This window comes from Exiguobacterium sp. s70 (genome assembly GCF_018618315.1).
Lineage (GTDB): Bacteria > Bacillota > Bacilli > Exiguobacteriales > Exiguobacteriaceae > Exiguobacterium > Exiguobacterium chiriqhucha.
Window position 1 is genome coordinate 1 of the sequence record NZ_JACSLV010000009.1, and the last position, 43,676, is coordinate 43,676.

At 51.0% G+C, this 43,676-nt stretch carries 43 protein-coding genes and 2 tRNA genes; 44 read left to right on the top strand and 1 reads right to left on the bottom strand.

The window, feature by feature from the left end; genetic code table 11:
* Positions 1–156: 156 nt before the first annotated feature.
* The 9 genes from KNP84_RS14550 to rsmI all read left to right on the top strand — a co-directional run bounded on the left by KNP84_RS14550 (position 157) and on the right by rsmI (position 6,666).
* Positions 157–1,578, top strand: coding sequence for an aminotransferase class I/II-fold pyridoxal phosphate-dependent enzyme (locus KNP84_RS14550; protein WP_021065765.1), 1,422 nt, complete (start codon positions 157–159; stop codon positions 1,576–1,578).
* A gap of 2 nt (positions 1,579–1,580) precedes the next feature.
* Positions 1,581–2,219: a dTMP kinase gene (tmk, locus tag KNP84_RS14555; RefSeq protein ID WP_029594396.1), complete on the top strand. Its 639-nt coding sequence runs from the start codon at positions 1,581–1,583 to the stop codon at positions 2,217–2,219.
* Positions 2,219–2,548 (top strand): cyclic-di-AMP receptor, encoded by a 330-nt coding sequence (locus tag KNP84_RS14560; RefSeq protein WP_029594397.1) that lies wholly within the window; start codon positions 2,219–2,221, stop codon positions 2,546–2,548. The genes tmk and KNP84_RS14560 overlap by 1 nt, the downstream gene beginning before the upstream one ends.
* A gap of 17 nt (positions 2,549–2,565) precedes the next feature.
* Positions 2,566–3,558: a DNA polymerase gene (locus KNP84_RS14565; RefSeq protein WP_034796952.1), complete on the top strand. Its 993-nt coding sequence runs from the start codon at positions 2,566–2,568 to the stop codon at positions 3,556–3,558.
* Positions 3,559–3,564: 6 nt separating this feature from the next.
* On the top strand, positions 3,565–4,395 hold the full coding sequence (locus tag KNP84_RS14570) for a PSP1 domain-containing protein (protein WP_021065761.1): 831 nt from the start codon (positions 3,565–3,567) through the stop codon (positions 4,393–4,395).
* Between the two features lie 23 nt (positions 4,396–4,418).
* Positions 4,419–4,754 carry a DNA replication initiation control protein YabA gene (yabA, locus tag KNP84_RS14575; protein ID WP_021065760.1) on the top strand — a complete coding sequence of 112 codons (336 nt, stop codon included), beginning with the start codon at positions 4,419–4,421 and terminating at the stop codon, positions 4,752–4,754.
* A gap of 65 nt (positions 4,755–4,819) precedes the next feature.
* Positions 4,820–5,554: a tRNA1(Val) (adenine(37)-N6)-methyltransferase gene (locus KNP84_RS14580; protein WP_021065759.1), complete on the top strand. Its 735-nt coding sequence runs from the start codon at positions 4,820–4,822 to the stop codon at positions 5,552–5,554.
* Positions 5,547–5,825: a GIY-YIG nuclease family protein gene (locus KNP84_RS14585; RefSeq protein ID WP_021065758.1), complete on the top strand. Its 279-nt coding sequence runs from the start codon at positions 5,547–5,549 to the stop codon at positions 5,823–5,825. The genes KNP84_RS14580 and KNP84_RS14585 overlap by 8 nt, the downstream gene beginning before the upstream one ends.
* Positions 5,797–6,666 carry a 16S rRNA (cytidine(1402)-2'-O)-methyltransferase gene (gene rsmI, locus KNP84_RS14590; RefSeq protein ID WP_215115046.1) on the top strand — a complete coding sequence of 290 codons (870 nt, stop codon included), beginning with the start codon at positions 5,797–5,799 and terminating at the stop codon, positions 6,664–6,666. Before KNP84_RS14585 ends, rsmI begins: the two co-directional genes overlap by 29 nt.
* Positions 6,667–6,682: 16 nt before the next feature.
* Here the strand turns inward: rsmI and KNP84_RS14595 are convergent, their stop codons facing one another.
* Positions 6,683–6,976, bottom strand: a complete 294-nt coding sequence (locus KNP84_RS14595; RefSeq protein ID WP_012727742.1) for a transition state genes transcriptional regulator AbrB — start codon at positions 6,974–6,976, stop codon at positions 6,683–6,685.
* Between the two features lie 329 nt (positions 6,977–7,305).
* Here KNP84_RS14595 and metG point away from each other — a divergent pair, with 329 nt between their 5' ends.
* The 35 genes from metG (at position 7,306) to lysS (ending at position 43,354) form a co-directional block, all read left to right on the top strand.
* Positions 7,306–9,267, top strand: coding sequence for a methionine--tRNA ligase (gene metG, locus KNP84_RS14600; protein WP_214838191.1), 1,962 nt, complete (start codon positions 7,306–7,308; stop codon positions 9,265–9,267).
* Positions 9,268–9,320: 53 nt separating this feature from the next.
* Complete coding sequence (locus KNP84_RS14605) at positions 9,321–10,088, top strand: TatD family hydrolase (RefSeq protein WP_214838188.1); 768 nt, start codon at positions 9,321–9,323, stop codon at positions 10,086–10,088.
* Positions 10,088–11,398 (top strand): 3D domain-containing protein, encoded by a 1,311-nt coding sequence (locus tag KNP84_RS14610; protein ID WP_251131263.1) that lies wholly within the window; start codon positions 10,088–10,090, stop codon positions 11,396–11,398. Before KNP84_RS14605 ends, KNP84_RS14610 begins: the two co-directional genes overlap by 1 nt.
* Positions 11,391–11,951 carry a ribonuclease M5 gene (gene rnmV, locus KNP84_RS14615; RefSeq protein ID WP_021065753.1) on the top strand — a complete coding sequence of 187 codons (561 nt, stop codon included), beginning with the start codon at positions 11,391–11,393 and terminating at the stop codon, positions 11,949–11,951. The genes KNP84_RS14610 and rnmV overlap by 8 nt, the downstream gene beginning before the upstream one ends.
* Positions 11,948–12,826: a 16S rRNA (adenine(1518)-N(6)/adenine(1519)-N(6))-dimethyltransferase RsmA gene (gene rsmA, locus KNP84_RS14620; RefSeq protein ID WP_214838182.1), complete on the top strand. Its 879-nt coding sequence runs from the start codon at positions 11,948–11,950 to the stop codon at positions 12,824–12,826. The genes rnmV and rsmA overlap by 4 nt, the downstream gene beginning before the upstream one ends.
* A gap of 82 nt (positions 12,827–12,908) precedes the next feature.
* Positions 12,909–13,145 (top strand): Veg family protein, encoded by a 237-nt coding sequence (locus tag KNP84_RS14625; protein ID WP_021065751.1) that lies wholly within the window; start codon positions 12,909–12,911, stop codon positions 13,143–13,145.
* 100 nt (positions 13,146–13,245) lie between these two features.
* Positions 13,246–14,109 carry a 4-(cytidine 5'-diphospho)-2-C-methyl-D-erythritol kinase gene (ispE, locus tag KNP84_RS14630; protein WP_034796941.1) on the top strand — a complete coding sequence of 288 codons (864 nt, stop codon included), beginning with the start codon at positions 13,246–13,248 and terminating at the stop codon, positions 14,107–14,109.
* Positions 14,110–14,182: 73 nt separating this feature from the next.
* Positions 14,183–15,007: a pur operon repressor gene (purR, locus tag KNP84_RS14635; protein WP_021065749.1), complete on the top strand. Its 825-nt coding sequence runs from the start codon at positions 14,183–14,185 to the stop codon at positions 15,005–15,007.
* Positions 15,008–15,142: 135 nt separating this feature from the next.
* Positions 15,143–15,442: a septation regulator SpoVG gene (gene spoVG, locus KNP84_RS14640; RefSeq protein WP_021065748.1), complete on the top strand. Its 300-nt coding sequence runs from the start codon at positions 15,143–15,145 to the stop codon at positions 15,440–15,442.
* Positions 15,443–15,626: 184 nt separating this feature from the next.
* On the top strand, positions 15,627–16,982 hold the full coding sequence (glmU, locus tag KNP84_RS14645; RefSeq protein ID WP_021065747.1) for a bifunctional UDP-N-acetylglucosamine diphosphorylase/glucosamine-1-phosphate N-acetyltransferase GlmU: 1,356 nt from the start codon (positions 15,627–15,629) through the stop codon (positions 16,980–16,982).
* 45 nt (positions 16,983–17,027) lie between these two features.
* Complete coding sequence (locus KNP84_RS14650; protein WP_021065746.1) at positions 17,028–17,984, top strand: ribose-phosphate diphosphokinase; 957 nt, start codon at positions 17,028–17,030, stop codon at positions 17,982–17,984.
* Between the two features lie 55 nt (positions 17,985–18,039).
* Positions 18,040–18,597, top strand: coding sequence for an aminoacyl-tRNA hydrolase (gene pth, locus KNP84_RS14655; protein ID WP_058765144.1), 558 nt, complete (start codon positions 18,040–18,042; stop codon positions 18,595–18,597).
* 45 nt (positions 18,598–18,642) lie between these two features.
* Entirely contained in the window at positions 18,643–22,167 is a 3,525-nt protein-coding gene (gene mfd / locus KNP84_RS14660; protein ID WP_058765142.1) for a transcription-repair coupling factor, read from the top strand.
* Complete coding sequence (locus KNP84_RS14665; protein ID WP_214803864.1) at positions 22,151–23,698, top strand: polysaccharide biosynthesis protein; 1,548 nt, start codon at positions 22,151–22,153, stop codon at positions 23,696–23,698. Before mfd ends, KNP84_RS14665 begins: the two co-directional genes overlap by 17 nt.
* Position 23,699: 1 nt before the next feature.
* Positions 23,700–25,115, top strand: coding sequence for a bifunctional methyltransferase/pyrophosphohydrolase YabN (yabN, locus tag KNP84_RS14670; RefSeq protein WP_021065742.1), 1,416 nt, complete (start codon positions 23,700–23,702; stop codon positions 25,113–25,115).
* A complete protein-coding gene (locus KNP84_RS14675) occupies positions 25,112–25,384 on the top strand; it encodes an RNA-binding S4 domain-containing protein (protein ID WP_021065741.1) in 273 nt (90 codons plus the stop codon). The genes yabN and KNP84_RS14675 overlap by 4 nt, the downstream gene beginning before the upstream one ends.
* A 45-nt stretch (positions 25,385–25,429) precedes the next feature.
* Positions 25,430–25,804: an FtsB family cell division protein gene (locus KNP84_RS14680; RefSeq protein ID WP_021065740.1), complete on the top strand. Its 375-nt coding sequence runs from the start codon at positions 25,430–25,432 to the stop codon at positions 25,802–25,804.
* A 75-nt stretch (positions 25,805–25,879) separates the two neighbouring features.
* Complete coding sequence (locus KNP84_RS14685) at positions 25,880–26,419, top strand: S1 domain-containing RNA-binding protein (RefSeq protein WP_021065739.1); 540 nt, start codon at positions 25,880–25,882, stop codon at positions 26,417–26,419.
* Positions 26,420–26,630: 211 nt separating this feature from the next.
* Positions 26,631–29,033 (top strand): YhgE/Pip domain-containing protein, encoded by a 2,403-nt coding sequence (locus KNP84_RS14690; protein ID WP_214803862.1) that lies wholly within the window; start codon positions 26,631–26,633, stop codon positions 29,031–29,033.
* Positions 29,034–29,175: 142 nt separating this feature from the next.
* Positions 29,176–29,252 (top strand) — tRNA-Met (locus tag KNP84_RS14695).
* A 9-nt stretch (positions 29,253–29,261) separates the two neighbouring features.
* Positions 29,262–29,333: transfer RNA gene (locus tag KNP84_RS14700), tRNA-Glu, on the top strand.
* Positions 29,334–29,401: 68 nt separating this feature from the next.
* Positions 29,402–30,631: a tRNA lysidine(34) synthetase TilS gene (tilS, locus tag KNP84_RS14705; RefSeq protein ID WP_058765137.1), complete on the top strand. Its 1,230-nt coding sequence runs from the start codon at positions 29,402–29,404 to the stop codon at positions 30,629–30,631.
* A 35-nt stretch (positions 30,632–30,666) separates the two neighbouring features.
* Entirely contained in the window at positions 30,667–31,212 is a 546-nt protein-coding gene (gene hpt / locus KNP84_RS14710) for a hypoxanthine phosphoribosyltransferase (RefSeq protein WP_021068188.1), read from the top strand.
* Between the two features lie 105 nt (positions 31,213–31,317).
* Positions 31,318–33,345 carry an ATP-dependent zinc metalloprotease FtsH gene (gene ftsH, locus KNP84_RS14715; protein ID WP_215115047.1) on the top strand — a complete coding sequence of 676 codons (2,028 nt, stop codon included), beginning with the start codon at positions 31,318–31,320 and terminating at the stop codon, positions 33,343–33,345.
* Positions 33,346–33,439: 94 nt separating this feature from the next.
* Positions 33,440–34,204: a type III pantothenate kinase gene (locus KNP84_RS14720; protein WP_021068190.1), complete on the top strand. Its 765-nt coding sequence runs from the start codon at positions 33,440–33,442 to the stop codon at positions 34,202–34,204.
* Positions 34,205–34,224: 20 nt separating this feature from the next.
* Entirely contained in the window at positions 34,225–35,151 is a 927-nt protein-coding gene (gene hslO / locus KNP84_RS14725) for an Hsp33 family molecular chaperone HslO (RefSeq protein WP_051627654.1), read from the top strand.
* Positions 35,152–35,237: 86 nt separating this feature from the next.
* The gene (gene cysK, locus KNP84_RS14730; protein ID WP_021068192.1) at positions 35,238–36,191 is read left to right on the top strand and encodes a cysteine synthase A; all 954 of its coding nucleotides are present in this window, start codon (positions 35,238–35,240) and stop codon (positions 36,189–36,191) included.
* Positions 36,192–36,309: 118 nt separating this feature from the next.
* The gene (locus KNP84_RS14735; protein ID WP_251131264.1) at positions 36,310–37,665 is read left to right on the top strand and encodes an anthranilate synthase component I family protein; all 1,356 of its coding nucleotides are present in this window, start codon (positions 36,310–36,312) and stop codon (positions 37,663–37,665) included.
* Positions 37,662–38,246: an aminodeoxychorismate/anthranilate synthase component II gene (gene pabA, locus KNP84_RS14740; RefSeq protein ID WP_029594412.1), complete on the top strand. Its 585-nt coding sequence runs from the start codon at positions 37,662–37,664 to the stop codon at positions 38,244–38,246. Before KNP84_RS14735 ends, pabA begins: the two co-directional genes overlap by 4 nt.
* The gene (locus KNP84_RS14745; protein WP_215115049.1) at positions 38,230–39,060 is read left to right on the top strand and encodes an aminotransferase class IV; all 831 of its coding nucleotides are present in this window, start codon (positions 38,230–38,232) and stop codon (positions 39,058–39,060) included. The genes pabA and KNP84_RS14745 overlap by 17 nt, the downstream gene beginning before the upstream one ends.
* On the top strand, positions 39,057–39,842 hold the full coding sequence (folP, locus tag KNP84_RS14750) for a dihydropteroate synthase (RefSeq protein WP_021068196.1): 786 nt from the start codon (positions 39,057–39,059) through the stop codon (positions 39,840–39,842). The genes KNP84_RS14745 and folP overlap by 4 nt, the downstream gene beginning before the upstream one ends.
* On the top strand, positions 39,835–40,200 hold the full coding sequence (gene folB, locus KNP84_RS14755; RefSeq protein ID WP_021068197.1) for a dihydroneopterin aldolase: 366 nt from the start codon (positions 39,835–39,837) through the stop codon (positions 40,198–40,200). Before folP ends, folB begins: the two co-directional genes overlap by 8 nt.
* On the top strand, positions 40,197–40,700 hold the full coding sequence (gene folK / locus KNP84_RS14760; RefSeq protein WP_021068198.1) for a 2-amino-4-hydroxy-6-hydroxymethyldihydropteridine diphosphokinase: 504 nt from the start codon (positions 40,197–40,199) through the stop codon (positions 40,698–40,700). Before folB ends, folK begins: the two co-directional genes overlap by 4 nt.
* 79 nt (positions 40,701–40,779) lie before the next feature.
* A complete protein-coding gene (gene dusB, locus KNP84_RS14765; RefSeq protein WP_051627769.1) occupies positions 40,780–41,718 on the top strand; it encodes a tRNA dihydrouridine synthase DusB in 939 nt (312 codons plus the stop codon).
* A 145-nt stretch (positions 41,719–41,863) separates the two neighbouring features.
* Complete coding sequence (gene lysS / locus KNP84_RS14770) at positions 41,864–43,354, top strand: lysine--tRNA ligase (RefSeq protein ID WP_029594415.1); 1,491 nt, start codon at positions 41,864–41,866, stop codon at positions 43,352–43,354.
* Positions 43,355–43,676: the final 322 nt, after the last annotated feature.

The following is a 43,676-nucleotide window of genomic DNA, read 5'->3' on the forward strand; positions in this document are numbered from 1 at the left end:
CACGGAAGTTAAGCGCTTCAGCGCCGAAAGTAGTTGGGGGTCTCCCCCTGTGAGGATAGGACGTTGCCAGGCCAACGCGAAAGACGATCAAGCATCCGCTTGATCGTCTCTTTTTGTATATAAGTCGCATCTATTTCGGATAGGAAGGTTGCCTATATGACTCGAAAACCTAAACATAATCCTTTCACATTTATGGAAACATTGGAGCAACATGTACGCGAAGATCGTGTCTCTTTTCATGTACCTGGTCATCACAATGGAACAGTAAGAGATGAGAAACTTCCGACTGTATTCCAAAAAATAATGCCGTACGATTTAACAGAACTCGGACACTTGGATGATTTACACCATGCTGAAGGTATTATTCTAGAAGGAGAGAGGGCGCTAGGATCTCTTTATCAAAGTAAAAGTAAATGGTTAGTGAATGGTTCAACGGCGGGAAACTGGAGTCTGTTGGCAGCAACTGTGAAACGGGGAGAACGAGTATATGTACAACGTAATTCCCACAAATCCGTGTGGAACGCCATTGAGTGGCTCGGTTTAGAACCCATTTTACTCACTCCTGAATTAGATAGAGGGAGCAGTTTACCGACTGTCGTCACATTAGAAACAATTCAAGATGCTGTCACGCAGTACCCAGGTGGGAAGGCCCTCCTACTGACGTCTCCTACTTATTACGGAGATATGGCAAACATCCCGGAGATCAGTGCTTATTTGCGTCCGTTGCATATTCCTCTCTTAGTTGATGAAGCACATGGCGCACATTTGATTCATCCTACATTTCCAAAGCGATCCGCTATTTTCGAAGGAGCTAGCGCCGTTGTCCAGTCTGCTCATAAAACCCTTCCAGCGCTCACGATGGGTGCTTGGGTCCACTATAAGGAAGAGATTAATGAGAAACGTTTATTTCATGCACTCTCTTCTTTTCAAACGTCTAGTCCGTCTTATTTGATTATGGCTTCACTCGATTACGCTAGAGAGTATCTCGAAAATTTGAGTGAACGAGATTGGACACATATTCAAAAAAGTCATTTCGCATTCATCATGGAAATGAGACGAGCTGGCTTTTCAATCAAAGTGGGCGATGATTTTACCAAAATGACCGTACTGACATATCCGAAAAATGGTCTCATCTTTAGTCAACATTTGGCGTCAATCGGTATTGATGCGGAACTAGCTGCAGAAGATCATGTGTTATTCTGCCTGCCGTTAAGGGAATTAAAAAGCCAAGAGATTCAACATTGGGTAAAACTGATTAAAAATGCATCACAACATGTCCCGCTCATTGTCGAAGATGAAACAATTTATCCTTACCCGATGACAGAACGTGTTTCGGTGTTGCATGCTATTTCAGATGATGCAGATATCATTCGCAAATCGTTTGAACAAGCAATAGGAGCCGTCGCTGCAGAAACCGTTATTCCTTATCCACCAGGAATTCCGTGGATACTAAGAGGAGAAGTCATCACACACGAGAAAATTAGGGTATTGAATGAATGGATTTCACTAGGACGGAACCTTCAAGCGAGTAGGCATGTTATGATGAAACAAATTGATGTTATCGTAGAGGAGTTTTAATCGTGAAAGGTATGTTTATTACTGTAGAAGGTCCCGACGGTTCGGGGAAAACCACGCAGTTGCAATTGTTAGTTCGTTCATTGACTGAAAAAGGATACGAAGTAGTCGTCACTCGAGAACCAGGAGGGACCAAAGTCGGAAACAGTATTCGAGAGGTCTTATTATCACCAGAACATGATGAAATGACCCCACGCGTCGAGATGATGCTGTATGCCGCGTCCCGTGCCCAAAACATCGATCAAGTGATTCGACCTGCTCTTAAACGAGGGGCGATTGTTGTGTGTGATCGATTTGTCGATGCCTCGATTGCCTATCAAGGATATGGACTCCAATATGATTTGAATCAAATTCTATCACTGAACGAGTGGGCAACGGCCGGGATTAAACCCGATTTGACTTTCCTCTTTGATTTGACCCCTGATCAAGCGAGCCGTCGCATGAAAGATCGAGGTCAATTAGACCGTATCGAGAGCCGAGATGAGTCTTTCCATCAACGCGTATACGATGGGTTCAAAAAAATATTAGAACAACATCCGGATCGGATGGTTCGTATCGATGCGAACGCTACAATTGAAATGATTCAAGATGAAGTGTTAGACATTACGTTAGAACGATTAAATGAAAGAGGAGTGACGCAATGATGAAGATGGTAATCGCGATTGTACATGATAAGGACAGTGCTCGGTTGTCAGATGCTTTAATCGAAGAGGACTTCCGCGCAACAAAATTAGCCACAACGGGAGGCTTTTTGAAAGAAGGTAACACAACGTTCATGATTGGTGTACCAAAAGAACGGTTAGATGATTTGCTCGCGCTAATCAAATCGAATTGCTCGAGCCGAGATCAAATGATCACGCCGATTTCACCGATGGGCGGTCACGCTGATTCATATATTCCGTATCCGGTAGAAGTACAAGTTGGCGGAGCGACTGTGTTCGTCTTGCCGATTGAAGGATTCCATCAGTTTTAATGGGAACGGTCACGAATATGAGCTTTCAAGAGTTAGCGAAATCTCAAACGGTTATCGCCAAAGTGATTGAAAATTCGATTGTCGCTCAAAAGGTGGGTCACGCCTATATTTTCTCAGGAGATTATGAACCTTATTTAATTGAGACGGCGCAACTGTTTGCAAAATCCCTTTTTTGCGAGTCGCCTGACGGAGTAGAGCCCTGTGGCAGTTGTCGAAACTGTAGACGGATGGATTCGGGGAACCTCGTCGACTATATGGAAGTGGAACCGGATGGGGCCAGTATCAAAAAAGAACAAGTTCAACAATTGTTGAGCGACTTGTCGCTACGTGGAGCAGAAGGGGACCGTCAAATATATGTCATTCATCAAGCGCATAAAATGACACCTCAGGCGGCCAACAGTCTCTTAAAATTTTTCGAAGAACCGGGCGTTGGGAAACTGGCCATCTTGGTCACGACCCAGCCGCAACTCTTATTACCAACCATTCGCTCGCGGGCTCAGCATTTAGTGTTTCGACCGATTGATCGAGAACGGCTTGTGGAAACGTTGGTCGCAGACGTGCAATGTACGAGCGATTTAGCACGTCTTGCTTTAGAGACATATCCGAAATTCGAAGACGCCCGTGAGGCGCTTCACAACGACTGGTTTGTACAGGCGTATGGGCTAGTGGTACAATTAGTTGAAGTGTTGACAAAACGCCCGCAAGAATTGCTTTTATTCGCCCAAGAAAAATGGCTCGGTCATTTTAAAGGGCGGAATGAATTGCGAGTCGGTCTCGAGCTGTTCGGAAATTGGTTGGAGCAAGCGCTCCACTTCAAAGTGCGAACAGACTATGTTCCGGAGTTGTTTACGAAAGAACAAGCGCTATATACCGCGTTTGTAAAAGATCGTCCGGTTCATAAAATCGTCCATGCTATTGAATCTGTCCATGAGGCGATTCGACGGCTTGAGGCAAACGTCAATCCTCAATTAACGTTCGAACGGTTAACGTTCGATTTGCAGAAAGGATAGGAGAGCGTGCTTGAAGTAGTCGGAGTCCGTTTTAAAGAAGCGGGAAAAATCTATTACTTTTCACCAGGCGAAGCAACGCTTGAACGTGGAGACCATGTCATCGTAGAGACGGTACGAGGCATCGAATACGGTGAAGTCGTCCAAGTTGGTAAGCAACTGGGTGAAGACGAAGTAGTATTGCCGTTAAAGACAATCCTTCGTGTCGCCGATCAAAAAGATGCCGAAATCGTTCAAGACAATCGATTGGCAGCATTTGACGCTCACGCCGTCTGTGAAGAAAAAATTCGTGAACATCGACTTGAAATGAAGTTAGTAGATGTTGAGTATACATTTGATCGTAATAAAGTCATCTTTTATTTCACGGCAGAAGGGCGCGTTGATTTTCGGGAACTCGTCAAAGATTTAGCAAGTGTGTTTCGCACCCGAATCGAACTCCGTCAAATTGGAGTTCGGGACGAAGCGAAACTGCTGAGCGGAATCGGGCCTTGTGGTCGTGTGTTGTGCTGCTCCTCGTTTTTAGGGGAATTTGAGCCGGTATCGATTAAGATGGCCAAGGATCAGAACTTATCCTTGAATCCGAATAAAATCTCCGGTGTGTGTGGTCGTCTCATGTGCTGTCTGAAATACGAGAATGATACGTATGAAGAATTGAAGCGGGATTTACCAGACGTCGGAAAACGAATCAAAATTCCAGAAGGTGACGGACGTGTCATCGGTCTCAATATCTTGGATCAATTGATTCAAGTCGAGTTGAATGATCGGACCCGTGTTGTGACGTATACAATCGACGAGCTCGTCGAGGTCGGTGCAGTCAAACGAAAACCGTCGAAACAGTGATGGGGTGCTGAGCAGTGGAAAGAATGGATAAAAAGGAAGTCATGATGCGGGTCGATGCGATCGAGCAACAAATGCAATTGTTGACGGAGCATTTAGGGGTGCTCAAAGAGCAACTCGCCTATTTGCTCGAAGAAAACCAACACATGTATCTCGAAAACCATCATTTGCGTGAAAAAGTGGAGCAACTTGCAGAAGTCGAGACGCCTGATGGGGATCCCCAAATTGCGTTGTCCGGAAAAGGACAGAACAATCTGGCGGCGCTATACCAAGAAGGATTTCACATTTGTAATTTGCATTATGGACAAGTTAGAAAAGACGGAGACTGTCTCTTCTGCATGTCGATGCTAAATAAACATTAATAAGGGGCGATAGACGGGGGTATTCCCGTCCGTCGCCTTTGTACGTTATGTAGGAGGGAAATGGCGTGACTGTTAAACAAGGTGAACGTCTTGATGATTTGTTAGGGCGTCCCGGCAAGATCATTCAAAGTGATGACGTTTTTTCATTTTCATTGGATGCCGTATTACTCGCCGAATTTGTATGGGTGCCGATTCAAAAAGGGAAGCTCGTCGATTTGTGCGCCGGCACGGGGGCGATTCCGCTCTTTTTATCATATCGAACGAAAGGGACGGTCACGGGTGTTGAAATCCAGCCTCGCCTCGTCGACATGGCCAATCGCAGCATTGCCATCAATGAGTTGGACGAGAGGCTCCACATCGTTGAAGGGGACGTGAAAACCGCTGCAAGTCGATTAGGACATGCCCGTTATGATGTTGTCACGTGCAATCCCCCTTATTTTTTGGCGAACGAGACATCGTTACGCAATCAAAATGAACATCATACGATTGCACGCCATGAAGTCCTTTGCACTCTAGAAGATTGTATTCGTTCAGCCAGTCAACTCGTCAAACCGGGTGGGAAAGTGGCCTTCGTCCATCGTCCAGAACGATTACTCGACATTCTGACGCTCATGCGGGCGTATCGGATTGAACCAAAGCGAATGCAACTCGTTTATCCGAAGCAAGGTCGAGACGCGAACACATTGTTAATAGAGGGGTCGAAAGATGGAAAAGCAGGGCTCACAATCTTACCTCCGTTTATCGTTTATGAGGAAGATGACACGTATACGAGCGACATGCGGGCAATCCTCGATGCGTAAGCACTTTGCCTATATTCTCGAGTGCAACGATGGCACGTACTATACCGGATATACGACGGATGTGGATAAGCGGATGGAAGTGCATAACAACGGAAAAGGTGCGAAATATACACGGGCTCGTCTCCCGGTGACGTTGCGATATGTCAGGTCGTTTGCGACCAAACGCGAAGCCATGCAGTACGAATGGTCCATCAAACAACTCACGCGGGCTCAAAAACAGCAATTGATGGAGGGAACGAGTAATGAACTCACAGAAAAGTTACCAGACTGATGGGCCCACGCTCTATGTTGTGCCGACGCCGATTGGAAATTTAGAAGACATGACGTATCGGGCGGTTCGAATTTTAGGAGAAGTCGATTTGATTGCGGCTGAAGACACGCGCCAAACGATGAAACTCTGTCGCCATTTCGGCATTGAGACGAAACTGGTCAGCTACCATGAGCATAATAAGCACGTGAGTGGCCCTCGCTTAATCGAAGATATCGAGGCGGGCAAGTCGGTCGCCGTGGTCTCAGACGCTGGCATGCCGGGTATCTCAGACCCTGGGAGTGACCTCGTGAGGTTGGCCATTCAAGCGAGGCTCCCCGTCGTCGTACTCCCTGGAGCGAACGCAGCATTGACGGCTCTTATCGCCTCTGGTCTTGCGACCGAGCGGTTTTTGTATTATGGATTTTTGCCCCGTAAAAAGAAAGAGCGACTCGATGTGTTGTCATCCTTACAATATGAACCGGGCACCATCATTTTTTATGAAGCACCACATCGGTTAAAAGAGATGCTGACCGGGATTCAAGACGTGTTCGGCAATCGGAAACTCGTTCTCGGACGAGAGTTGACGAAAACGTTTGAAGAGTTTTTACGAGGGACGGTAGAAGAGGCGTTGGTCTGGTGCGAAGGCGAAGTACGCGGCGAATTCGTCGTCATGGTGGAAGGATCGACGGAAGCGGCACCGACACACGATTGGTGGGAGGCGCTATCGCCCCTCGAGCACGTCGACCGTTACATTGAGGACGGCTTAAAACCAAACGCTGCCATTAAACAAGCCGCTAAAGAGCGGGGTCTGTCACGGAGTGAAGTGTATGACGCGTATCATCAAGTCGACAAAAAAGAGTAAGCAAGGAATCCCTTGCTTACTCTTCGCTATAGTAGTTTTCGAGCATGTTTTTCAACTCGACGAGAACGCGTTGTGCGCCTTCTGGTGAAAGGATCAATTTACCGTCAGCCAACTTGAAGTTGTCATCCGATACTTCGCCCGTCACTTGGCAAGTCATGTTCGGTTTGTATTTTTTCAACACGATTTGATCGTTGTCGACGTAGATTTCAAGTGCATCTTTCTCAGCGATCCCGAGTGTGCGGCGCAATTCGATTGGAATGACGACACGACCGAGCTCATCAACTTTCCGTACGATACCTGTAGATTTCATTTTGTGTTTCCTCCTCCAATGGTGTCGAAATCTCTTGGTGACATGAGTCGTCAAAATTCGACAATGTTACTACAGCAAAAAGCATACTAAACTTTCCAATTGTAGTCAACTGCTTACTATTGGAAATCTACATTTTCGAAAAATGACGATGTAGGAGCGATATATACCTAAAATTCCCCGAAAGTTAGGACCTGAAACAAAGAAAGGGTTTTTTTGGAACATATTTTATGAGATAACAACAAAAAAATTCCAAACAATTGGTTTGGAAATTCTTTTGTCGAACCGTGTATAATGGAAATTGCAAATGTCGAAAGGATGGAGAACATACAATGGCGAAGCCTACTTTTTATATTACGACTCCGATTTACTATCCGAGTGCCAAACTACACATCGGTCACGCTTATACGACGGTGGCCGGCGATGCGATCGCGCGCTATAAGCGTTTGAAAGGTTTTGACGTTCGTTATTTGACTGGGACGGATGAACACGGTCAAAAAATTCAAGAAAAAGCGAAAGAAGCCGGTGTGACACCGCAAGCGTTCGTGGATGAAGTTGTCAAAGACATCAAAGTGTTATGGGACCGTCTCGAAATCTCATATGATGACTACATCCGTACAACAGACGCACGCCACAAAGCTGTCGTCGAGCATGTGTTCGAGACGCTTCTTAAAAATGATGATATTTATCTCGGAGAGTATGAAGGTTGGTACTCGATTCCTGATGAGACGTATTATACGGAGTCTCAGCTCATCGACGGGAAGAGCCCGGACAGCGGCCACCCAGTCGAACTCGTACGCGAAGAGTGTTACTTCTTCCGTCTCAGCAAGTATGCGGATCGTTTGATCGAGTACTTCGAGTCGCACCCTGACTTCATCTTGCCAGAATCGCGCAAAACGGAGATGATCAACAACTTCTTGAAGCCGGGTCTTCAAGACTTGGCTGTCTCACGGACGACGTTTGACTGGGGTGTACAAGTCCCATCGAACCCGAAGCATGTCGTATACGTATGGGTCGATGCCCTTACGAACTATATCTCTGCCCTCGGCTACGGGTCGGACAACGACGAGTTGTTCAACCGCTATTGGCCAGCCGACGTCCATTTGGTCGGAAAAGAGATCGTCCGGTTCCATACAATCATTTGGCCAGCGTTGCTCATGGCGCTTGACCTCCCGTTACCGAAACAAGTTTTCGCACATGGTTGGTTGCTCATGAAAGACGGCAAAATGTCGAAATCAAAAGGCAACGTGGTCGACCCGATTCCACTGATCGACCGATACGGACTCGACTCGCTCCGCTACTATCTTCTTCGTGAAGTTCCATTCGGGGCAGACGGCACGTTCACACCGGAAGCATTCGTTGATCGCTTGAACTTTGATCTTGCGAACGACCTCGGGAACCTGCTCAACCGGACCGTGGCCATGATTAAGAAGTATTTTGATGGTGAAATTCCTGCTTATGCGGGCAATGTAACGGAATTCGATGCCTCATTGCTTCAAGTCGTCAACGAGACGAAAGCGAAGACGGAAGCGGCTATGGAACACATGGAGTTTTCGGTAGCGCTCACAAGCATTTGGCAACTCGTCAGCCGTGCCAACAAATACATTGATGAGACGCAACCGTGGGTTCTCGCGAAGGACGAAACGAAGCATGACGAACTGGCGTCGGTGATGACTCACCTCGCCGGCGTCCTCCGTCACGTCGCGGTGATGATTCAGCCGTTCATGACACGGGCGCCGAAAGAGATGTTCCGTCAGCTCGGTCTCGAAGGAAAAGATATGTCATGGGAAGCGCTCGATACGTTCGCAGCCTTCGATGGAGCCGTCGTCACAGACGGGACACCGATTTTCCCGCGTCGTGACGTCAAAGAAGAAGTCGATGCGATTCAAGAAATGATGCGTCAAGCGTCGCAAGCTCGTGTCGAAGAAGCCGAAGCGGAAGCGGGCGACGTCGAAGATGAGGACATGCGTCCGGAAATCACGATTGACGTCTTTGACCAAGTCGAGTTCCGCGTCGGCCAAATCGTCGAAGCCGATAAAATCAAGAAGGCGAAGAAGTTGTTGAAACTTCAAGTCGATCTTGGCGGGGAGACGCGTCAAATCGTCTCGGGTATCGCGGAATGGTATACGCCGGAAGACTTGGTTGGCAAGAAAGTCATCGTTGTCGCCAACTTGAAGCCGGTCAAACTGCGTGGCGAATTGTCACAAGGGATGATTTTAGCGGCTGATAAAGACGGCAAGCTTGAACTTGCGACCGTATCTGAGAATATGCCGAACGGGGCCATCGTCAAATAATCGTTTGGGGGAGACTTCGGTCTCCCTCTTTGTCTATACAAGGAGGAACCATCATGTTGATTGATACACACACACATATCAATGCCGAACAGTTCAATGAAGACGTCGAAGCGACGATTGAACGGGCTCGTGCTGCGGGCGTTTCCCCGATGCTCGTCGTCGGGTTCGACAATCCGACCATCACGCGTGCCATCGAGCTCGCGGAAACGTATGAAGACATTTACGCGATCGTCGGCTGGCACCCGGTCGACGCCGTCGATTGCACGGAGGCCGATTTGGCAAGAATCGAGATATTGATGGATCATCCGAAAGTGATGGCGCTCGGGGAGATCGGGCTCGACTATCATTGGGACAAATCACCTAAAGATGTCCAACAGCGCGTGTTCCGGCAACAAATCGCCATCGCGAAACGGACGAATATGCCGATCGTGATTCACAATCGGGAAGCGACCGCCGACGTACTCGATATTTTAGAGGAAGAACACGCCGAAGAGGTCGGTGGTGTGTTCCATAGTTACAGCATGTCCGTCGAACTGTTGGAGCGCTGTCTGCGTTTGAACTTCTATATTTCTCTTGGGGGACCGGTGACGTTCAAGAATGCGAAAGTACCGAAAGCGGTGGCACAACAAGTCCCGCTCGATCGACTCCTCGTAGAGACAGACTGTCCGTATTTAACGCCGACGCCGTTCCGTGGCAAGCGGAACGAACCGGCTTACGTCACGTATGTCGCCGAAGAGATTGCATCGCTACGTGACATGTCTTACGACGCACTTGCTGAGGCGACGACCGCTAATGCGAAGCGCCTGTTCCGTCTCCCATGATGTTCAGACGGATCGTGTTAAGCGTCGGCGTCGTGGCCACCGCTGTGTTCGCCTATATGGCGATGCAACCAGAACCTGTCACCATCATCGATGACGGAGTGACGATGGTGCATGAGAGTCGGGGCGAGTCGGTGTTAGATGTGCTTGAAGAGACGGGGATTGTCGTTGACGAGTCAGACGTCGTGACGCCGGCTTTGAGTGCGGATATCCCGCTCGACCGAGTTATTCAGATTGAGCGGGCCCGTACCGTCTCGCTACAAATTGGTTACGGACAAATCGAAACGGTTGAGACGCGTGAACGGACTGTCGAAGACGTGTTGCTTCGTTATGGAGTGAGTGTCCGTGACGGGGACGATGTGTACCCGGGCGTCCGTACCCCGATTACATCGGGTATGACCATCCGGTATCAGCCTGTCGTCGCACTCGATGTCATTGTCGGCGCTGAGGCGAAGACGGTTCATACGATGGCTCAAACTGTCGAGCAGGCGCTACAGGAGGCGAATGTGACGGTTTCTGACAAGGATACTGTCGAACCGGCTCTGGCGACACCAGTGCGAGACGGGATGACAATCACGGTCAACGTGAGTCGAGACGTCGTGCAGTATGAGAATCGACTCATCCCATTTGAAATCGTCAGAGAAGAGGACGACACGCTTGCGCTCGGAGAAACCGAGGTTGTTCAAGTCGGTGTCCCTGGACTCGAACGGACGCGGTATGCACTGACAGTGGAAAATGGTACAATTACAAATCGGACCGAAACAAGCGTGGAAACGCTGCGAACCGTGCGCCCTCAAATCATAAAACTTGGAACGAGAATCGTAGCTGAACCAGAGGCGAATCAAGAGACCGAGCAAGAACAAGAGGAGACGGCAACGACCGAACCGTCGAGCCCGTTTCGAGAGGAAGCAGAGATTAAAATCGAAGAGACGCCTCGAGCCGAGGACGTCTTAGATTTCACCTCTGCGAAACAGCTTCTCGTCGAGGCGACGGCGTATACGAACAATGCGGAAGATACGATCACGTTTGACGGCAGGGTACTGACGCGCAGCGGTTATGATGTGACGGACACGATTCTGTATGAAGGCATGCGAATCATTGCAGTCGATCCAGCCATCATCCCGCTCGGCACACGCGTGTACGTTGAAGGGTTTGGGATGGCGATTGCCTTAGATACAGGCAGTGCCATCAAAGGCAATAAAATCGATGTGATGATGGATTCGAAAGAAGAGGCAGTGACGTTTGGGCGTCAGCCACTCACGATTTGGGTCATCCCCAAGCAAGAAGAGAAAGAAGGAACTGATGATGCGTGAAAAGATACAAGAAGTGATTGTCGTCGAAGGTCGAGACGACACGACGCGGCTACAAGAAGTGTATGACGTCGATACGATTGAGACGAACGGGTCGGCCGTTTCGAAGCAAACAATCGAGCGAATCAAACGTGCCCAAGAGACACGGGGCGTGATTATTTTGACGGACCCGGATTATCCGGGTGACCGAATCCGGGCCATCGTCGAGGAGCAAGTCAAAGGGTGCAAGCATGCCTATCTCCCTCGAGCCGAAGCGAAAGACAAGCGCGGTAAAATCGGGGTCGAGCATGCTTCTCCAGCGACGATTCGCCGTGTGCTCGAAGCGTTGTATGAACAGCGGGTTGAGACGGACATGCCGCTCGTCACCCGTCAGATGGTGCTCGAAGCTGATTTGATTGGCGGACCAGACGCGGCGCGGCGGCGCAAACGACTCGGGGTGTTACTTCGCATTGGTGAACCGAACGCGAAACAGTTTGTGAAACGAGTGGAAGCGTTACGGGTCACGATTGAAGAATGGGAACGAGCACTGGCTCAGTTAGAGGAGGAAAATCATTGAAAGACATCGCCACAATTCAACGCACGAAATCAATTCTAGAACGTCACGGCTTCTCGTTTAAAAAGTCGCTTGGACAGAACTTTTTAATCGATTTAAATATTTTGAATAAAATCGTAGACGCCGCGGAGCTAAGTGAAGCGAGCGGGGTGCTCGAAATCGGTCCCGGTATCGGGTCATTGACGGAACAGTCTGCCAAGCGGGCTAAAAAGGTCGTCGCCCTCGAAATCGACCAACGTCTGCTTCCGATTTTGGAAGACACGATGTCTCCTTATCCACACGTGCATGTCATCCACGGCGATGCGCTCGAACTCGATATTCAATCCATCGTCGAGCGTGAGTTTTTCAGTCAAGGTATCGAAGACATCTCGGTCGTGGCGAACTTGCCGTATTACGTGACGACGCCAATCATCATGCGTTTACTGGAAAGCCAAATCAAGTTCCGTTCACTCGTCATGATGATTCAAAAAGAAGTTGCCGAGCGGATCGGAGCGAAGCCTGGGACAAAAGCATACGGCTCTCTCTCGATTGCAATTCAGTATTACGCAGAGGCGAACGTGAGCTTTATCGTCCCGAAAAGTGTGTTCATGCCGGCGCCGAACGTCGATTCAGCGGTCATCACGTTGAAAATGCGCCCCAAACCGGCGGTCGACGTGAAGGATGAAGCCTTCTTCTTTGAGATTGCCCGTGCCAGTTTCGCGCAACGTCGGAAAACGATTTTGAATAACTTGACGAATCACCTGGGCAAAGATAAAAAAATGGAAATCGAACGTCTCTTGGGTGAGGCTGAAATCGATCCAAAACGGCGAGGCGAAACGCTTTCGCTTGAAGAGTTTGCACGGTTAGCGGACACAATTTTACCACTTAAAAACAGTTGACGACCGGATAGCGAATCGATATAATATTAATCTTTATTTTCATTTCTGAATGTGTTATACTTGTAACAGTGAGGTGAAGCGTATGCCAAAGACGTTGCAAGAAATCAGACAGAAACTCGAATCGCATGTTGGAGAACGATTGACGTTGAAAGCAAACGGCGGTCGTAAGAAAGTCGTTACTCGGTTTGGAACGCTCGTTGAGACGTATCCCGCGGTGTTCGTCGTCAAATTGGATGAAGACCATCATAACGTGGAACGTGTCTCATATAGCTACGCTGATGTCCTAACGGATACAGTTAAAATTGAATTCAGCAATTGAACGATAAATGAGAGGCGGATGCATTGGCAGCTGCTTCTTTTTTTGTGCGCTCGTTTACGGTACAATGGCGAACAGGAGATACATGGGAAGGGTGAACGATATGCGCACGATCAGTGTGAAAGCGCCGGCAAAAATCAATTTGACGCTTGACGTCCTTGGGAAGCGGGCAGATGGCTATCATGAAGTAGAAATGGTAATGACGACAGTGGATTTATCGGATCGACTGGAATTGACCGTCCTTGATACAGACGAGATTCGGATTCAATCTGAACATGCCTATGTGCCGAATGACCACCGGAACTTGGCGTATCGTGCAGCCGAGTTGTTGCGGAAGCGATTTGGCATCAAGCAAGGTGTCGAAATCGTATTGGATAAGCAGATTCCGGTCGCGGCAGGGCTAGCTGGCGGATCGAGTGACGCTGCCGCGACGCTTCGAGGTATGAACGACCTGTTCGACCTCGGCCTGTCGTTAGAAGAGTTGGCCGAACTTGGGGCCGCCGTCGGATCGGACGTATCGTTTTGTGTCATGGGGGGAACAGCCATCGCGCGCGGACGCGGTGAACAGTTAGAGACAATCCCGTCACCGCCACCGTGTTACGTCGTCTTGGCGAAACCGAAAATCGGGGTATCGACGGCCGACGTCTATCGCGCGGTAGAGATGGAGAAGATTGTGCATCCAAACACCGAGGCTATGGTCACGGCGATTCGTGATCGTGATTTTGATGGTATCTGTTCAAACTTAGGCAATGCCCTTGAGGCGGTCACGCTCGAACTTCATCCGGAAGTTCGCCAAATCAAAGAAACGATGCTCCACTGCGGAGCGGATGGGGTGCTCATGAGTGGAAGTGGTCCGACCGTATTCGCACTAATTGAGCATGAACAAAAAGCACATCGTGTCTATAACGGGCTGAAAGGATTTTGTCCTGAAGTGTTCGTCGTTCGGATTCTCGGCAAAAAACATTGAACAAAGACGAATGAGAATGATATATTCTGTTTAGAACATTCGTCTATTATTGAAGAAGTGAAGGGGAATCCGTATGAAAATTCGTAGAAGTGGTCGTCTCGTTGATATGACCCGTTATTTGCTGGACCATCCGCACCAGCTCGTCTCGTTATCGATGTTTTCGAGCCGTTATAAAGCAGCCAAGTCATCCATCAGTGAAGATTTGGTCATTGTCAGTGAAATGTTGGCCCACGATGGCACGGGTAAACTGGTCACGGTGCCAGGAGCGGCCGGTGGCGTCATGTTCATCCCAGGGTGGAGCAAAGACAAGTCGCTCTCGATGATCGACGGGCTATGTGAACAGTTGTCGAAGCCAGAACGGTTGCTCCCAGGAGGTTATCTCTATTTGACAGACGTCCTCGGTAACCCGCGTCAAGTGAAGCCGATGGGCCAAGTCTTCGCCTCGGTGTTCGCTGATCGGAAAGTCGATGTCGTCATGACGATTGCGACGAAAGGGATTCCGCTCGCCTACGCTGTAGCCGAGCAACTCGGGGTACCGTTTGTCATCGTTCGGTCCGATAGTCGTGTCACCGAAGGTTCGACCGTGAGTATCAACTACGTCTCCGGTTCGTCGAAGGCGATTCGCACGATGGCGCTCGCGCGTCGCAGTTTGCCACGTGGCGCGAACGTGCTGTTGATTGACGATTTCATGAAAGCTGGCGGAACGATTCGCGGAATGATGAGTCTCTTGAACGAGTTCGAAGCGAACCTTGCCGGTGTCGGCGTACTTATGGAAGCAGAAGGCGCCGAGAAGAAAATGGTGAGCGAATACGTCAGTTTAATGAAATTGACGAACGTCGACTCGGATGAAGGTCTCGTCACGATTTCGCGTGGAAACGTCGAACAGTTCTTAAAGTGATTGGCAAAAAATTGATTTCGTTTTATGATGAAAGGGTATAAGATTCGTACGAAGTCAATCGGTTCGCTTGGAATCATCTCAGCCTTTTAGAAAGTACACCACGGTCCAGACAACGATGAAAAGGGGATGCGAAACATGCAGATCACAGACGTAAAAATTCGCAAAGTCGCGACGGAAGGTAGAATGAAGGCACTGGCCTCCATTACACTCGACCACGAATTTGTGGTACACGACCTTCGAATCATTGAAGGGAGTACCGGTCTGTTCGTAGCGATGCCGAGCAAGCGGACGCCAGAAGGGATTTTCCGTGACATTGCTCACCCGATTAATGGAGATATGCGTCAGAAAGTCGAGGCTGCCGTTTTAGAGGCGTACGGTCAAGAGGACGTCGCCATCGCCGAGACGCAAGCCCAATATAATGCCATGAACGAGTAATATTTGACAGCGGATGGGGATCCTTCCGCTGCCTTTTTACGTTTCATTGGTTACGAATAGGTACAACGGTTGAAACCGCGTCATGGTTTCGATATAGTAGATACGGTGTAAATAAGGTTTGAATGTATAAAAAACCGAACATTTGAGTACATTACAGTCGATATGAGATAGGAGCGAATCAAGAATGGATCGTTTTGCAGTCATTTTGGCAGCAGGTAAAGGGACGCGCATGAAGTCGAAGCTTTATAAAGTACTTCATCCGGTCCTTGGAAAACCGATGGTCGAACACGTCGTCGATCAACTCGACAAAATCGGGGTCAGTCGTCAAATCGTCATCGTCGGCCATGGGGCTGAAGCGGTACAAGAGACGTTGGGCTCACGCGTGGAGTATGCGGTCCAAGAACAACAGCTCGGTACGGGCCATGCGGTACAGATGGCAGAAGCTGAACTCGCAGGCAAACCTGGCGCGACGCTCGTCGTTTGCGGCGATACACCGCTATTGACAGCGGAAACGCTCGAGGCGTTGTTGGCCCATCACGAGGCGCAACAGGCAAAAGTGACCGTGTTGACTGCGATTGCTGATGATGCGACTGGATATGGCCGCGTCATCCGCGGGGAAGACGGAAATGTCACAAAAGTCGTCGAGCATAAAGATGCGTCTGACACTGAACTAGAGATTCGTGAAATCAACACCGGAACGTACGTGTTCGATAACGAGCTCTTGTTTGATGCATTGAAGCAAGTCGGGAACAACAACGCTCAAGGCGAGTACTACTTGCCGGACGTCATCTCGATTGCGAAAGAAGCAGGCGAAGTCGTGGCAGCACACACGGCGCCGACATTCGATGAAACGATCGGCGTCAACGATCGTGTCGCTCTCTCACAAGCTGAAGCGGTCATGCGCAAGCGGACGAACGAACGCCTCATGCGTGAAGGTGTCACATTCATGGATGCAGCTTCGACATACATCTCACCAGATGCCGTCATCGGTTCGGATACGATCATCTATCCAGGGACGGTCATTCTCGGGAAAACGATTATCGGTTCAGAGTGCGTGATTGGTCCAAATTCAGATATCCGCAATAGCGTCATCGAAGACGGTGCGACGGTTCGTCAATCGGTCGTAAGTGACAGCCGTGTCGGAACTGAAGCACAGGTCGGGCCGTTCGCCCACCTTCGTCAACAAGCAGTCCTCGGCGCGAATACGCGCGTCGGTAACTTCGTGGAAATCAAAAAATCAACGTTCGGAGACGGTGCGAAAGCATCACATCTCAGCTATATCGGAGATGCTTCGATCGGGGAACGCGTCAACCTCGGCTGTGGCTCGATCACGGTCAACTATGACGGCAAGAACAAGTTCGAAACGGTCGTCGAAGCCGATGCATTCGTCGGCTGCAATGTGAACTTGATCGCTCCGGTGAAAGTCGGAAAAGGCTCAATCGTAGCAGCCGGTTCGACGATCACGGATGACGTTCCTGAAGAGGCGCTTGCGATTGCACGCGAACGCCAAACGAATAAAGAAGGTTACACGAAACGATAAGTTGCTGCCTATTATTATGGAAAACGATGGAGGAGAATCCTAAACATGTCTACTGTATATGAACGTGAAATTCGCCTATTTAGCTTAAACTCAAACCGCCCACTCGCCGAAGAGATTGCCAAGGAAATTGGCATCCCGCTCAGCGATTGCCAAGTGAAGCGGTTTAGCGACGGAGAACTTTACATCAACATCGAGGAGAGCGTGCGAGGCGATGATGTGTACATCATTCAATCGACGAGCTCACCGGTGAACGAAACGCTCATGGAGTTACTCGTCATGATCGATGCGTTGAAACGAGCATCGGTTCGGACGATTAACGTGGTCATGCCATACTACGGTTACGCTCGCCAAGACCGCAAGGCGCGCTCACGTGAGCCGATCACAGCGAAACTTGTCGCTGATTTATTGACGGTTGCAGGTGCCACGCGTTTAATCACGATGGACTTGCATGCTGCTCAAATCCAAGGTTTCTTCAATATCCCAGTAGACCAATTATTAGGTGTTCCACTCATCTCGACGTATTTTGAGACAGATGAATTTAAAGCGAAAGACATTGTCGTCGTTTCACCGGACCACGGTGGCGTCACGCGTGCCCGTAAGCTTGCCGAACGCTTGAAGGCTCCAATCGCCATCATCGACAAGCGTCGTCCTGAAGCGAACGTGGCTGAAGTCATGAACATCGTTGGCAGCGTTGAAGGCAAGACGGCCATCTTGATCGATGACATCATCGATACAGCTGGAACAATCACGCTCGCGGCCGATGCCATCGTCCAAGCTGGTGCAAAAGAAGTGTACGCCTCGTGTACACACCCAGTGTTATCTGGACCGGCGATGGAACGGATCGATAACTCGTCAATCAAGGAACTTGTTGTTTTGAACACGATCGATTTAGAAGGTCGCGAATGTTCAAGCAAAATCAAGCAGATGTCGGTTGCCCGTTTGCTTGGAGAAGCGATCATGCGTGTCCACGAGCACAAATCGGTGAGCACACTGTTCGATTAAAAAAACGAGGCCCGAAGGCGTTCGCCTTTGGGCTTTTTTGTTCAGGAGGAATAAGATGAAATGTATCGTCGGCCTCGGGAATCCAGGCAAAAAGTATGAGATGACCCGTCACAACGTCGGATTTTTGGCGATTGATCGCCTTGCCGACAAGCATGGGATCAAACTCGATGAAGCCAAGTTTAAAGCATTGATTGGAACGGGAAGAATCAATGGAGAACGTGTCGTCCTCGTCAAACCGCTCACGTATATGAATTTATCAGGCGAGTCGGTCCGTCCGATTTTAGATTATTATAAGATTGAGATTGACGACTTGCTCGTCATTTATGATGACTTGGACATGGTCCCAGGAAAACTGCGGTTCCGTCCGAAAGGCAGTGCCGGCGGACATAACGGCATCAAGTCGTTGATTCAGCATTTAGGCACACAAGACTTTAAACGTCTGAAACTGGGGATTGGCCGTCCGCCGCATCCGATTAAAGTGGTCGATTGGGTGCTTATGAACTACCGTAAAGAAGACATGCCAGAATTAAATGATACGCTCGATCAAGCTGTGTCCGCCGCAACCGATTTTGTGGATACTGAATGGATTGCGCTCATGAATCGATATAACTAAAGGGTCAACGTACCCTTTTTTGTCGTATGAGGTGGAGGAAAACAAATGAATGCTCTAGAGAAATTCATGGTGACGTTACCTGAGACGAACGTGATTCGGGAGCGGTTGCCAAAAGTCGATCGACAACTCGTCACCGGATTGACGACAAGTGCCAAGGCGCTTGTATTGGCGGGTTTGGCGAAAAATTCGCCAAGACGTCTCGTCGTCGTCACGCATAACATGTATCAAGCACAAAAAATGTACGATCAACTCGAGTCGCTCATCGGTCCGAGCAAAACGTTGCTTTATCCGATTGATGAGACGCTCGCTGGCGAACTATCCCTCACATCGAGCCCAGAATTGCTTGCCGCTCGGATTGAGGCTCGGACACGTCTCCTTGACGAAACGGGAGGCGTCCTTGTCGTGCCGCTCGGTGGCTTGCGCCGTTATATCCCGAACCCGTCAGACTGGCAGACGAGCCATCATCACATCAAACCTGGACAAGAGCTCGATTTAAAGCCGTTCGCCGAGACGCTCATCACGCTCGGTTATGAACGGACGGCCACCGTGACGGCACCGGGTGAATTCTCCGTCCGCGGCAGTATTTTAGACGTCTATCCGCTCACGGCAGCGCGCCCGTATCGCATCGATTTGTTCGACACCGAAGTCGATTCCATCTTTACGTTTGATGCCGAGACGCAGCGTTCGCTAGGTGTCGTCGGCGAAGCGGTCATCCCACCCGCCACCGAGTTCATCGCCTCACGCGACCAGTTGCAGCAGGCCGGACAAGCACTCGAACGTCAATATGAGCGGACGCTTTCGCTCATTGAGACCGAGACGATCCGGCAAGCGCTCGAGGACGGAATCGCCCGGGACATCGAACAGTTCGGTCGAGGCGAGGTTCCTGAAAAAGTTGGGAAGTACACACCGCTCCTGTATAGCTCGACGCTCCTCGATTATGTTGGGGCGGAAGCGGTGTTGATGTTAGATGAAGTGGCACGGATTGAAGATGCTGCCGACGTGCAAGACCGCGAAGAAGCGGAATGGTTCTCGTCGCTCATCGAACGAGGGGAATCGGTCAGCAACTACACGCTCGCCGTCCCGATGCATAAAGTATTCCGTACGTTGAAGCAAGTCGCGTTCTCCTTGTTGCCGTCACGACGGTCCGGAATTCCGGAGACGAACACGGTCCACCTCAGCTGTCGCCCGCTCCCGGCGTTTCATGGCCAGATGCACTTATTGAAACAAGAAGTCGAACGGTGGCAACAAGGTGACCATCGCATCGTCTTCTTGGCAGGGGATCAAACACGGGCCGATAAAGTGGTGGAGTTGCTTGACGATTATGGAATCTCATCCACGTTCACAAATGTGGACGGTGAGCTGTTGCCGCGTCACGTCCATGTCATGATCGGACAAATCGAAGGCGGCTTTGAACTCTCGACGAGCCGTCTCGTCGTCGTTTCCGAAGAAGAACTGTTCAAGCGCGTCACGAAGCGGAAACGTCAGACGAAGAATTTGACGAACGCCGAACGGATTAAAAGTTACCAAGAATTGAAGCCGAACGACCATGTCGTCCACATCCATCACGGAATCGGGAAGTACCTAGGCATCAAGACGATTGAAGTCGGCGGCATTCATCAAGACTACTTACATCTCGTCTATGCCGGCGACGATGCGCTGTACGTCCCCGTCGATCAAATCGATCTCGTTCAAAAGTATGTCGGGGCCGAAGGTAAAGAGCCGAAGATTTACAAACTCGGCGGAACCGAGTGGAAGAAGGTCAAATCGAAAGTCGCCAAATCGGTGGAAGACATCGCCGATGAACTGATCAAGCTGTACGCGGCGCGTGAAGCGTCCGTCGGCTATGCGTTCCCAGGTGATGACGAAGAGATGAGCCAGTTCGAAAGCTCGTTCCCGTACGCAGAGACAGAAGACCAAGTCCGCTCCATCGCCGAAATCAAAGCGGACATGGAACGGTCGCGGCCAATGGACCGTCTCCTTTGCGGCGATGTCGGTTACGGCAAGACGGAAGTGGCGATTCGAGCCGCATTCAAAGCCGTGCTCGCCGGGAAGCAAGTCGCGTTCCTTGTGCCGACGACCGTGCTGGCGCAACAACATTACGAGACGATGCTCGAACGGTTCAGTGAATTTCCAATCAACGTCTCTGTCATGAGCCGCTTTCGCTCGAAAAGCGAGATGGCGGCGACGAAAAAAGGCTTGAAAGAAGGGACGATTGACGTCGTCGTCGGGACGCACCGCGTCTTGTCGAAAGATGTGACGTTCGCCGATCTCGGTCTCGTCATCATTGATGAAGAGCAGCGATTCGGGGTCAAGCACAAGGAACGGCTCAAGCAGTTGAAGACGAATATCGACGTCTTGACGCTGACGGCGACACCGATTCCGCGGACACTCCACATGTCGATGATCGGCATCCGGGACTTGTCGGTACTCGAGACACCGCCGGAGAATCGCTACCCGGTGCAGACGTATGTCATGGAATACGATGGTATCGTCTTGCGGGAGGCACTTGAGCGCGAACTCGCGCGAGGCGGACAGGCATTCTTCCTCTACAACCGCGTCGAAGGCATCGAGCGGAAGGCAGAAGAGATTCGCGCTTTGTTACCGGAGGCACGCATTGCGACGGCACACGGTCGGATGACCGAGACAGAACTCGAGAGCCAGCTCATCAGTTTCTTAGAAGGGGAAGCGGATGTGCTCGTCTCGACGACGATCATCGAGACCGGCATCGATATCCCGAACGTGAACACACTCATCGTCCACGATGCGGACAAGATGGGGCTGTCACAGCTGTATCAGTTGCGCGGACGTGTCGGGCGTTCCAACCGGATCGCCTACGCCTACTTCACGTATCGGAAAGACAAGCGTTTGACCGAGGTCGCGGAGAGCCGGCTACAGGCCATTAAAGAGTTCACGGAGCTCGGGAGCGGGTTCAAGATTGCGATGCGCGACTTATCAATTCGCGGCGCCGGAAATCTGCTCGGGGCCCAACAGTCCGGGTTCATTGATTCGGTCGGGTTCGATTTATACTCGCAAATGTTGTCTGAAGCCATCGAAGAACGGAAAGACCGGATGCGCGGTCAGGCGAAACAAGTCGTCTTCAAACCGGAAATCGCGTTCCAAGCGGATGCGTACATTCCGGACGATTATTTATCGGACAGCGAATTGAAAATCGAGATGTACAAACGCTTCAAGTATGTCGATACACCAGAAGCGTTGTTCGCCCTCCAGGACGAGTTGATTGAACGGTTCGGCGAATTCCCGGAACCGGTCGCGCTCCTCATCCAACTGACGCGTCTGCGCATCTATGGCGAGATGGCGAAAGTGGCGCGCATCAAACAGTCTCCGGGCCGCATCGAGATGGTATTGTCGCTCGAATCGACGACGGCGCTCGACGTACCGTCATTCATGGAATGGACGATGCCGCTCGGTCGGAAACTCGGTGTCGGACAAGACAACGGCGCCCTCAAATTGTCGCTCAGTGGCCGCATGCCGGTCGTCGAACTGTTGAACGATGCCGATACGGTGCTTGAGGAGCTCGTGAAGAGGTTGTCGCATGCGGTCGCCAAGTAAATTTGCGACCGGCGTCGTCTTATTTGCGCTCGCGGGCTATCTTTCAAAGTTCATCAGTTTCGCTTACCGAGTGCCTTACCAAAATATCGCCGGAGACTTCGGGCTATATGCCTATCAGACGGTGTATCCGTTTGCCGCGATCGTCGCTTCGCTCGGCATGTATGCGATGCCGGTCGTGATTGCCAAAATCGGTGTCGGCGCCCATGGACCGAGACGAAAGCTCGAAGTGTTATGGGGCAGTTTTTATGCCTTGCTCGGTCTAGCCGTCATCCTTGTCGTCACGATGTGGATGCTAGCACCGGTCATCGCCCGTCTCCTCGGGGACATGGAACTCGCACCGACGCTGCGGATCATCAGCCTGAGTTATTTACTCATGCCGGCTTTGGCGGTGCTCCGCGGTTCGTTTCAGGCCGTCGATGACTTGCGGCCGAGTGCGATTTCTCAAGTGCTCGAGAACCTCGTTCGCGTCACGGTCTTACTCGTCGCCTTGTTGATTGGCGTGCGCTTCGGCCAAGACGCCTATACACTCAGTCGATACGCGTATGGGGCGACGCTCTTCGGAGGTGTCATCGCCATCGTCATCTTGTCATTATGGGCGAAGCAGTTACGGCTCGTACCGGTACAACCCACGACGTTGCGGTCTGTCCTTCGAATCTTACTGACGACGGGGTTTGCCGTCGGTTTCGCCTCGCTCGGGATTTTATGGATGCAACTCGTCGACTCGTTCACGATTGTCAATCTGATGGGCGGGGATTATGCGGCGAAAGTCGGCAAAGGGGTATTTGACCGAGGCTATCCGCTCGTTCAATTCGCGATTCTTTTCACGACGGCGCTCGGAATGGCAAACGTCCCGAACTTGGTGCGGCATTATCGTGCCGGTCGTATCGAAGCGACCTCTTCCGGACTCAGTTCGATGATTCGCGTGACGACAACGGTCGCCGCTGCGGCCACAATCGGCTTGATGGGTGTCATGTTCCCGTTGAATGTCGCGCTATTTGAGAACGCGGCCGGGACGACAGCGCTCGTCTTGCTCTCGACGAGTACGTTCGCCGCGTCGCTTGCCGTGGCGAGCATGACATGTCTACAGGCGATTGATCGGGAACGCACAGCTGCTGTCGGTATGATTCTCGCCATCTGCGTGAAGCTCGGCAGCAACTTGTGGCTCGTCCCTTCCTATGGCATCGCCGGGGCTGCCCTCGGGACCTCGATTGCCTTTTTAGCGATGGCCGCGTTCAATTTCAATCGGCTCGATCAAATCATCCCGCTCGGCATGCTCCGGTTTCGACATTATGGACGTCTCGTCAAAACGGTGGCGCCGATGGGCGTCATCTTGCTCGGCTTGAACGTCATGGCGCTGGATGGCCTGACGCATCGTCTCGATGCCCTCATCTGGCTCGTCTTCATGCTCGTGCTCGGTGCCGGCATTTATGTCTGGCGGTTATGGAAAGAACAAATTTTGACGATAGAAGAATGGGAAATGATTCCGTTCGGAGGTCGTCTCATCAATCTGCTAGAAAAAAAGGAGAACTGATATGAGTTACGGAATTACGGTCGTCGGCCTCGGGTCTGGCGAACTTGATCAACTACCGCTCGGTGTCTATCGTCATTTGAAGCAGCAACCGCTCGTTTGGTTGCGCACGAAAGAACACCCTGTCGTCAGCGAACTTGAGGCGGAAGGCGTGACGTTCGAATCGTTTGATGCGATTTACGAAGCGAGTGACACGTTCGAGGACGTCTACCGACAAATCGTTGAGACGTTGCTTGAAAAGAGTGAAGAGCTAGCCATCACCTATGCCGTACCGGGACATCCGTTCGTGGCGGAGCGGACGGTCGAGTTGCTCGTCGAACAAGGTGCGGACGTCACGTTCCTCGGCGGTCAAAGCTTTTTGGACGCCATGTTCCAAGCCCTCCGCATCGATCCAATCAACGGCTTCCAATTACTCGATGCGACGGCGCTCGATGTCGAACGGATTCAAGTGACTCAACACGTATTGATTGGTCAAGTGTATGACGGGTTCGTGGCCGGAGACGTGAAAGTCCAATTGATGGAACGATATCCGGATGAGCATATCGTCAAACTCGTGACAGCCGCTGGGACAAAACATGAGCGGGTCAGTGAAATCCCGCTCTATGAGATGGACCGCGTGGCAGAAGTCGACAACTTGACGACGCTCTATGTGCCGCCGTTGACGGACGAGACGCATTTGGCGCGCGAATTTTCGACGCTGAAGCACATCATTGCGACGCTCCGCGGTCCGGACGGCTGCCCGTGGGACCGGAAACAGACGCATGAGTCGCTCCGTAAATATTTGCTCGAAGAAGCGTACGAATTGATTGAAGCAATCGATACGGAAGACGATGATGCGATTGTCGAAGAGCTCGGTGATGTGTTGCTTCAAGTCATGCTCCACGCCCAAATCGGAGCGGACGAAGGCTATTTTGATATTCGAGACGTCATTGGCACCGTCAGTGAGAAGATGGTCCGCCGTCATCCTCATGTGTTTGGGGATGTGACGGTCGATGATGCCGATGAAGTGGTGACGAATTGGAATGCGATTAAACAAGTGGAAAAAGGGGAAAAGAGAAAATCGCAGCTAGATGGAGTTCTCATGACGCAACCTGGTTTGATGCGGGCCGAGCAATTGCAGAAGAAAGCTGCGCAAGTCGGTTTCGAATGGGACGATGTTCAAGGTGCGTTCGAGAAATTGGAAGAAGAACTCCACGAGTGGAGAAGTCAGCCTGAAGATGAACGAGAACTTGGGGATGTCCTCTTCTCAATCGTCAACGTGGCGCGCTATTTCAAGTTGAACGCCGAGCAGGCGCTCGAACGAACCAATCAAAAATTTAAGAGACGATTCGAATACATTGAAGCGAACGGCTCCCTCGAAGAGATGACGCTCGAAGAGATGGATCGGCTCTGGGATGAAGCGAAGGAGAAGGGATTATGAGACTAGACAAGTTTTTGAAAGTATCCCGCTTGATTAAGCGGCGTACGTTGGCGAAAGAAGTCGCCGACCAAGGCCGGATTCAATTGAACGGACAAGTAGCGAAAGCGAGCACCGACGTCAAAGTCGGTGACGAGTTACAAATTCGATTCGGGAACAAGCTCGTCACGGTCGTCATTGACTCGATTGCCGAGCATGCCCGCAAAGAGGATGCGAAAGAAATGTACCGCTTGCTCAAAGAAGAAAAGGTGAACAGTGGTACGGAAGCGTAAAAAAAAGGTATACTGAACGTAACAGGACAGGAGGAAGGTGATTCGATGAATGGACGTAACCCGATGGAACGCAAACAGCGGATTCGGGCTCTTGATGAACGGAGAGAACAGCTGGAAAAAGAACAGAACCGGCGACGTATCCATCTTCGACGCCGCCTGGCTGCGGCCTCACTTCTCTTTTTGTTAATGGTTGTCTTCATCGGTCAAAGTTACTTCTCGAAAGTCGGATATGTGTCCGAGCAAGAACGGAAACAAAATGAAGCGCAAGTCGAACTTCGGGAAACGAAGGACGAACAATCAGAACTGAAAGAGCAGGTCGAGCGTTTACAAGACGAAGAATACATCGCCAATCTAGCGCGCAACGAGCTGTTGTTCTCGAAAGATGGCGAGATTATTTTTTACTTCTCACCAGAGGAATAAGTGGGTTCGTTGACCGTTGACGAATCGACTCGTATAATTGTAGGGAATCAATCAAAAAAAGGAGTACATTATTTTATGTCAATTGAAGTAGGAAGCAAGGTACAAGGTAAGGTTACAGGGATTACGCATTTCGGAGCGTTCGTAGAACTTCCAAATGGCAAAACGGGTTTGGTGCACATCAGTGAAGTGGCAGATTCTTACGTCAAAGACATCAATGAAGTGCTAACGGTCGGTCAAGAAGTGACGGTCAAAATCTTGAACGTCGAAACAGATGGCAAAATCGGGTTGTCTATCAAAAAGGCCGTCGATCGCCCTGTCAGTGAACGTCCAGAGCGTCCAGCCGGCGAGCGTTTCTCTCGTGGCCCACGCCCAGGCGGCCCGGGTCAAGGCGGCCCACGCCCAGGTGGTCCAGGACAAGGTGGCCCACGCGGTGGCGGCGGTCCACGCGGTGGCGGTCCACGTGGTGGTGGCGGCGGACGTCGTGAAGTACGCCGTGAACCAGAAACGTTCGATACGTTGATGAGCAAGTTCTTGAAAGACAGCGACGAGCGCTTGACGACGTTAAAACGTCAAACCGACTCAAAACGCGGTGGACGTGGAGCCAAGCGCGGGTAACCCTTCGTAAACCATCAGCTTCTACTCGTAACGATAGACGGTCTTCCTCAAGAAGACGACGAACCACAGACTTTTATAGTCTGTGGTTTTTTTTTTGATTCTTTTTTGTTATGAAAAATAACTAAAAAGGGTTGCATTTTTTCGAGGAAGCGAGCACAATAGGGAACATGAAAAAATAGTTATGTTTTATAAGTGAAAGGTGAGAATGAAAATGAATGGATGGAAACTGTGGTTGGCGGAATGGAGAAGCATCGGGAAGAATCCTCGGGTCTGGGTCCCGATTCTCGCGGTCGCACTCGTGCCGCTCATGTATGCCGGGATGTTCTTATGGGCGTTTTGGGATCCGTATGGACAGATGAAAGACTTGCCGGTGGCGATCGTGAACGAAGACCAGGGAGCGACGTTCGACGGGGAGCAACTTGCCGTCGGGGACGAACTCGTTGAGAAGTTAAAGACGTCTGAGGCGTTCGAATTTATCGAGACGACGAAACAAGAAGCCGAGTCAGGGTTGAACGATCATGACTATTACATGGCGATTGAGATTCCGGCAAACTTCTCAGAAAAAGCGACGACGGCGCTCAGCGAACAACCTGAGAAGCTCGAACTCAAATATATTGCCAATGAATCGTATAACTTTTTAGCGGCTCAAATCGGCGGTTCCGCGATGGAGCAAGTGAAAGGTGAACTGTCGACCGAAGTCGCGAAACAGTACGTCAGTGCGATGCGTGACGGAATTCAAGATGCCGCTGCTGGACTCGATGAAGCGGCGGCTGGGGCGGGAAAACTAGCAGATGGATCGCAGACGGCCGAACAGGGGGCGACCCAATTGGCCGACGGGACCGCATTGCTCGCTTCAAAACAACAAGAATTGGCTGACGGGGCGAGTCGGTTGAATGAAGGTGTGGCCCAACTCGAGACAGGGACGACGGAATTGGCGAAGGGAAGCCAGCAAGTTTATGCAGGTAGCGCCGCCTTATCAGACGGGGCACGTCAAGTGAATGAAGGGGCGTCTGCCCTTCAAGACGGAACGAGCCAACTTGTCGAAGGGACAGACACGTTCGCCTCGAAGTTGGAGGAATTGCACAGCGGGACGGCTTCTCTCAATCAAGGCGTTCAACAACTCGCGGCCGGGATTCAGCGTTCGAAGGACGGCAGTGAGCAATTGAGTGCCGGTTCAAATGAATTGGCGGCCGCGATGACGGCGGCGAAAGAAGGAAATGCCGCCTTGATGGCAGGAGAGACGGAACTCGTGGCCGGAATCGGTCAGATGAAGACAGAAATGTTGGCCAGTCAAGATCAGTTGATGACCCAGCTGTCAGCACTCGTCGAGGCAGGGCAACCTGCTTCACCAGAGATGCTACAGGCGATTGTGGCCCAATTGGCGGAAGGTCAAACAGCGACGGCCGCTGGATTCGATGCACTATCCACGGGAGCGACGCGTGTGAAAGAAGGACAGGCCGCGCTCGGTGACGGATTGACGCAAGCAGAGGCTGGTGCCAATGAACTCGCTTCGGGACTGGTGACGTTACGTGACGGACAAGCCGAGCTCGCAAGCGGGGCACAGGCGTTGGCGGATGGGTCGACACAAGTGGAACAAGGGGCGCAAACGGCAGCCGTGAGTTCGAAAGAGTTGGCTTCGGCAAGCAATCGCTTAAACGCCGGCGTCGGAGCGTTGAAAGACGGGACCGCCGAACTCGCGTCCGGCAGTACGCAGTTGACCGAGGCGACGGGGGCCTTGTCAGAGGGGAGTTCGAAACTCGCGGACGGGGCGAAGAGCGCCGGCGCGGGCACGAATACACTCGCGAACGGGGCTGTACGTTTGGCAGAGGGCGGTAAAGATCTCCAGTCAGGTAGCGACCAGCTCGCAGACGGAGTGTCCGAACTTGCGGCTGGTAACAGCAAGTTACGGGACGCGCTCGCCGATGGGGCCGAAGCGGCCGCGATCGACATCCGAGACGATAACGTCGACATGATGGCCGGACCGGTCACGGTCGTCAACGAATCGATTCACAAAGTCCCGAACTACGGAACGGGTTTTGCACCGTACTTCATGTCACTCGGACTATTCGTCGGGGCGCTCTTGCTCTCGATCGTCTATCCGCTGTACGATCCGGCTGGAAAACCGAAACGCAGCCTGTCATGGCTCGTCTCAAAATCAGGTGTGTTGCTCGTTATCGGATTTATTCAAGCGCTCGTCTTGGATGTGGCGATGGTCATGTTGCTCGGACTTGAAGTCGAGGCGCCGCTCCAGTTCTTCGGATTCAGTTGGCTCGTCAGCATCACGTTCCTCTTAATCGTGCAGCTACTCGTCACGACGCTCGGAAATCCGGGCCGTTTCGTCGCCATCGTCTTATTGATCCTTCAATTGACGACGTCGGCTGGAACGTTCCCGCTCGAACTGATTCCGAGCGCCCTCCAACCGTTTAACGCCTGGTTGCCGATGACATACACCGTATCGGGCTATAAAGAAATCTTGTCAGCGGACGGCTGGAGCTACCTGCAACAAGCAATCATCTATTTGGCGTTCGTCTCAACCGCTTGCTTCTTCCTGCTATGGGGATATTTCCGCATCGCTTGGAAGAAAAAATATCGGCTGACGACGTCAGAAGCGTGATGCACAACGAACTGAAAATCGTGTATAGTGGATAAGACGACACTATACACGATTTTTTTGTAAAAAAACTTTTAAAAAAGAATTGACACTGGCGTGGGTACTGGTTATTATAGAAAATGTGCTTAGGACACAACAATAACATGGCGGTGTAGCTCAGCTGGCTAGAGCGTACGGTTCATACCCGTGAGGTCGTGGGTTCGACTCCCTCCGCCGCTACCATTTTATTTAGGCCCGTTGGTCAAGCGGTTAAGACACCGCCCTTTCACGGCGGTAACACGGGTTCGAATCCCGTACGGGTCACTTACCTAAGCGAAAAGAAGCCATCTCACTCGAGATGGCTTCTTTTGTTATATCAAGGAGGCGGACGGATGACGAGAGTATTGGTTGCCGTGTCCGGTGGAATCGATTCGGTCGTCTTGTTGGATCGGGTCATTCGGAACGGTATGGAAGTGGGCGTGGCCCATGTCCATCATGGACTGCGTCCCGAGTCGGATGAAGAGTATGAATTTGTGCGACGTTTGGCCGACAAGTACGACGTGCCATTTCATGGCAAACGGCTCGCTTTCCCGAACGGCGGTTCGCAGGCGAGTTACCGGACGGCACGATATGCGTTCTTTGAACAGGTTATGCAGAAGTTCGACTATACACAACTGATGACGGCCCATCACGCGGATGACCAACTCGAGACCGTCCTCATTCAACTGCAGCGTAACGTCGTCGAAGTGACGGGGATTCCTGAGCGTCGTCCGTTCGCAGGAGGAGAACTCGTTCGTCCGCTCTTATCGGAACCGAAGCGGGAACTGATTGCCTATGCCAAACGATACGGACTTGAATGGAGAGAAGATGCGAGCAACGCCACGACCGAATATTTGCGCAATCAAGTGCGGCATCAGATCGTGCCCCAGCTCCTCGCGTCGCAACCGGATCTTGTTCAAGTTGTGAGCGAAACAGCTCGGCATCAACGCGAATTGTGGCGGACCCGCTACCGACAGATGGAGAATTGGATCCAGGACAACGTGCGACTCGAGATGAAAGCGTTTCACGTGAAATCGGATAACTTGATGTGTCTAAATCCTGTCGAACGATACACCGTCGGGCGCCTGCTATCAATGCGCTACGGGGTAGAGGTGGGGACCGCGATCGACCGTCTGTTAACGAGTGCCCAAGGTTCTGGCCACTTCGACTTAGAGGGGTCATGGGGCCTGCGGAAACAAGACGGGCTCTTATCGTTACAGGCAACTGGTCAATCGCTCCTAGCCCCACACAAACAAGTGGTAACGACCTTCCCAGCGCATGTAGTGTTCGGGACTTCATTATTCTCACTAGACGTTGAGGATGATACGGACGGCATCCCGCTCGAGGCGATCGAGTTGCCGTTGATCATCCGCTCTGTCGAGGCTGGGGACGCGATGAAACTGTCCATCGGGACGAAAAAAGTCGCCCGCATCTTCATTGACGCGAAGATTCCGCGAGAAAAACGGCCTTTTGTCCCATTGGTAGTTGACGCAACGGGACGGATTATCGCTATAGTAGGGGTAAGAGTTTCCGATTTTCCGGATAAGTCGGGTGCGATGTGCCCACGATTAATGGTAAAATGATGATTGTGTCGGATAAGAAAGAGGAGGATTTTAAGATGTCATTAATGAACGATATGGAGAAAGTACTGATTTCAAGCGAAGAGATTCAAGGTAAAGTGAAAGAACTCGCTACAACACTTAGCGAAGAATATAAAGAAGAGTTTCCACTCCTCGTCTGCGTGTTAAAAGGTGCGATGCCATTCATGTCAGACCTCGTCAAAGAAATGGACATCCATTTAGAAATGGATTTCATGGACGTGTCGACGTACCATGGCGGAACGTCATCGACGGGTGAAGTTAAAATTGAGAAAGATTTAAATACATCTGTAGAAGGACGCGACATCTTGATTGTAGAAGATATCATTGATAGTGGACTCACGCTCGGCTATCTCGTCGACCTGCTCAAGTACCGCAAAGCCAAATCGGTTAAAATCGTGACGCTTCTCGATAAACCGACGGGCCGCAAGAACGGATTGTCGGCAGATTATAGCGGTTTCGTTATTCCGCACGAGTTTGTTGTCGGCTATGGTCTCGATTACGAAGAGAAATATCGTAACCTTCCGTACGTCGGTGTGCTCAAGCCGAGCATTTACGGGGGCTAACGTTTTTCTTTTGAAAATGCGTCGTGTTAAGATAAAAGAAATACCCAAAGTATACACATATACTGAATGGGCGAGAACATCGTTTCTCGGAATAGGAGGCAGAGAATGAATCGTGCAGTGAAAAACACCTTAGTTTTCGGTGTGATTTTCCTAGCCTTGATCTTGTTCCTTCAATATTTACAAAACCCGAATAGCCAGAGCGAGACGCTTACGTATTCGAAGTTCTTGGAATATGTGGAAGAAGGTCGGATTGAAACGGCAACCGTACAAGAAATTCCGGGAGCCATCTCAATTACAGGAGATCTAACAGGAGACGAAGATCAGCGTTTTGAAACGAATATCCCGGCCAACGAGGCCGAATACGCCGAAGTGCTCTCGTCACTTCGCGCGGATACCGACATCCAAATCGAAGAAGCAGAGTCGAGTGGTAGCTGGTTCAGCATCGTATTCGCGATCTTACCGTTCATCATCATCTTCATCTTATTCTTCTTCTTGCTCAACCAAGCCCAAGGTGGCGGTGGTGGTGGTCGTGTGATGAACTTCGGGAAATCGAAGGCGAAATTATACGATCAAGAGAAGCGTCGTGTGACGTTTGAAGACGTTGCCGGAGCAGATGAAGAGAAGCAAGAGCTCATCGAAGTCGTTGAATTCTTGAAAGACCCACGTAAGTTCTCGAAACTCGGGGCACGGATTCCGAAAGGTGTCTTGCTTGTCGGTCCTCCGGGAACAGGTAAAACATTGCTCGCTCGTGCAGCTGCAGGAGAAGCCGGTGTACCGTTCTTCTCAATCTCAGGTTCTGACTTCGTCGAAATGTTCGTCGGTGTCGGGGCGTCACGTGTACGTGACTTGTTCGAGAATGCGAAAAAGAATGCACCGTGTATCATCTTTATCGATGAAATCGATGCGGTCGGACGTCAACGTGGCGCTGGCCTCGGTGGTGGACATGACGAGCGTGAACAAACGCTTAACCAACTTCTTGTCGAGATGGATGGATTCAGTGACAACGAAGGAATCATCATGATTGCCGCGACGAACCGTCCGGACATTCTTGACCCGGCCCTTCTTCGCCCAGGTCGATTTGACCGTCAAATTACGGTCGACCGTCCGGATGTAAAAGGCCGTGAAGCAGTCCTCAAAGTTCACGCCCGCAACAAACCGCTCGATTCGACAGTTGACTTGAAGTCGATCGCGCAGCGGACACCTGGATTCTCGGGTGCTGACCTTGAAAACTTATTGAACGAAGCAGCGCTCGTCGCAGCCCGATCTGACCGTTCAGCGGTATCAGTCGTGGATGTCGAGGAAGCGATTGACCGCGTCATCGCTGGTCCTTCTAAGAAGAGCCGTGTCATCTCGGAGAAAGAACGACAAATCGTCGCCTATCATGAAGCGGGTCATACGATTATCGGGATTGAACTTGAGAATGCAGATGAAGTGCATAAAGTGACGATTGTTCCTCGCGGTAACGCAGGCGGCTATGTCGTCATGCTTCCAAAAGAAGATCGCTACTTCATGACGAAACCTGAGCTTGAAGATAAAATCGTCGGTCTCCTCGGGGGCCGTGTGGCGGAAGACGTCATCTTCGGTGAAGTTTCAACAGGAGCAAGCAATGATTTCCAACGTGCGACTGGTATCGCCCGGAAGATGGTCATGGATTACGGGATGAGCGACAAGCTCGGGCCGCTCCAACTTGGGTCGAACCATGGTGGACAAGTCTTCCTCGGCCGTGACTTCCAAACGGAACAGAACTACTCGGATGCGATTGCACAAGACATCGACCTCGAGATTCGTGATATCATCAACCGTTGTTACGCGAAAGCGAAACAAATCTTGACGGATCGTAGAGACGATCTCGAACTCGTCGCGAAGACGTTGCTCGAAGTCGAGACGCTCGATTCGAAACAGATTCGTCACTTGATTAAGACGCGCGAATATCTTCCGCACGAACCGGAAGAGCCGTCTGAACCATCGAAAAATGATGCAAACGACGAAGCGAAGAAAGATGAGGCGGCCGTCAAGCACGGACAAGTCATCGATCAGCCTGGAGTCGTTCAAGAAGCGAAGCCGGATGTTGTCCCTGAAGGCGATAAGCCGGAAGCGACACCGACGGAACGCCCGAACAACGAATCACGGTAAGTGTAAGAGACGAATGCCCTAAACAAGGCATTCGTCTTTTTTCGTGTTATAATTCGAGCGAACTGTAATTGACAACAAAGTGAGGAACGCTATCATGATTTTAGTGATTGATGTTGGGAATACAAATATTGTCCTTGGGATGTATGACGGCGAGACACTCGTCCATCATTGGCGCATCTCGACAGACCGCACGAAAACGACCGATGAATACGGCATGCTCGTGAAATCGCTGTTCGATCATTCGAACGTCTCATTCGATCAGATTGACGGTGTGATTCTGTCTTCGGTCGTTCCACCGGTCATCTTTCCGCTCGAGCAGATGTCGCAGCGTTACTTTAACGTCCGACCGATTGTCGTCGGTCCCGGCGTGAAAACCGGTCTCGACATTCATGTTGATAATCCGCGTGAAGTCGGAGCGGACCGCATCGTCAACGCGGTCGCTGGAATCGCCAAGTATGATGGACCGCTCATCATCGTCGATTTCGGAACGGCGACGACGTACTGCTATATTGATGAGAACCGCCGTTATCACGGAGGCATCATTTCACCGGGGATCATGATTTCGGTCGAGGCGCTCTATCAACGGGCGGCCAAGCTGCCGCGCATCGAGCTCGCGACACCGCCTACGGTCGTTGGGAAAAATACAATTCAAGCGATGCAGTCCGGGACGTATTACGGCTATGTCGCACAAGTCGATGGCATTGTCGGTCGTATGAAGCGTGAAGTCGGAGAAGCGACCGTGATCGCCACGGGCGGTCTCGCGCGTTTGATTAGCGAGCATGCAGAGACGATTGATGTCGTCGATTCATTTTTGACGCTCGATGGGCTTCGTCTCATCTATGAGCGCAACCAGAAATAAACTTAAAGGAGTTACTCGATATGATTCAACCAGAACAACAAGCATTACTTGACCAAATGAAAGCCGATTACCTTGTCCGTGCCCTCGGGTTCAACGGGGAAGTCCGCGCGTTTGCCGTCCGGACGACGAAAACAATCTTTGAAACGCAACTCCGTCACCAGACGACACCGGTCGCTTCAGCAGCGCTCGGGCGCACGATGACGATCGGGACGATGATCGGTGCGATGCAAAAAGGCGCCGCTCGCGTGACGCTCAAAGTCGAAGGCGATGGACCGATCGGGAAAATCATCGTCGATGCCGATACGGCGGGAGACGTGCGCGGTTACGTGTCACATCCTCGTGTCGAAGGCGGCACGTTTGTGAATGATCACGGTTTGACGAAGTTGAAAGTCGGTGAAGCCGTCGGACGCGGGACGATCTCGGTCATTAAAGACCTCGGTTTGAAAGACTTTGTCGGCGGCTCGTCTGAGATTCAAACGGGTGAGATTAGCGAAGACTTCACGTACTACTTTGCGACGTCAGAACAAGTACCGTCAGTCGTCGGTGCGGGTGTGCTCGTCCTTCCAGAAGATGAATCGATTCTTGCGGCCGGTGGCATTATCGTTCAATTGATGCCGGATGCGTCAGAAGAGACGATTCAAGCGCTTGAACAGGCGCTCAAGACGTTCCCGCCAGTGTCGGTCCTCATCGGTGAAGAGAAAACACCGGAAGAAATGCTCCATATGCTCCTTGGCGACAGCCTCGAAGTGTTGGATCAAAAGCCGGTCCAATTCAATTGCACATGTGGCCGCGACCGTATGGAAAGCGCGATTATCGGGCTCGGTGCCGAAGAGATTCGTCACATGATTGAAGAGGATGGTGGCGCTGAAGCGGTTTGTCACTTCTGCGGCGAGAAATACCACTTCTCGGCGGAACAATTAGAAACGATGAAACAACAAGCACGCTGACCGCTTTACTCCAAATTGCATATTTTGAATCTGATAGGGTATGATTACAATATCGGAATAGTCGGAATTATGGAGGAGGAAATGAAATGCGTATCGTAGATTCAGTAACAGACTTGATTGGAAAGACACCGATTGTGAAGTTGAATGGATTGACTGGCGCTGAAGATGCCACGGTTTACTTGAAATTGGAGTATATGAACCCGGGCTCTAGCGTAAAAGACCGGATTGCGCTCGCTATGATTGAAGCGGCGGAACGAGAAGGGGTCTTGAAACCAGGAGATACGATTATCGAACCGACCAGTGGGAACACGGGAATCGGTCTCGCCATGGTCAGTGCGGCCAAGGGCTATAAAGCGATTTTGGTCATGCCGGAAACGATGAGCATGGAACGTCGCAATTTGCTTCGTGGCTACGGTGCCGAACTCATTTTGACGCCGGGTCCTGAAGGGATGGGCGGAGCGATTCGCCGTGCGACGGAAGAGGCTGAACAAAACGGTTATTTCCTCCCGCAGCAGTTTAACAATGAAGCTAACCCGAACGTGCACGAGATGACGACGGGACCTGAAATCGTCGACGCGTTCGATGCGTCAGGCCTTCAAGTCGATGCGTTCATCGCCGGCGTCGGGACAGGTGGAACAATCACGGGAGCGGGTAAAGTGTTGAAAGCCCACTATCCGAACGTTCAAATCCTAGCGGTCGAACCGGTCGATTCACCGGTCTTGTCGGGTGGTAAACCAGGCCCGCATAAAATCCAAGGAATCGGGGCCGGGTTCATCCCGTCGATTCTAGATACGGAGATTTATGAAGGTGTCCTTCAAATCACGACCGATCAGGCGTTCGAATACGCACGTCTTGCGGCCAAAACGAACGGCGTGCTCGGAGGCATCTCATCTGGGGCGGCGATTGCAGCGGCTGTCGATACGGCAAAACGTCTCGGCAAAGGGAAAAACGTGCTGGCAATCATCCCGTCAAACGGAGAACGCTACCTCAGCACACCGCTCTATCAATTCGATGAAGAATCAGATAGCGTACGCTCGTAAACAAACGGCAGTTACCGGGAGACAACTTCTTTCGGTAACTGCCTTTTCTTGTGTACAATTAGAGGCATGAATCAGTGGAACGGGGGAATGTGGCGTGAGACAAACAGCGTTCAAAACCATGAGTATGACAAAAGAGAAGATGTACGACACATATATGACATTGACGGAAGGGAAGAAGCATTATGCGTGGTTAGAGAGCGGACGCGTCGGCCGCTATACAATGGCCGGGATTGAACCGTTCGCTACGCTTCACGTGAAAGATGGGGTCGGAACGTTCGAGACATCAGAGGCGACGGAAACACTTTACGGTGACCCGCTCGACATCATCGAAACAATCCGGACCCGGTACGCCACCGAGCGGCCAGCTGGCGCTCCCCCGTTTTTTGGCGGGATGATCGGCTATGTAAGCTATGACGTAGCCCGAACGCTCGAACGTTTACCGCGGCAAGCGGCAGACGATTTGGCGACACCGGACGTCTCGTTCTTGCTGTTCGATGAAGTAGCGGTCTTCGATGAAGAAGAATCACTTTTATATATGCTCGTTACGACGGACAATCAGTTAGAAGTGAAACTCGATCGCTTTGTCGCCCTCTGGCACACCGAGACGCACTATTCGTTCCCACAGGTCGCGAGCGGAACGCTCGAACGTTCACGTTCATTGTCACAAGAGAATTTCGTGACGGCGGTGCAAAAGATTCAAGACTACATCGTCGAGGGCGATGTGTTCCAAGTGAACTTGAGCGTCCGGCAGTCGGAACCGCTACTCGCACACCCGCGTCACATCTACGACACGCTCCGGAAAGTGAACCCTTCACCGTATATGGGTTATTTCGTTGACGATTCGCTCACGATGGTGTCGGCTTCGCCGGAACTGTTGCTCGAGAAACATGGCGCCGCCATCTCGACCCGCCCGATTGCTGGGACGAGACCACGAGGACGAGATGAGGCGGAAGATCTGGAACTGGCTCGGACGCTGCTCGATAATGAGAAAGAGCGGGCCGAACACGTCATGCTCGTCGACCTTGAACGAAACGACTTGGGCAAAGTCGCGGCTTACGGGACAGTGCATGTCGATGAGCTGATGGTCATCGAGAAGTACTCGCACGTCCAACATATCGTCTCGAACGTGCGCGGTTTGATGCGGGACGGCATATCGGGAGCCGAAGCACTCGGCGCGATGTTCCCGGGCGGCACCATCACCGGGGCACCGAAAATCCGGACGATGGAAATCATCGAAGAACTCGAACCGGTCCGACGCGGGATTTATACCGGCTCATACGGCTGGCTTAGTTGGGATGATGACCTCGTGTTCAACATCACGATTCGGACGATGGTCGTCAAGGACGGAATCGCCCATGTTCAGGCTGGTGCCGGGATTGTGATTGATTCGGATCCTGAAGCGGAGTACGCCGAATCACTTTCCAAGGCGAAAGCGCTATGGACGGCGAAAGAAATGACGGAGGCGACGGTATGATTTTACTCATCGATAACTATGACTCGTTCACATACAATTTAGTTCAATACTTTGGGGAGCTCGGTGAACAACTCGTCGTCCGTCGTAACGATGACATCACGATCGAGGAAATTGAAGCGCTCGCCCCAAGTTATCTCGTCATTTCGCCTGGTCCGTGCACACCGAGTGAGGCGGGTATCAGCATCGATGCGATTCAGGCGTTTGCCGGTCGCATCCCGATTCTTGGCGTTTGTCTAGGACATCAAGCGATTGCTCAAGCGTTCGGCGGAAAAGTCGTCCATGCCGAGCGGCTCATGCATGGCAAGACGTCAGCGATTCAACATGACGGAAACACGCTGTTTAACGGCATCCCGCAACAGACAATCGTGACACGCTACCATTCGCTCGCGGTCGAACGAGATGCGTTACCGTCGTGCTTGAAAGTCACGGCCGAGACGAGCCTAGGAGAAATTATGGCACTCCGGCATGAAACGTTACCGATTGAAGGGGTCCAGTTTCATCCGGAAGCGATTTTGACAGAACACGGCAAAGACATGATTCGTAATTTCGTCGAGGTGTATCGTCATGTGGCTTTGGCATAACGGCGAACTGCGGGGCAGCTCTGAAGTAACGATTCCGGTGGAAGATCACGGATTTTTATATGGGATGGGCCTATTCGAGACGTTTCGAACGTTCAATAGCATCCCGTTCTTGTTTGATCTTCACTGGGAACGTCTCGAAAAGAGCTTAGCGGAACTATGGATTGATTTACCGTATACGAAACAAGAGATGGAGCAGGCGATTCAAGACGTCGTTCGTCAAAACGGGACCCCGAACCTGTATGTGCGCTTGAACGTGTCCGCGGGGGTGGCGCCACTTGGACTCTACGACGGACGCTACACTCGTCCAAACGTGACACTGCTCGTCAAGCCGTTACCGGAATCGTTCCAGCCCACGGAAAAACGGTTGGAAGCCATCCCGTTTCCGAGAAGTCGGCCCGAAGCTTCATTCCGCTTAAAATCCCATCATTATATGAACAATATATTAGGGAAGCGCATGCTCGTTGATCGGGAGGCGGAAGGGCTGTTCGCCGATGACTCAGGACATGTCGTAGAAGGGCTTGTCTCGAATATCTTCTGGGTCGAAGCTGACCAACTTTGGACGACGCCGCTCGCGACGGGACCTCTGGCTGGGGTCACGCGACGTTGGGTGATGGATACGTTTGATGTGAAGGAACGTGATGTGACGTTTGCGGAACTTACACAGGCAGACGAGATTTGGTTGACCAATTCGGTTCAACAGATTGCTCCGGTCACAGACTATGCCGGGAACAGCTATCCAGGAAAAGACGGGGCAAAATTTAAAGCATGTTGGTCTGTCTTGTTGCATGCGATTGAGAGGGAAGAAACGCGATGACAAAAATCATGGGAATTTTAAATGTGACACCGGATTCGTTTTCGGACGGAGGACGGTATACGGCGCTCGAACAGGCGGTCGCTCACGCCAAGCAACTCGTTCAAGACGGAGCGGACGCGATTGATATCGGCGGGGAATCGACACGTCCGGGAGCCCGGTTCGTCTCGGCGGAAGAAGAAATCGAGCGAGTCGTTCCTGTCATTCGTCAACTGAAGCAAGAGCTCGACGTGCTCATCTCGATCGATACGTACAAACCGGTGGTGGCAAAGGCGGCATTAGAAGCCGGGGCAGATATCATCAATGACGTCTGGGGCTCGAAGTGGGGCGATCAATCGATGGCACAAGTGGCACGGGCGTTTAACGTTCCCATCATCTTGATGCACAATCGCGACAATCGAAATTATGGCCATTTCATTGAGGAGGTCGTCGGTGACTTATATGAGTCAATTGAAATCGCCCAAGCGGCCGGTGTGCCGGATGAGATGATTTGGTTAGACCCGGGAATCGGCTTTGCGAAAGACTATGCGCAAAACATGGAGTTGATGAATCGACTCGACGTGATCACGAACCTCGGTTATCCGGTGTTACTCGGAACGTCGCGGAAATCATTTATTGGGCAAGCGCTTGATTTACCGACCGAAGAACGACTGGAAGGGACACTGGCGACGACGTGTCTAGGCATCATGAAAGGCTGTGCGTGGATTCGGGTCCATGACGTACGAGAGAATAAACGAGCGTCACTCATGATGGACGCGATGCTGGGAGGCGGACAAATTGGATAAGATGTTTGTGAATGGGATGCGTTTTTACGGCTATCACGGTGTGTTTGCAGAAGAGAATCGACTCGGTCAACGGTTTAACATCGATTTGATGTGTGAGTTGGATTTGGCGCCGGCTGGACAATCGGATGATTTATCAGACGGGGTCAGCTACGCCGGTCTCTATCAATTGACGGAAGACATCGTCACCGGGGAGCCGGTCAATCTACTTGAGGCGCTAGGCGAGCGCATTACGACGGCTGTTTTGGCCCACAGCGACAAGATTCAAAGCGTCACCGTCAAAGTGATCAAGCCGGACCCGCCCATCCCGGGTCATTATGACTCAGTCGCAATTGAGATGACACGGAGACGGAACGTATGATGTACGTAGCGCTGGGCTCGAACATTGGGGAGCGTGCCAACTATCTGGCAGAAGCGATTCAAGCGATGGCGGTAAACGGTCTTCAGGTGACGAAAGAGTCATCCGTATATGAGACGGCACCGGTCGGATACACAGATCAGCCATCCTTCTATAATATGGTCGTCGAAGTCGAGCCGTCGCTTTCTGCGGAAGCAGCCTTGCTTCAACTCCAACAGATTGAACGGGACCTAGGGAGAGAACGACTATTCAAGAATGGACCGCGTACAATCGACCTTGACATCTTGGTCTATAACAGCGAAGATATACAATCGAAGCAGTTAACTGTTCCGCATCCACGGATGCATGAACGCGCTTTTGTCCTTGCCCCGTTCGCGGAGATTGCTCCGGCGGTCGAGGTAAAGGGAATGACGGTGCGGGCGTTGCTAGAAGCCCTTCCTGCGTCGGAACGACAAGATGTCGTCCGTCTGGGGCCGTTACAATCATTGGTCAGCTCGGTTTAACGTTAGCAAAGGAAGTGGAGAAGTGTCAGGGTTCAAAATTGGTAACATCGATATAAAGAACCGCGCCGTCCTTGCCCCGATGGCCGGAGTGACAAACCCTGCGTTTCGTTTGATCGCTAAAGAATTTGGCGCGGGACTCGTCTGTGCTGAAATGGTCAGCGATAAAGGGATTTTATTGGAGAACGCAAGAACGCTCCGGATGCTGTACGTCGATGAACGGGAAAAGCCGCTCAGCCTTCAAATTTTCGGCGGTTCGAAAGACACACTCGTCAGAGCGGCCCAGTACGTAGATCAAAACACGAATGCGGACATCATCGATATCAATATGGGTTGCCCGGTCCCAAAAGTCACGAAGTGTGAGGCGGGTGCCAAATGGTTGCTTGACCCGGACAAAGTTTACGAGATGGTGAACGCCGTTTCTAATGCGGTGGATAAGCCGGTCACGGTCAAAATGCGCCTCGGTTGGGACGAAGACCATATTTATATTCTCGACAATGTTCGGGCGGCTCAATCCGGAGGAGCGGCGGCGATTGCGATTCATGGTCGTACGCGGTCTCAACAATATGAAGGAACCGCAAACTGGGATTGGATTGGCGAAGCCAAGAAGATTGCGACGGTTCCGATTATCGGTAACGGCGATATCTCGACACCTCAAGAAGCAAAACATGCGATTGATCACTATGGTGTCGATGCCGTCATGATCGGGCGGGCAGCGCTTGGTAACCCATGGATGCTGTATCAAACGGTGCAGTATTTGGAGACGGGTGATCTTCCGCCAGAACCAGCGGCGCGTGAAAAAATCGACATCTGTATGTTGCACCTCGATCGCTTGATTGCCATCAAAGGAGAAGTGACGGCCGTTCGCGAGATGCGTCAACATGCGGCGTGGTACTTGAAAGGGTTGAAAGGCAGCGGCCCGGTTCGGAAGCAAATCAACGAAACGGAATCGCGAGATGCTTTTGGCATCGTGTTGTATCATTTTGTGGAACAGCTCGAGCGACAAATGCAAGAAGTGTGAACTAGTGAAAAAAATTGATTTGTGGTAAGCTTGTTTGGCGAAAAAGTGAACCACACAAGCAAACGGTTTAGGCTGTGCTGTTGGCCGTGAGGCTGACAGTTTTTTATTAGACATCCCCAATACGTATAGAGGAGTGAATGGAGTAGTGAGTCACGAGTTGGAAATGAATGACCAAATGCAGGTTCGGTTTGAAAAAATGACCGAGATGCGTGAACAAGGGCTTGACCCGTTCGGACGTCGGTTCGAACGTTCTGCCCACGCCGGTGAATTACATGAACAATATGAGGCAATTGAAAAAGAAGCCTTGGCCGAACAAGACGTCGAAGTGACGCTTGCCGGACGAATCATGACGAAACGTGGAAAAGGGAAAGTCTTCTTTGCCCACATCCAAGACGTCACAGGACAAATCCAAATCTACGTGCGTAAAAATGACGTAGGTGACGAACCGTTCGATTTATTCAAATCATCTGACCTTGGTGACATCGTCGGGGTGAAAGGGAAGCTGTTCAAGACGAACGTCGGCGAATTGTCGATTCATGTTGAAGAGTTCGAACTCTTAACAAAAGCACTTCGTCCGCTTCCTGATAAATATCATGGCTTAAAAGATGTTGAGCAACGCTATCGTCAACGTTATTTGGATTTAATTACGAATAACGATTCGCGTCAAACGTTTATTCTGCGTAGCCGGATCATCTCGGAAATTCGGAATTTCTTGAACCATCGCGGTTACTTGGAAGTCGAAACGCCGATGTTGCATACAATCGCAGGTGGAGCGGCGGCCCGTCCGTTCTTGACGCACCATAATGCACTTGATATGGAATTATATATGCGGATCGCCATCGAGCTTCATTTGAAGCGCTTGATTGTCGGTGGTCTCGAGCGCGTGTATGAGATTGGCCGTGTCTTCCGTAATGAAGGGATCTCAACACGTCATAACCCAGAGTTCACGATGATTGAATTGTATGAAGCGTATGCGGACTATAATGACATCATGGATTTGACAGAAGAACTCGTAGCTCACGTAGCCCAAGAAGTTCTTGGCACGACGGACGTTCAATATGGAGAAGATACGATTCATTTGGCTGTCGGTTGGAAACGTGCGCACATGGTCGACTTGGTTAAAGAAGAAACAGGCGTCGATTTCTGGCAACAGATGTCTGATGAAGATGCACGTGCGCTTGCAAAAGAGCACGGTGTCGAGATTCAAGACCATATGACATTCGGTCACATCGTCAATGAATTCTTTGAGCAGAAAATCGAAGAAACATTGTTACAACCGACGTTTGTCACCGGTCACCCTGTCGAAGTATCGCCATTGGCGAAAAAGAACGATACAGATCCACGCTTCACGGATCGATTTGAATTGTTCATCGTTCGTCGTGAACATGCTAACGCCTTCACGGAATTGAATGATCCGATTGATCAGCGTGAGCGTTTCGAAGCTCAACTTCTTGAGAAAGAAGCAGGGAATGACGAAGCCCATGAATTGGATAACGATTTCCTTGAGGCACTCGAATACGGAATGCCGCCAACGGGCGGTCTTGGAATCGGAATCGATCGCCTCGTCATGTTGTTGACGAATGCACCATCGATTCGTGATGTTCTATTGTTCCCGACGATGAGACACCAACAGTAAAGAATCATTTTAACCTCTCGTTCTTACAGACGAGAGGTTTTTCTATGGAGAATGTTGCCGGTGTAAAGAGACTAAAAACTTTTTTAGAAAAACTTTTGCAAAAAGTCTTGCGTTCTATTTAGGGATGCGGTAAAGTAATAAACGTTGCCGCTGATGGCAGCGGAAAAGAATAAAAAAAGTGGTTGACAACTGTGTCGATGACTTGTATTATTTTAAGAGTCGCCAATGAGCGACAGACGAACTTTGAAAACTGAACGATGAGGCAAAAAAAGTTTTACAATTTTTGAATGAAGCGCAAGCTTCGTCATTTTTAAAGAGCTAT

Bases quoted from the DNA above. Each gene is read 5' to 3' on its own strand.
- KNP84_RS14550 (WP_021065765.1), top strand. From the start codon at position 157: ATGACTCGAAAACCTAAACATAATCCTTTCACATTTATGGAAACATTG.
- KNP84_RS14560 (WP_029594397.1), top strand. From the start codon at position 2,219: ATGAAGATGGTAATCGCGATTGTACATGATAAGGACAGTGCTCGGTTG.
- KNP84_RS14565 (WP_034796952.1), top strand. From the start codon at position 2,566: ATGAGCTTTCAAGAGTTAGCGAAATCTCAAACGGTTATCGCCAAAGTG.
- yabA (WP_021065760.1), top strand. From the start codon at position 4,419: ATGGATAAAAAGGAAGTCATGATGCGGGTCGATGCGATCGAGCAACAA.
- KNP84_RS14585 (WP_021065758.1), top strand. From the start codon at position 5,547: ATGCGTAAGCACTTTGCCTATATTCTCGAGTGCAACGATGGCACGTAC.
- rsmI (WP_215115046.1), top strand. From the start codon at position 5,797: ATGAACTCACAGAAAAGTTACCAGACTGATGGGCCCACGCTCTATGTT.
- KNP84_RS14595 (WP_012727742.1), bottom strand. From the start codon at position 6,976: ATGAAATCTACAGGTATCGTACGGAAAGTTGATGAGCTCGGTCGTGTC.
- metG (WP_214838191.1), top strand. From the start codon at position 7,306: ATGGCGAAGCCTACTTTTTATATTACGACTCCGATTTACTATCCGAGT.
- KNP84_RS14605 (WP_214838188.1), top strand. From the start codon at position 9,321: ATGTTGATTGATACACACACACATATCAATGCCGAACAGTTCAATGAA.
- KNP84_RS14610 (WP_251131263.1), top strand. From the start codon at position 10,088: ATGTTCAGACGGATCGTGTTAAGCGTCGGCGTCGTGGCCACCGCTGTG.
- rnmV (WP_021065753.1), top strand. From the start codon at position 11,391: ATGCGTGAAAAGATACAAGAAGTGATTGTCGTCGAAGGTCGAGACGAC.
- KNP84_RS14625 (WP_021065751.1), top strand. From the start codon at position 12,909: ATGCCAAAGACGTTGCAAGAAATCAGACAGAAACTCGAATCGCATGTT.
- ispE (WP_034796941.1), top strand. From the start codon at position 13,246: ATGCGCACGATCAGTGTGAAAGCGCCGGCAAAAATCAATTTGACGCTT.
- purR (WP_021065749.1), top strand. From the start codon at position 14,183: ATGAAAATTCGTAGAAGTGGTCGTCTCGTTGATATGACCCGTTATTTG.
- spoVG (WP_021065748.1), top strand. From the start codon at position 15,143: ATGCAGATCACAGACGTAAAAATTCGCAAAGTCGCGACGGAAGGTAGA.
- glmU (WP_021065747.1), top strand. From the start codon at position 15,627: ATGGATCGTTTTGCAGTCATTTTGGCAGCAGGTAAAGGGACGCGCATG.
- KNP84_RS14650 (WP_021065746.1), top strand. From the start codon at position 17,028: ATGTCTACTGTATATGAACGTGAAATTCGCCTATTTAGCTTAAACTCA.
- pth (WP_058765144.1), top strand. From the start codon at position 18,040: ATGAAATGTATCGTCGGCCTCGGGAATCCAGGCAAAAAGTATGAGATG.
- mfd (WP_058765142.1), top strand. From the start codon at position 18,643: ATGAATGCTCTAGAGAAATTCATGGTGACGTTACCTGAGACGAACGTG.
- KNP84_RS14665 (WP_214803864.1), top strand. From the start codon at position 22,151: ATGCGGTCGCCAAGTAAATTTGCGACCGGCGTCGTCTTATTTGCGCTC.
- yabN (WP_021065742.1), top strand. From the start codon at position 23,700: ATGAGTTACGGAATTACGGTCGTCGGCCTCGGGTCTGGCGAACTTGAT.
- KNP84_RS14675 (WP_021065741.1), top strand. From the start codon at position 25,112: ATGAGACTAGACAAGTTTTTGAAAGTATCCCGCTTGATTAAGCGGCGT.
- KNP84_RS14680 (WP_021065740.1), top strand. From the start codon at position 25,430: ATGAATGGACGTAACCCGATGGAACGCAAACAGCGGATTCGGGCTCTT.
- KNP84_RS14685 (WP_021065739.1), top strand. From the start codon at position 25,880: ATGTCAATTGAAGTAGGAAGCAAGGTACAAGGTAAGGTTACAGGGATT.
- KNP84_RS14690 (WP_214803862.1), top strand. From the start codon at position 26,631: ATGAATGGATGGAAACTGTGGTTGGCGGAATGGAGAAGCATCGGGAAG.
- tilS (WP_058765137.1), top strand. From the start codon at position 29,402: ATGACGAGAGTATTGGTTGCCGTGTCCGGTGGAATCGATTCGGTCGTC.
- hpt (WP_021068188.1), top strand. From the start codon at position 30,667: ATGTCATTAATGAACGATATGGAGAAAGTACTGATTTCAAGCGAAGAG.
- ftsH (WP_215115047.1), top strand. From the start codon at position 31,318: ATGAATCGTGCAGTGAAAAACACCTTAGTTTTCGGTGTGATTTTCCTA.
- KNP84_RS14720 (WP_021068190.1), top strand. From the start codon at position 33,440: ATGATTTTAGTGATTGATGTTGGGAATACAAATATTGTCCTTGGGATG.
- hslO (WP_051627654.1), top strand. From the start codon at position 34,225: ATGATTCAACCAGAACAACAAGCATTACTTGACCAAATGAAAGCCGAT.
- cysK (WP_021068192.1), top strand. From the start codon at position 35,238: ATGCGTATCGTAGATTCAGTAACAGACTTGATTGGAAAGACACCGATT.
- KNP84_RS14735 (WP_251131264.1), top strand. From the start codon at position 36,310: ATGAGTATGACAAAAGAGAAGATGTACGACACATATATGACATTGACG.
- pabA (WP_029594412.1), top strand. From the start codon at position 37,662: ATGATTTTACTCATCGATAACTATGACTCGTTCACATACAATTTAGTT.
- KNP84_RS14745 (WP_215115049.1), top strand. From the start codon at position 38,230: ATGTGGCTTTGGCATAACGGCGAACTGCGGGGCAGCTCTGAAGTAACG.
- folP (WP_021068196.1), top strand. From the start codon at position 39,057: ATGACAAAAATCATGGGAATTTTAAATGTGACACCGGATTCGTTTTCG.
- folK (WP_021068198.1), top strand. From the start codon at position 40,197: ATGATGTACGTAGCGCTGGGCTCGAACATTGGGGAGCGTGCCAACTAT.
- dusB (WP_051627769.1), top strand. From the start codon at position 40,780: ATGGCCGGAGTGACAAACCCTGCGTTTCGTTTGATCGCTAAAGAATTT.